The sequence below is a fragment of the Geobacillus sp. JS12 genome (assembly GCF_001592395.1).
GTDB classification, from domain to species: Bacteria; Bacillota; Bacilli; order Bacillales; family Anoxybacillaceae; genus Geobacillus; species Geobacillus zalihae.
Window position 1 is genome coordinate 3,116,104 of record NZ_CP014749.1, and the last position, 57,671, is coordinate 3,173,774.

The 57,671-nt window shown below is 52.6% G+C and carries 49 protein-coding genes, 4 tRNA genes, 3 rRNA genes, 1 other RNA gene, 5 pseudogenes and 1 other annotated feature (2 of these 63 only partly in view); of the genes and pseudogenes, 60 read left to right on the forward strand and 2 right to left on the reverse strand.

The annotated features are described in order from the left end of the window. On the forward strand, positions 1-16 hold the final stretch of the coding sequence (pdxT, locus tag A0V43_RS15235) for a pyridoxal 5'-phosphate synthase glutaminase subunit PdxT (RefSeq protein WP_015373696.1). 575 nt of this gene lie to the left of the window's left edge; 16 of the gene's 591 nt are visible here — the last part of the coding sequence; its start codon lies off the left edge, out of view; it ends in the stop codon at positions 14-16. Between the two features lie 9 nt (positions 17-25). Further along, positions 26-245: a binding site (T-box leader), on the forward strand. Positions 246-299: 54 nt separating this feature from the next. Beyond that, positions 300-1,574 (forward strand): serine--tRNA ligase, encoded by a 1,275-nt coding sequence (gene serS, locus A0V43_RS15240; protein WP_063193513.1) that lies wholly within the window; start codon positions 300-302, stop codon positions 1,572-1,574. A 220-nt stretch (positions 1,575-1,794) separates the two neighbouring features. On the opposite strand, the gene A0V43_RS15250 is transcribed toward serS, so the two are convergent. Next, the gene (locus A0V43_RS15250; protein WP_063193514.1) at positions 1,795-3,081 is read right to left on the reverse strand and encodes a glycoside hydrolase family 18 protein; all 1,287 of its coding nucleotides are present in this window, start codon (positions 3,079-3,081) and stop codon (positions 1,795-1,797) included. An 85-nt stretch (positions 3,082-3,166) separates the two neighbouring features. Here A0V43_RS15250 and tadA point away from each other — a divergent pair, with 85 nt between their 5' ends. The 20 genes and pseudogenes from tadA (at position 3,167) to rsmI (ending at position 20,154) form a co-directional block, all read left to right on the forward strand. After that, positions 3,167-3,664: a tRNA adenosine(34) deaminase TadA gene (tadA, locus tag A0V43_RS15255; protein ID WP_063193515.1), complete on the forward strand. Its 498-nt coding sequence runs from the start codon at positions 3,167-3,169 to the stop codon at positions 3,662-3,664. A 38-nt stretch (positions 3,665-3,702) separates the two neighbouring features. Then, positions 3,703-3,967: signal recognition particle sRNA large type (gene ffs, locus A0V43_RS15260), an RNA gene on the forward strand. 117 nt (positions 3,968-4,084) lie between these two features. Further along, positions 4,085-5,762, forward strand: a pseudogene (gene dnaX / locus A0V43_RS15265) (DNA polymerase III subunit gamma/tau). A gap of 26 nt (positions 5,763-5,788) precedes the next feature. Continuing rightward, complete coding sequence (locus A0V43_RS15270) at positions 5,789-6,112, forward strand: YbaB/EbfC family nucleoid-associated protein (protein ID WP_020279743.1); 324 nt, start codon at positions 5,789-5,791, stop codon at positions 6,110-6,112. Between the two features lie 8 nt (positions 6,113-6,120). Beyond that, positions 6,121-6,717, forward strand: a complete 597-nt coding sequence (recR, locus tag A0V43_RS15275; RefSeq protein WP_011229535.1) for a recombination mediator RecR — start codon at positions 6,121-6,123, stop codon at positions 6,715-6,717. Between the two features lie 23 nt (positions 6,718-6,740). Next, positions 6,741-6,965 carry a YaaL family protein gene (locus A0V43_RS15280; protein ID WP_012820427.1) on the forward strand — a complete coding sequence of 75 codons (225 nt, stop codon included), beginning with the start codon at positions 6,741-6,743 and terminating at the stop codon, positions 6,963-6,965. 78 nt (positions 6,966-7,043) lie between these two features. Further along, complete coding sequence (locus A0V43_RS15285; RefSeq protein ID WP_063193516.1) at positions 7,044-7,307, forward strand: pro-sigmaK processing inhibitor BofA family protein; 264 nt, start codon at positions 7,044-7,046, stop codon at positions 7,305-7,307. Positions 7,308-7,840: 533 nt separating this feature from the next. Further along, positions 7,841-9,396: ribosomal RNA gene (locus A0V43_RS15290) — 16S ribosomal RNA — on the forward strand. 220 nt (positions 9,397-9,616) lie between these two features. Next, positions 9,617-9,690, forward strand: a tRNA-Ile gene (locus tag A0V43_RS15295). A gap of 6 nt (positions 9,691-9,696) precedes the next feature. Continuing rightward, positions 9,697-9,772: transfer RNA gene (locus A0V43_RS15300), tRNA-Ala, on the forward strand. Between the two features lie 325 nt (positions 9,773-10,097). Then, positions 10,098-13,026, forward strand: a 23S ribosomal RNA gene (locus A0V43_RS15305). Positions 13,027-13,387: 361 nt separating this feature from the next. Further along, positions 13,388-13,504, forward strand: a 5S ribosomal RNA gene (rrf, locus tag A0V43_RS15310). Together the 16S, 23S and 5S rRNA genes with 2 tRNA genes alongside form the textbook arrangement of a ribosomal RNA operon. A gap of 152 nt (positions 13,505-13,656) precedes the next feature. After that, positions 13,657-13,863 (forward strand): sigma factor G inhibitor Gin, encoded by a 207-nt coding sequence (locus tag A0V43_RS15315; RefSeq protein WP_011229538.1) that lies wholly within the window; start codon positions 13,657-13,659, stop codon positions 13,861-13,863. A gap of 170 nt (positions 13,864-14,033) precedes the next feature. Further along, positions 14,034-15,467 carry an aminotransferase class I/II-fold pyridoxal phosphate-dependent enzyme gene (locus A0V43_RS15320; protein WP_063193890.1) on the forward strand — a complete coding sequence of 478 codons (1,434 nt, stop codon included), beginning with the start codon at positions 14,034-14,036 and terminating at the stop codon, positions 15,465-15,467. A gap of 26 nt (positions 15,468-15,493) precedes the next feature. Next, positions 15,494-16,125: pseudogene (gene tmk / locus A0V43_RS15325) on the forward strand (dTMP kinase). Positions 16,126-16,204: 79 nt separating this feature from the next. Then, positions 16,205-17,197 (forward strand): DNA polymerase III subunit delta', encoded by a 993-nt coding sequence (gene holB / locus A0V43_RS15330; RefSeq protein ID WP_063193517.1) that lies wholly within the window; start codon positions 16,205-16,207, stop codon positions 17,195-17,197. A gap of 14 nt (positions 17,198-17,211) precedes the next feature. Beyond that, positions 17,212-18,039, forward strand: coding sequence for a PSP1 domain-containing protein (locus A0V43_RS15335; RefSeq protein ID WP_011229542.1), 828 nt, complete (start codon positions 17,212-17,214; stop codon positions 18,037-18,039). Positions 18,040-18,099: 60 nt separating this feature from the next. Then, on the forward strand, positions 18,100-18,417 hold the full coding sequence (gene yabA, locus A0V43_RS15340; RefSeq protein ID WP_042381767.1) for a DNA replication initiation control protein YabA: 318 nt from the start codon (positions 18,100-18,102) through the stop codon (positions 18,415-18,417). 60 nt (positions 18,418-18,477) lie between these two features. Further along, positions 18,478-19,227, forward strand: coding sequence for a tRNA1(Val) (adenine(37)-N6)-methyltransferase (locus tag A0V43_RS15345; protein ID WP_012820433.1), 750 nt, complete (start codon positions 18,478-18,480; stop codon positions 19,225-19,227). Between the two features lie 15 nt (positions 19,228-19,242). Continuing rightward, positions 19,243-20,154: a 16S rRNA (cytidine(1402)-2'-O)-methyltransferase gene (gene rsmI / locus A0V43_RS15350; RefSeq protein ID WP_011229545.1), complete on the forward strand. Its 912-nt coding sequence runs from the start codon at positions 19,243-19,245 to the stop codon at positions 20,152-20,154. A gap of 16 nt (positions 20,155-20,170) precedes the next feature. Here the strand turns inward: rsmI and A0V43_RS15355 are convergent, their stop codons facing one another. After that, entirely contained in the window at positions 20,171-20,470 is a 300-nt protein-coding gene (locus tag A0V43_RS15355; RefSeq protein ID WP_011229546.1) for a transition state genes transcriptional regulator AbrB, read from the reverse strand. A gap of 396 nt (positions 20,471-20,866) precedes the next feature. Between A0V43_RS15355 and metG the strand changes: the two genes are divergently transcribed. From metG to pabB, 38 genes and pseudogenes are all read left to right on the forward strand, one after another. Beyond that, positions 20,867-22,819, forward strand: a complete 1,953-nt coding sequence (metG, locus tag A0V43_RS15360; protein WP_063193518.1) for a methionine--tRNA ligase — start codon at positions 20,867-20,869, stop codon at positions 22,817-22,819. 135 nt (positions 22,820-22,954) lie between these two features. Then, positions 22,955-23,725, forward strand: coding sequence for a TatD family hydrolase (locus A0V43_RS15365; RefSeq protein WP_063193519.1), 771 nt, complete (start codon positions 22,955-22,957; stop codon positions 23,723-23,725). Positions 23,726-23,925: 200 nt separating this feature from the next. Further along, the gene (locus tag A0V43_RS15370) at positions 23,926-25,131 is read left to right on the forward strand and encodes a G5 and 3D domain-containing protein (protein ID WP_015373700.1); all 1,206 of its coding nucleotides are present in this window, start codon (positions 23,926-23,928) and stop codon (positions 25,129-25,131) included. Positions 25,132-25,388: 257 nt separating this feature from the next. Further along, positions 25,389-25,952, forward strand: a complete 564-nt coding sequence (gene rnmV / locus A0V43_RS15375) for a ribonuclease M5 (RefSeq protein WP_014194568.1) — start codon at positions 25,389-25,391, stop codon at positions 25,950-25,952. Next, positions 25,945-26,826: a 16S rRNA (adenine(1518)-N(6)/adenine(1519)-N(6))-dimethyltransferase RsmA gene (gene rsmA, locus A0V43_RS15380; RefSeq protein WP_011229551.1), complete on the forward strand. Its 882-nt coding sequence runs from the start codon at positions 25,945-25,947 to the stop codon at positions 26,824-26,826. Before rnmV ends, rsmA begins: the two co-directional genes overlap by 8 nt. Positions 26,827-26,964: 138 nt before the next feature. Further along, positions 26,965-27,864, forward strand: a complete 900-nt coding sequence (yabG, locus tag A0V43_RS15385) for a sporulation peptidase YabG (protein WP_011229552.1) — start codon at positions 26,965-26,967, stop codon at positions 27,862-27,864. A gap of 182 nt (positions 27,865-28,046) precedes the next feature. Then, positions 28,047-28,352 (forward strand): biofilm formation stimulator Veg, encoded by a 306-nt coding sequence (veg, locus tag A0V43_RS15390; RefSeq protein WP_063193520.1) that lies wholly within the window; start codon positions 28,047-28,049, stop codon positions 28,350-28,352. 209 nt (positions 28,353-28,561) lie between these two features. Continuing rightward, positions 28,562-28,741, forward strand: a complete 180-nt coding sequence (locus A0V43_RS15395; protein ID WP_013143961.1) for a small, acid-soluble spore protein, alpha/beta type — start codon at positions 28,562-28,564, stop codon at positions 28,739-28,741. Between the two features lie 222 nt (positions 28,742-28,963). Further along, positions 28,964-29,836 carry a 4-(cytidine 5'-diphospho)-2-C-methyl-D-erythritol kinase gene (gene ispE / locus A0V43_RS15405; RefSeq protein ID WP_063193521.1) on the forward strand — a complete coding sequence of 291 codons (873 nt, stop codon included), beginning with the start codon at positions 28,964-28,966 and terminating at the stop codon, positions 29,834-29,836. Between the two features lie 55 nt (positions 29,837-29,891). Then, positions 29,892-30,712: pseudogene (gene purR, locus A0V43_RS15410) on the forward strand (pur operon repressor). Between the two features lie 43 nt (positions 30,713-30,755). Then, on the forward strand, positions 30,756-31,130 hold the full coding sequence (locus A0V43_RS15415) for a RidA family protein (RefSeq protein ID WP_011229557.1): 375 nt from the start codon (positions 30,756-30,758) through the stop codon (positions 31,128-31,130). 125 nt (positions 31,131-31,255) lie between these two features. Continuing rightward, the gene (gene spoVG / locus A0V43_RS15420) at positions 31,256-31,546 is read left to right on the forward strand and encodes a septation regulator SpoVG (RefSeq protein ID WP_003247437.1); all 291 of its coding nucleotides are present in this window, start codon (positions 31,256-31,258) and stop codon (positions 31,544-31,546) included. Positions 31,547-31,678: 132 nt separating this feature from the next. Then, positions 31,679-33,055, forward strand: a complete 1,377-nt coding sequence (gene glmU / locus A0V43_RS15425; RefSeq protein ID WP_063193522.1) for a bifunctional UDP-N-acetylglucosamine diphosphorylase/glucosamine-1-phosphate N-acetyltransferase GlmU — start codon at positions 31,679-31,681, stop codon at positions 33,053-33,055. 12 nt (positions 33,056-33,067) lie between these two features. Then, positions 33,068-34,015: a ribose-phosphate diphosphokinase gene (locus tag A0V43_RS15430; RefSeq protein ID WP_063193523.1), complete on the forward strand. Its 948-nt coding sequence runs from the start codon at positions 33,068-33,070 to the stop codon at positions 34,013-34,015. Between the two features lie 77 nt (positions 34,016-34,092). Beyond that, on the forward strand, positions 34,093-34,725 hold the full coding sequence (locus A0V43_RS15435; protein ID WP_063193524.1) for a 50S ribosomal protein L25/general stress protein Ctc: 633 nt from the start codon (positions 34,093-34,095) through the stop codon (positions 34,723-34,725). 60 nt (positions 34,726-34,785) lie between these two features. Next, positions 34,786-35,346, forward strand: a complete 561-nt coding sequence (gene pth / locus A0V43_RS15440; protein ID WP_063193525.1) for an aminoacyl-tRNA hydrolase — start codon at positions 34,786-34,788, stop codon at positions 35,344-35,346. A 110-nt stretch (positions 35,347-35,456) separates the two neighbouring features. Next, a complete protein-coding gene (locus A0V43_RS15445) occupies positions 35,457-35,687 on the forward strand; it encodes an anti-sigma-F factor Fin (protein ID WP_011229562.1) in 231 nt (76 codons plus the stop codon). A gap of 89 nt (positions 35,688-35,776) precedes the next feature. Then, entirely contained in the window at positions 35,777-39,310 is a 3,534-nt protein-coding gene (gene mfd / locus A0V43_RS15450; RefSeq protein ID WP_063193526.1) for a transcription-repair coupling factor, read from the forward strand. Between the two features lie 208 nt (positions 39,311-39,518). After that, the gene (gene spoVT, locus A0V43_RS15455) at positions 39,519-40,055 is read left to right on the forward strand and encodes a stage V sporulation protein T (protein WP_011229564.1); all 537 of its coding nucleotides are present in this window, start codon (positions 39,519-39,521) and stop codon (positions 40,053-40,055) included. A gap of 274 nt (positions 40,056-40,329) precedes the next feature. Beyond that, positions 40,330-41,880 (forward strand): putative polysaccharide biosynthesis protein, encoded by a 1,551-nt coding sequence (locus A0V43_RS15460; RefSeq protein ID WP_063193527.1) that lies wholly within the window; start codon positions 40,330-40,332, stop codon positions 41,878-41,880. A gap of 6 nt (positions 41,881-41,886) precedes the next feature. Beyond that, positions 41,887-43,347, forward strand: a complete 1,461-nt coding sequence (mazG, locus tag A0V43_RS15465) for a bifunctional methyltransferase/pyrophosphohydrolase YabN (protein WP_063193528.1) — start codon at positions 41,887-41,889, stop codon at positions 43,345-43,347. A 12-nt stretch (positions 43,348-43,359) separates the two neighbouring features. Further along, on the forward strand, positions 43,360-43,641 hold the full coding sequence (locus A0V43_RS15470) for an RNA-binding S4 domain-containing protein (RefSeq protein WP_012820451.1): 282 nt from the start codon (positions 43,360-43,362) through the stop codon (positions 43,639-43,641). Between the two features lie 121 nt (positions 43,642-43,762). Then, the gene (yabP, locus tag A0V43_RS15475) at positions 43,763-44,068 is read left to right on the forward strand and encodes a sporulation protein YabP (protein WP_012820452.1); all 306 of its coding nucleotides are present in this window, start codon (positions 43,763-43,765) and stop codon (positions 44,066-44,068) included. Continuing rightward, positions 44,065-44,697 (forward strand): spore cortex biosynthesis protein YabQ, encoded by a 633-nt coding sequence (yabQ, locus tag A0V43_RS15480; RefSeq protein WP_012820453.1) that lies wholly within the window; start codon positions 44,065-44,067, stop codon positions 44,695-44,697. The genes yabP and yabQ overlap by 4 nt, the downstream gene beginning before the upstream one ends. A 16-nt stretch (positions 44,698-44,713) precedes the next feature. After that, the gene (locus A0V43_RS15485; protein ID WP_012820454.1) at positions 44,714-45,085 is read left to right on the forward strand and encodes an FtsB family cell division protein; all 372 of its coding nucleotides are present in this window, start codon (positions 44,714-44,716) and stop codon (positions 45,083-45,085) included. A 118-nt stretch (positions 45,086-45,203) separates the two neighbouring features. Then, positions 45,204-45,602: a S1 domain-containing RNA-binding protein gene (locus A0V43_RS15490; RefSeq protein WP_011229571.1), complete on the forward strand. Its 399-nt coding sequence runs from the start codon at positions 45,204-45,206 to the stop codon at positions 45,600-45,602. A gap of 173 nt (positions 45,603-45,775) precedes the next feature. Next, a tRNA-Met gene (locus A0V43_RS15495) sits at positions 45,776-45,852 on the forward strand. 12 nt (positions 45,853-45,864) lie between these two features. Beyond that, a tRNA-Glu gene (locus A0V43_RS15500) sits at positions 45,865-45,936 on the forward strand. Between the two features lie 197 nt (positions 45,937-46,133). Further along, positions 46,134-48,613: pseudogene (gene spoIIE / locus A0V43_RS15505) on the forward strand (stage II sporulation protein E). A 65-nt stretch (positions 48,614-48,678) separates the two neighbouring features. Continuing rightward, on the forward strand, positions 48,679-49,419 hold the full coding sequence (locus tag A0V43_RS15510; protein ID WP_011229573.1) for a vWA domain-containing protein: 741 nt from the start codon (positions 48,679-48,681) through the stop codon (positions 49,417-49,419). Further along, positions 49,382-50,356, forward strand: coding sequence for a serine/threonine protein kinase (locus A0V43_RS15515; RefSeq protein ID WP_011229574.1), 975 nt, complete (start codon positions 49,382-49,384; stop codon positions 50,354-50,356). Before A0V43_RS15510 ends, A0V43_RS15515 begins: the two co-directional genes overlap by 38 nt. A 67-nt stretch (positions 50,357-50,423) precedes the next feature. Beyond that, positions 50,424-51,818 carry a tRNA lysidine(34) synthetase TilS gene (gene tilS, locus A0V43_RS15520; protein ID WP_012820457.1) on the forward strand — a complete coding sequence of 465 codons (1,395 nt, stop codon included), beginning with the start codon at positions 50,424-50,426 and terminating at the stop codon, positions 51,816-51,818. Positions 51,819-51,829: 11 nt separating this feature from the next. After that, a complete protein-coding gene (gene hpt / locus A0V43_RS15525) occupies positions 51,830-52,375 on the forward strand; it encodes a hypoxanthine phosphoribosyltransferase (protein WP_012820458.1) in 546 nt (181 codons plus the stop codon). A 94-nt stretch (positions 52,376-52,469) separates the two neighbouring features. Beyond that, positions 52,470-54,368 (forward strand): ATP-dependent zinc metalloprotease FtsH, encoded by a 1,899-nt coding sequence (gene ftsH / locus A0V43_RS15530; protein WP_011229577.1) that lies wholly within the window; start codon positions 52,470-52,472, stop codon positions 54,366-54,368. A 126-nt stretch (positions 54,369-54,494) separates the two neighbouring features. Next, positions 54,495-55,271, forward strand: a complete 777-nt coding sequence (locus A0V43_RS15535) for a type III pantothenate kinase (RefSeq protein ID WP_011229578.1) — start codon at positions 54,495-54,497, stop codon at positions 55,269-55,271. A gap of 8 nt (positions 55,272-55,279) precedes the next feature. Next, positions 55,280-56,170, forward strand: coding sequence for an Hsp33 family molecular chaperone HslO (gene hslO, locus A0V43_RS15540; protein ID WP_015373710.1), 891 nt, complete (start codon positions 55,280-55,282; stop codon positions 56,168-56,170). Between the two features lie 86 nt (positions 56,171-56,256). Beyond that, positions 56,257-57,183, forward strand: coding sequence for a cysteine synthase A (gene cysK / locus A0V43_RS15545; protein WP_011229580.1), 927 nt, complete (start codon positions 56,257-56,259; stop codon positions 57,181-57,183). A 113-nt stretch (positions 57,184-57,296) separates the two neighbouring features. Beyond that, positions 57,297-57,671, forward strand: a pseudogene (gene pabB, locus A0V43_RS15550) (aminodeoxychorismate synthase component I); it runs 1,046 nt beyond the window's last position.

Genomic DNA, 57,671 nt, shown 5'->3' on the forward strand with positions numbered 1-57,671 from the left:
GTCAAGCCTCAAGTAAAGTGATCAAGCGAAAGCGATGAGAGGAACAAGTAGCAGGCCCCCTTCCTTTCAGAGAGCCGGTGGGTGGTGCGAACCGGCAGGGAGCTCCTGTGAATCCATCCTCGAGCAAAACGTTGAACGCCCAAAGGGCCAGTAGGCGTTTTCGGCCGCCGCCGTTAACGGCAAAAGGGGAAGGCATAGCAAGCCTTCAATAAGGGTGGCACCGCGGGATGGCTCCCGTCCCTTTTTTGGGACGGGGGCTTTTTTATGTATAATATTGAATGGAAAAGGAGGTAAAAGCCATGCTGGATGTGAAAATATTGCGCACCCAGTTTGAAGAAGTGAAAGAAAAACTAATGCAGCGCGGCGGGGATTTGACGAACATCGACCGCTTTGAACAATTGGACAAAGACCGCCGCCGCTTGATCGCGGAAGTCGAAGAGCTGAAAAGCAAGCGCAACGATGTGTCGCGGCAAATCGCTGTCCTAAAGCGCGAGAAAAAGGACGCCGAGCCGCTGATTGCCCAAATGCGCGAAGTCGGTGACCGCATTAAACGGATGGATGAACAAATTCGCCAGCTTGAGGCGGAACTCGACGACTTGTTGTTGTCGATTCCAAACGTGCCGCACGAATCAGTGCCGATCGGCCAATCAGAAGAGGACAATGTGGAAGTGCGGAGATGGGGAGAGCCGCGTTCGTTTTCCTTTGAGCCGAAGCCGCATTGGGAAATCGCCGATCGGCTCGGTTTGCTCGACTTTGAGCGAGCCGCCAAAGTGGCGGGAAGCCGATTTGTCTTTTATAAAGGGTTAGGAGCGCGGCTTGAGCGGGCGCTCATCAACTTTATGCTTGACATCCATCTCGATGAATTCGGTTACGAAGAAGTGTTGCCGCCATATTTAGTGAACCGGGCGAGCATGATCGGAACCGGACAGTTGCCGAAATTTGCCGAGGATGCGTTCCATTTGGACAGCGAAGATTATTTCCTCATTCCGACCGCTGAGGTGCCGGTGACGAACCTGCACCGCGACGAAATTTTGGCCGCAGATGATTTGCCGATTTACTATGCGGCCTACAGCGCCTGCTTCCGCGCGGAAGCCGGGTCGGCCGGCCGCGACACGAGAGGGCTGATCCGTCAGCATCAGTTCAATAAAGTCGAGCTGGTAAAATTCGTAAAGCCGGAGGACTCGTACGATGAATTGGAAAAGCTGACGCGCCAGGCAGAGGCGATTTTGCAACGGCTCGGGCTTCCGTACCGCGTTGTCGCCTTGTGCACCGGAGACCTTGGATTCTCGGCGGCGAAAACGTACGATATTGAAGTTTGGCTGCCAAGTTACGGAACGTACCGGGAAATTTCGTCGTGCAGCAACTTTGAGGCGTTTCAAGCGCGCCGTGCCAACATCCGCTTCCGTCGCGATCCAAAAGCGAAACCGGAGTACGTGCATACATTAAACGGTTCGGGGCTAGCTATTGGGCGGACGGTCGCCGCCATTTTGGAAAACTACCAGCAAGAAGACGGCTCGGTCATCGTTCCGGAAGCGCTTCGTCCTTACATGGGGAATCGGGACGTCATTCGCTGAAAAAAGGTGCTTGAGGCAAATCGTTGGTTGACTTTTCCCGACTGCCGTGTTATAGTGAATGACGTTGGCAATGAGGAACAAGAAATCTTGTTCTTGGCCAAGACGATGATGAAGAGGACTGACGCGCATAAGAGGAGATTGTCATCTGAAACGGCTGACCGCCGAAAGCCGTTTCCCATCATAAAAAAACCCGCCGTTGACCGGCGGGTTTTTTATGCCTTTATTTTTTTACAACAGTAAATTGATCAGCGATCAGCAGCCAGTTTTGTGGAAAATCAATGCCAAGTTTCCAATAGCTGACCCCGCGCAAACCAAGTTCCTTCACGAGATTAAATTTTGCTTGAATGGAGCGGGCGTCCTCGAACCATACTTCATGCTCGCGTCCGTTTTCGTCGCGATAGCGAAAATGCGGTGCCTGCGCCTCCGTATCGTATTCGATGGCAACGTTATACTTTGCGGCGAGGGCGATGGCTTGCTGCGGGCTGATGGCCTGGGCGTACGGGCCGCCGGGTACATATGGCAGCGTCCAGTCGTAGCCATACAAGTTTTGCCCCATCAAAATTTTTCCGGCTGGCATTTCAGAGATGGCGTACTCGATAACGCGGCGGACCGGACCGATCGGGGAAACCGGCATCGGCGGCCCGCCGCTGTAGCCCCATTCATACGTCATGATCACGACAAAGTCGACAATTTGTCCATGGGCGCGGTAGTCGTGTGCTTCGTACCAACGTCCGCGCTGGGTCGCGCTCGTTTTTGGCGCCAAGGCGGTCGACATCATCCACCCTTCTCGTGCAAACCGCCGTTTCGCTTTGCGCAAAAACGCATTATACGCCTCACGGTCTTCCGGGCGCAAATATTCAAAATCAAAATGGATGTCGCGGAAGCCATACCGTCTAGCGGTCGCGACAATGTTGTCGAGCAGACGATTTTGCAGCGTTTCGTTTGTTAACATAAGCGCGCCGAGCTCGTCGCTGAACTGCCCGTTTTCAATGTTGGCGACAACCATAACGAGCGTGACGCGGTTGGCGCGGGCAATATCCGGAAAGTCGTCAAGCGGCGGCTCTTGCAATGTCGCGTCGCGTCGGATCGCAAAATAAAAAGGACTCAAATAAGTCAAATACGGAGCGGCTTCGCGAGCGCTCGCCTCCAGCGCTGGGCTGACAGTCGCGCCGCGCGGTTCAATATAGGCGTTAAACTCCGCTCTTCGCTTGGCGCCGGGCGGTATATAAAGCCGCTGCCCGACCTTAAGCGGAGCGTTTAAGGAGAGGCGATTCACTTCGGCAAGCCGCTGCATCGGAATCGAAAATCGGCGTGCAATCGACCATAACGTGTCGCCGCGCTGCACCCAGTAAAAACGACCGACGATCGGGATCACGAGCGCCTGGCCGACAACGAGTTTATCAGGGTTTGGAAGCTTGTTGGCCCGGACAATTTCTTCCGCCGTGGTCCCGTATGCCTCAGCAATTCCACTTAACGTTTGTCCACTCTGCACTACGTGGATTTGCATACTTGACCTCCTAGTTGCGTCTTTATTCTCCATATTCTATGATGAAAAGAAAGGAGAAATGACCGTTTGTGTGAAGGGGTATACGATGAACACCGACGAGTACTACATGCGATTGGCAATGGAAGAAGCAAAAAAAGCGGAGCAGATCGGCGAAGTGCCGATCGCCGCTGTCATCGTTCAAGACGGCCGCATTATCGCCCGCGCCCATAATTTGCGGGAAACTGAACAACGCGCCATCGCTCATGCAGAAATTTTGGCAATCGATGAAGCATGCCGGGAAACTGGTTCATGGCGGCTTGAGCGGGCGACGTTGTACGTAACGCTTGAGCCGTGCGCCATGTGCGCAGGCGCCATTGTTCTTTCCCGCATCGAACGAGTCGTGTTTGGCGCGTTTGACCCAAAGGGAGGGTGCGCTGGGACATTGATGAACTTATTGCAGGAAAGCCGATTTAACCATCAGGTTGAGGTGGTAAGCGGAGTGCTTGCTGACGAGTGCGGTTCGCTGTTGAGCCAATTTTTTCGACGATTGCGCGAACAAAAGAGAAATGTTGGCGGGAGTGCCAACGAAAATTCCGTCGATTGACATTGCATTTTTTCCGCTAACGAGCTATACTGATAGTGCCGTGCTAAGCGGGGAGGTAGCGGTGCCCTGTACTCGCAATCCGCTCTAGCGAGGCTGAATTCCTTCTCGAGGTTAGTCTGTTGCGAGGCCTGTCTCAAGCAAGTGGTGTTGACGTCTGGGTCCCGCGCAATGGGATTCCGTGAACCCTGTCAGGTCCGGAAGGAAGCAGCAGTAAGCGGATGCTCCCATGTGCCGCGGGGGCGCCTGGGCTGAGCTAACTGCTTGAGCAACGCTCGGGGCAGCTAATCGACAGAAGGTGCACGGCCTTACATAGCGATAGGGAACAAAACCCACTCATGGCGAGTGGGTTTTTTGTTATTTCAAATTGCAATAGGAAGTTATATAATAGATAGGACGAGAGAAAGAGGAGGGCCGTTTTCCGTGGCATACCAAGCGTTATATCGCGTGTTTCGGCCGCAGCGCTTTGCGGACATGGTCGGCCAAGAACACGTGACCAAGACGTTGCAAAGCGCCCTGCTTCAACATAAAATATCGCACGCTTACTTATTTTCCGGCCCGCGCGGTACAGGAAAAACGAGCGCAGCGAAAATTTTCGCCAAGGCGGTCAACTGTGAACAGGCGCCAGCGGCGGAGCCATGCAATGAGTGTCCAGCTTGCCTCGGCATTACGAATGGAACGGTTCCCGATGTGCTGGAAATTGACGCTGCTTCCAACAACCGCGTCGATGAAATTCGTGATATCCGTGAGAAGGTGAAATTTGCGCCGACGTCGGCCCGCTACAAAGTGTATATCATCGACGAGGTGCATATGCTGTCGATCGGTGCGTTTAACGCGCTGTTGAAAACGTTGGAGGAGCCGCCGAAACACGTCATTTTCATTTTGGCCACGACCGAGCCGCACAAAATTCCGGCGACGATCATTTCCCGCTGCCAACGGTTCGATTTTCGCCGCATCCCGCTTCCGGCGATCGTTTCACGGCTAAAGTATGTCGCAAGCGCCCAAGGTGTCGAGGCGTCCGATGAGGCATTGTCCGCCATCGCCCGTGCTGCAGACGGGGGATGCGCGATGCGCTCAGCTTGCTTGATCAAGCCATTTCGTTCAGCGACGGGAAACTTCGGCTCGACGACGTGCTGGCGATGACCGGGGCTGCATCATTTGCCGCCTTATCGAGCTTCATCGAAGCCATCCACCGCAAAGATACAGCGGCGGTTCTTCAGCAGTTGGAAACGATGATGGCGCAAGGGAAAGATCCGCATCGTTTGGTTGAAGACTTGATTTTGTACTATCGCGATTTATTGCTGTACAAAACCGCTCCCTATGTGGAGGGAGCGATTCAAATTGCTGTCGTTGACGAAGCGTTCACTTCACTGTCGGAAATGATTCCGGTTTCCAATTTATACGAGGCCATCGAGTTGCTGAACAAAAGCCAGCAAGAGATGAAGTGGACAAACCACCCGCGCCTTCTGTTGGAAGTGGCGCTTGTGAAACTTTGCCATCCATCAGCCGCCGTCCCGTCGCTGTCGGCTTCCGAGTTGGAACCGTTGATAAAGCGGATTGAAACGCTGGAGGCGGAATTGCGGCGCCTGAAGGAACAACCACCTGCCCCTCCGTCGACCGCCGCGCCGGTGAAAAAACTGTCCAAACCGATGAAAACGGGGGATATAAAGCCCCGGTTGGCCGCATTTACGAGCTGTTGAAACAGGCGACGCATGAAGATTTAGCTTTGGTGAAAGGATGCTGGGCGGATGTGCTCGACACGTTGAAACGGCAGCATAAAGTGTCGCACGCTGCCTTGCTGCAAGAGAGCGAGCCGGTTGCAGCGAGCGCCTCAGCGTTTGTATTAAAATTCAAATACGAAATCCACTGCAAAATGGCGACCGATCCCACAAGTTCGGTCAAAGAAAACGTCGAAGCGATTTTGTTTGAGCTGACAAACCGCCGCTTTGAAATGGTAGCCATTCCGGAGGGAGAATGGGGAAAAATAAGAGAAGAGTTCATCCGCAATAAGGACGCCATGGTGGAAAAAAGCGAAGAAGATCCGTTAATCGCCGAAGCGAAGCGGCTGTTTGGCGAAGAGCTGATCGAAATTAAAGAATAAACCGTTTAAAGGAGGATGCCAAGATGATGCGTGGCGGAATGGGCAATATGCAAAAAATGTTAAAACAAATGCAAAAAATGCAAAAAGAAATGCAAAAAGCGCAGGAAGAGTTGGCGGAAAAAACGGTGGAAGGCACGGCGGGCGGAGGCATGGTGACCGTTGTCGCTAACGGTCATAAACAAATTTTGGAAGTAAAAATTAAAGAGGAAGTCGTCGACCCAGACGATATTGAAATGCTGCAAGATTTGATTTTGGCAGCGACAAACGATGCGTTGAAAAAAGCGGATGAGTTGGCTAATGAAATGATGGGGCAGTTTACGAAAGGACTTAACATTCCAGGGTTGTTCTAGGGGGGCGTATGCATTATCCAGAACCGCTATCGAAGTTGATTGACAGTTTTATGAAACTGCCCGGCATCGGCCCGAAAACGGCTGCCCGCCTTGCATTTCATGTGCTGGCGATGAAAGAAGACACCGTGCTTGAGTTTGCCAAAGCGCTCGTTGATGTCAAGCGGCATATTCATTATTGCACGATTTGCGGACATATTACAGATACAGACCCTTGCTACATCTGCAAAGACGAGCGGCGCGACCGGACGACGATTTGCGTTGTTCAGGATCCGAAAGATGTCATCGCCATGGAGAGGATGAAAGAATACAATGGCCTGTACCACGTGTTGCACGGGGCCATCTCGCCGATGGAAGGCATCGGACCGGAAGATATTAAAATCGCCGAGCTGCTCACGCGATTGCAGGATGAGACGGTCCAAGAGGTGATTTTAGCGACCGACCCGAACATCGAGGGAGAGGCAACGGCGATGTACATCTCCCGCCTGTTGAAGCCGACAGGAATCAAAGTCACCCGCATCGCCCATGGCTTGCCGGTCGGCGGCGACTTGGAGTATGCGGACGAAGTGACGTTATCAAAGGCGTTGGAAGGGCGCCGTGAGCTATAGAGAGAAAGAAGGTGGGGATCGGTTTGTTATGGCGGCGAAAGGGGAAACTAAAGAGACAATTTGATGAGAAGTTAATGGCTGAACTACAAAAGGCTAGAACTGAATGGCTTGAGCAGAAACAACTCATCGAAAAAAGCGTCGATCCGTCTCCGGAGGTGCTGAGCGCATTGCAACTCGCTGAGGCCAAATATTTTTTCCTCCTCCGCGAAGCGAAGCACCGCCGCATCACACTTAAGGAAGTGCGTTAACTTCCTTATTTTTTTGTTCTTTTTTCCCCTGTTTCTCATACGTTGGTAGTACAAGCGTGCAAAAAGGGGGTTCAAACGTTGGATCCGAAAGTCGTCATTACCGTGTTGCTAGCGCTTATCGCCGTTTTGCTTATCGTCGGCGCCCGTCTCAAAGCGCTTCGCCTGATCGGCTACGCTGCTATCCGCCTGATCGTCGGGGCGCTCGCGCTGTTTGTCATCAACGCCATCGGCGGGCATTTTAACATCCATATTCCGATTAACCTCGTCACCTCAATCGTTTGCGGATTTCTTGGCCTCCCTGGAGCGGCAGCGTTAATCGTGATTGACCGATATATTTTGTAGGCATCATTATTCAAGATGCCTTTAATTTTTTTGTTTAAAAGTTATTGACTTTTATATGACAATGAATTATATTAATCAATGTCGCTGTTCATGAAAGATATGTTGACAGCAAATTAAATGATATGTATAATAATAAAAGTGTGCAAGATAAACAAGTTCCTTGAAAACTAAACAAAACGCAAGCGTCATAAGAAAAGCGGAGGCGCCGTAATTTCGCCTAAAGGTAGCCCGCGTCCTGCGGGCAACGGCGAAATATCGCCATCCTGGTGATCTCGAAGCCAAATGTTCTTCACCCTTAGTGGTGCTTGCACCCCGAGGGGAAGGTGATTTGGCAGAAGAGAGCGAGGCGCCGAAGCTGGACAATACGGAAAAGCTGAGGCTCGCGGGTCGCCGCGATGGGCAAATGTTCTTCGCCTGCAGGGATTTACAATCCCGAAGGCGAAGGTTATTTGACCCCGAGCGGCGGCGGGCCGAAGCTGGACAATACGGAAAAGCTGAGGCCGCTTTGGCCAAAGCAAAAGCCAATCAACTTTCTTTTGGAGAGTTTGATCCTGGCTCAGGACGAACGCTGGCGGCGTGCCTAATACATGCAAGTCGAGCGGACCAAATCGGAGCTTGCTCTGATTTGGTCAGCGGCGGACGGGTGAGTAACACGTGGGCAACCTGCCCGCAAGACCGGGATAACTCCGGGAAACCGGAGCTAATACCGGATAACACCGAAGACCGCATGGTCTTTGGTTGAAAGGCGGCCTTTGGCTGTCACTTGCGGATGGGCCCGCGGCGCATTAGCTAGTTGGTGAGGTAACGGCTCACCAAGGCGACGATGCGTAGCCGGCCTGAGAGGGTGACCGGCCACACTGGGACTGAGACACGGCCCAGACTCCTACGGGAGGCAGCAGTAGGGAATCTTCCGCAATGGGCGAAAGCCTGACGGAGCGACGCCGCGTGAGCGAAGAAGGCCTTCGGGTCGTAAAGCTCTGTTGTGAGGGACGAAGGGGCGCCGTTCGAAGAGGGCGGCGCGGTGACGGTACCTCACGAGAAAGCCCCGGCTAACTACGTGCCAGCAGCCGCGGTAATACGTAGGGGGCGAGCGTTGTCCGGAATTATTGGGCGTAAAGCGCGCGCAGGCGGTCCCTTAAGTCTGATGTGAAAGCCCACGGCTCAACCGTGGAGGGTCATTGGAAACTGGGGACTTGAGTGCAGGAGAGGAGAGCGGAATTCCACGTGTAGCGGTGAAATGCGTAGAGATGTGGAGGAACACCAGTGGCGAAGGCGGCTCTCTGGCCTGCAACTGACGCTGAGGCGCGAAAGCGTGGGGAGCAAACAGGATTAGATACCCTGGTAGTCCACGCCGTAAACGATGAGTGCTAAGTGTTAGAGGGGTCACACCCTTTAGTGCTGCAGCTAACGCGATAAGCACTCCGCCTGGGGAGTACGGCCGCAAGGCTGAAACTCAAAGGAATTGACGGGGGCCCGCACAAGCGGTGGAGCATGTGGTTTAATTCGAAGCAACGCGAAGAACCTTACCAGGTCTTGACATCCCCTGACAACCCAAGAGATTGGGCGTTCCCCCTTCGGGGGACAGGGTGACAGGTGGTGCATGGTTGTCGTCAGCTCGTGTCGTGAGATGTTGGGTTAAGTCCCGCAACGAGCGCAACCCTCGCCTCTAGTTGCCAGCATTCAGTTGGGCACTCTAGAGGGACTGCCGGCGACAAGTCGGAGGAAGGTGGGGATGACGTCAAATCATCATGCCCCTTATGACCTGGGCTACACACGTGCTACAATGGGCGGTACAAAGGGCTGCGAACCCGCGAGGGGGAGCGAATCCCAAAAAGCCGCTCTCAGTTCGGATTGCAGGCTGCAACTCGCCTGCATGAAGCCGGAATCGCTAGTAATCGCGGATCAGCATGCCGCGGTGAATACGTTCCCGGGCCTTGTACACACCGCCCGTCACACCACGAGAGCTTGCAACACCCGAAGTCGGTGAGGCAACCCGCAAGGGAGCCAGCCGCCGAAGGTGGGGCAAGTGATTGGGGTGAAGTCGTAACAAGGTAGCCGTACCGGAAGGTGCGGCTGGATCACCTCCTTTCTAAGGAGAAAAGCGGAGGCGCCGAGATCGGCTCTCGAAGCCAAATGTTCTTCACCCTTAGTGGTGCTTGCACCCCCGAGGGGGAAGGTTATTTGGCAGAAGAGAACCAGGCACCGGAGCTAGACAGAATTTCTTGACAAAACCTATCAGTTTGATTATAATGACGCTTGCTGTTTTGTTTAGTTTTGAGGGAACTTATTGTTCCTTGCAATGTGTATATGGGCCTATAGCTCAGCTGGTCAGAGCGCACGCCTGATAAGCGTGAGGTCGGTGGTTCAAGTCCACTTAGGCCCATTGGATGGGGCCTTAGCTCAGCTGGGAGAGCGCCTGCTTTGCAAGCAGGAGGTCATCGGTTCGATCCCGATAGGCTCCACCATATCAAGTTTTGCGTCTGTGCCTGCGTCTGCTAGCGGGTTCAGGGAAGCAAGATTCCTCGGCACAAGACTGCAGAGAAGTGAATTCAATGAAGTAGTCTCGTTTGCGTCTGCGTCTACAAGCGGATTCGGAGAAGCCGAATTCCTCGACGCAAACCAGCGAAGAAGCGAATTCAAAGGAGCTACTTTGCGCCTTCGTCTTCCAGCAGGTTCAAGGAAGATGGATTCCTCGGCGCAAAGCTGCAAAGAAGCAGACTCAAGGCAGTAGCTTCGTTCCTTGAAAACTAGATAACCGATAAAGCAAAGGAAGAAGCCGAGAGCGCGATAGGTTAAGCTAGAAAGGGCGCACGGTGGATGCCTTGGCACTAGGAGCCGATGAAGGACGGGGCAAACGCCGAAACGCTTCGGGGAGCTGTAAGCAAGCGTTGATCCGGAGATGTCCGAATGGGGGAACCCACTGTCCGTAATGGGGCAGTATCCATGCCTGAATCCATAGGGCATGGAGGGCACACCCGGGGAACTGAAACATCTTAGTACCCGGAGGAGAAGAAAGCAACCGCGATTCCCTAAGTAGCGGCGAGCGAAACGGGAACAGCCCAAACCAAGAGGCATGTCCTCTTGGGGTTGTAGGACCGCTCACGATGGGAGTGAGAAAGGGACGGGGTAGACGAACCGGTCTGGAACGGCCGGCCAGAGAAGGTGAGAGCCCTGTAGTCGAAACTTCGTTCCCTCCCGAGCGGATCCTGAGTACGGCGGGACACGAGGAATCCCGTCGGAAGCAGGGAGGACCATCTCCCAAGGCTAAATACTCCCTAGTGACCGATAGTGCACCAGTACCGTGAGGGAAAGGTGAAAAGCACCCCGGGAGGGGAGTGAAAGAGAACCTGAAACCGTGTGCCTACAAGTAGTCAGAGCCCGTTGATGGGTGATGGCGTGCCTTTTGTAGAATGAACCGGCGAGTGACGATGGCGTGCGAGGTTAAGCCGAAGAGGCGGAGCCGCAGCGAAAGCGAGTCTGAACAGGGCGTGTGAGTACGTCGTCGTCGACCCGAAACCAGGTGATCTACCCATGTCCAGGGTGAAGGCCGGGTAACACCGGCTGGAGGCCCGAACCCACGCACGTTGAAAAGTGCGGGGATGAGGTGTGGGTAGGGGTGAAATGCCAATCGAACTTGGAGATAGCTGGTTCTCCCCGAAATAGCTTTAGGGCTAGCCTCGGGTTTAGGAGTCTTGGAGGTAGAGCACTGATTGGGCTAGGGGCCCAAACCGGGTTACCGAACCCAGTCAAACTCCGAATGCCAATGACTTATGCCCGGGAGTCAGACCGCGAGTGATAAGATCCGTGGTCGAGAGGGGAACAGCCCAGACCGCCAGCTAAGGCCCCGAAGTGCACGTTCAGTGGAAAAGGATGTGGAGTTGCAAAGACAACCAGGATGTTGGCTTAGAAGCAGCCACCATTTAAAGAGTGCGTAATAGCTCACTGGTCGAGTGACTCTGCGCCGAAAATGTACCGGGGCTAAACGTGCCGCCGAAGCTGCGGGATGACCGTTGGTCATCGGTAGGGGAGCGTTCTAAGGGCAGAGAAGCCAGACCGGAAGGACTGGTGGAGCGCTTAGAAGTGAGAATGCCGGTATGAGTAGCGAAAACAGAGGTGAGAATCCTCTGCGCCGAAAGCCTAAGGGTTCCTGAGGAAGGTTCGTCCGCTCAGGGTTAGTCGGGACCTAAGCCGAGGCCGAAAGGCGTAGGTGATGGACAACAGGTTGAGATTCCTGTACCACCTTCTTCCCGTTTGAGCGATGGGGGACGCAGGAGGATAGGGCGAGCAGGCGGCTGGAAGAGCCTGTCCAAGCCGTGAGGCTGATCTGCAGGCAAATCCGCGGATCATAAGGCCAAGCGGTGACGGCGACGGAGTGATCCGGAAGTCCCCGATTTCACACTGCCAAGAAAAGCCTCTAGCGAGGGAAGAGGTGCCCGTACCGCAAACCGACACAGGTAGGCGAGGAGAGAATCCTAAGGCGCGCGGGAGAACTCTCGTTAAGGAACTCGGCAAAATGACCCCGTAACTTCGGGAGAAGGGGTGCTCTTTGGGGTGAAGAGCCCTGAAGAGCCGCAGTGAAAAGGCCCAAGCGACTGTTTATCAAAAACACAGGTCTCTGCGAAGCCGAAAGGCGACGTATAGGGGCTGACACCTGCCCGGTGCTGGAAGGTTAAGGGGAGCGCTTAGCGGAAGCGAAGGTGCGAACCGAAGCCCCAGTAAACGGCGGCCGTAACTATAACGGTCCTAAGGTAGCGAAATTCCTTGTCGGGTAAGTTCCGACCCGCACGAAAGGTGTAACGACTTGGGCGCTGTCTCAACGAGAGACCCGGTGAAATTATACTACCTGTGAAGATGCAGGTTACCCGCGACAGGACGGAAAGACCCCGTGGAGCTTTACTGCAGCCTGATATGGAATTTTGGTATCGCTTGTACAGGATAGGTGGGAGCCTGGGAAGCCGGAGCGCCAGCTTCGGTGGAGGCGGCGGTGGGATACCACCCTGGCGGTATTGAAATTCTAACCCGCACCCCTTAGCGGGGTGGGAGACAGTGTCAGGTGGGCAGTTTGACTGGGGCGGTCGCCTCCCAAAAGGTAACGGAGGCGCCCAAAGGTTCCCTCAGAATGGTTGGAAATCATTCGGAGAGTGCAAAGGCACAAGGGAGCTTGACTGCGAGACGGACAGGTCGAGCAGGGACGAAAGTCGGGCTTAGTGATCCGGTGGTTCCGCATGGAAGGGCCATCGCTCAACGGATAAAAGCTACCCCGGGGATAACAGGCTGATCTCCCCCAAGAGTCCACATCGACGGGGAGGTTTGGCACCTCGATGTCGGCTCATCGCATCCTGGGGCTGTAGTCGGTCCCAAGGGTTGGGCTGTTCGCCCATTAAAGCGGTACGCGAGCTGGGTTCAGAACGTCGTGAGACAGTTCGGTCCCTATCCGTCGCGGGCGGAGGAAATTTGAGAGGAGCTGTCCTTAGTACGAGAGGACCGGGATGGACGCACCGCTGGTGTACCAGTTGTCCCGCCAGGGGCACCGCTGGGTAGCTATGTGCGGACGGGATAAGCGCTGAAAGCATCTAAGCGTGAAGCCCCCCTCAAGATGAGATTTCCCACCGCGTTAGGCGGGTAAGATCCCTCGAAGATGACGAGGTCGATAGGTCCGAGGTGGAAGCGTGGCGACACGTGGAGCTGACGGATACTAATCGATCGAGGGCTTAACCTAGTGAGAAAAGTGAAAGCGCCGCGATTAGCTCTCGAAGCCAAATGTTCTTCACCCGCAGGGGTGCTTGCACCCCGAGGGGAAGGTTATTTGGCAGAAGAGAGCTAGGCGCTGGAACTGGACAAAGAAAAGCGCAGGCGAGCGGGTCGCCGCGATGGGCAAATGTTCTTCACCCGCAGGGGTGCTTGCACCCCGAGGGGGAAGGTTATTTGACCCCGAGCGGCGGCGAGCCGGAGCTGGACAATGCGAAAAGCGCAGGCGAGCGGCTTCTTCCGACGGTTATCTAGTTTTGAAGGAATGAACATCCTGTTGACAAATCCAACAGGATGGATATAATAATTACTGTCCAAGATGATCACCATTGCCTAGTGGCTATGGCGGAGGGGAAACACCCGTTCCCATCCCGAACACGGAAGTTAAGCCCTCCAGCGCCGATGGTAGTTGGGGCCAGCGCCCCTGCAAGAGTAGGTCGCTGCTAGGCAATAAACGAGCAGCCAGTTGCATTGGTGCAATTGGCTGCTTTCGTTTTTTGAGGAAAAAACGATAAGGACCCGCTCAATGTCTCTCTTCCTTTCATCTACTAGTATAGAATGTTAGCAATGTGGGAAACATAGAGGATGGGAGGTGGAGAGCGTGAGGACATCAATAGCAGACCGGAATCAACGCGAACATGTATGCATCGTTTGTGAACAGGAAAAAAAGGAAGGGATTTTCCTTTTTGGCCATTTTCTTTGTTTGGACTGCAACCGGGCGATTGTGCAAACGAATACGGACGACCCGAACTACTCGTTTTATGTGCGGCAGCTGCGCAAAATGTTTACATCGAAAATTCACTCGTAATCAGGGCCTGCATTTGGGCCTGTTTTTATTTGCGATTGACGCGACTCGTGCGTTTTTTCGGACGTTTGTGATACTATATGTTTGATGTTTCTCCTGCATATCCCATGCATTTCGGCAGTCTGCCCGGATGATGGCCGTTCTGGGACAGACAGCAAGGAAAGAGGATGATGATGGATCAAACGAAAACTCCTTTATATGACGCTCTCGTGCACCATTGGGCGCGCTGCCCGGTTTCGTTTCATGTGCCGGGACATAAATACGGCGCTTTGTTTTCGAAACGAGGGCGAGATATGTTTGCGCCGCTGTTGGCGTTGGATGCGACGGAAATTTCCGGCTTGGATGACTTGCATCAGCCTGAGTCGGTGATTGCCGAGGCGCAGGCGCTGGCGGCGGAGCTGTATGGCGTTAGGGAGACGTTTTTCCTTGTGAACGGTTCGACGGCAGGGAATTTGGCAATGATCGCCGCCGTGTGTGATGGAAAGAGGAAGAAAGTGATTGTACAACGCAATTGCCATAAATCGGTGATGCATGCATTGCAACTCATGGAAGCCACTCCTGTTCTACTTGCTCCCGAGTTTGATCGTGATGTGTGTGTCGCTTCGCACATTCGTCCTGAAGCGGTCAAAGAGGCGTTGGCGCTTTATGATGATGTTGCTGCGGTTGTATTGACGAACCCAAATTATTATGGAATGGCCGCCGATTTGACAGAAATCGTCCGTCTAGTTCATGAACATGGCATTCCGGTGCTGGTTGATGAGGCGCATGGCGCCCATTTCGTTGTCGGTCCCCCTTTTCCGACATCGGCGCTTCGCTATGGCGCTGATGTCGTCGTGCAGTCGGCGCATAAAACGTTGCCGGCGATGACGATGGGAGCGTTTTTGCATGTAAACAGCGAGCGGGTTGATCTTGAGCGGTTGAAATATTTTTTGCAGTTGTTTCAGTCAAGCAGCCCGTCTTACCCGATTATGGCGTCGCTCGATTTGGCGCGGAGTTATGTCGCCCAGCTTTCAAAAAGAGATGCGGCGGCGATCGTGGCAGAAATTGAGAAGTTTAAAGCAGCCTTGGCCGATATTGATGGGGTGGCAGTCGTTTGTTCCCGTCATTTTGGCGTACAGACCGACCCGCTGAAAGTAACGGTGCAGACGCGCTGTTCCTTGACCGGGTATGAACTGCAACGTTGGCTTGAGCGCGAAGGGGTGTTTGTCGAGCTTGCTGATCGAATGAACGTGCTTTTCGTTTGCCCGCTGGCGGTAACCGGGCGGCTTCAGGAAGCAGCGGAGAAAATTAAACGAGCGTGGCGCGATTTGCCAGATGGCGAGGCGCCGGTGTGTAACGCTTCGCCTTTTCTCGGACCGCCGCTATCGGTTTTAGTCCCGTATAATGAGCTGCGCCATTTGCGGACAAAAGCTGTGGCGCTCGAGGAAGCTGAAGGACATATAGCAGCGGAAACGGTCATTCCATATCCGCCTGGGGTGCCGCTCGTGTGGGTCGGAGAACGGATCGGCCGCGGCCATATTGAACAGATCCGCCAGCTTCTTTGTCAGCGAGCGCACATACAAGGCGGAAGCCGGCTGAAAGATGGTCAGCTGGTTGTATACGAATAGAAAGGATGGAAAGGATGCCGCGAGTGATGAACGGATGCTTTTTTTCGTTTGAAGGGCCGGAAGGAGCCGGCAAAACGACGATGATCAGCAAATTGGAGTCGTTGTTGCGTGAGCGGGGATTGACGTCGTGGCGACGAGGGAACCTGGCGGGGTGCGCATTGCCGAGGCGATTCGCTCCATCATTTTAAACTGTGATTATACGGAAATGGACGGGCGGACGGAGGCGCTTTTATATGCGGCGGCGCGCCGGCAGCATTTGCTTGAGAAAATCGTGCCGGCGCTTGAGGCTGGGTGCGTCGTCCTTTGCGACCGGTTTGTTGACAGTTCCCTCGCCTACCAGGGATTTGCCCGCGGGCTTGGCATTGAGGAAGTATGGAAAATTAATGAGTTCGCTATTGATGGGTATATGCCGTCGCTGACGATTTATTTTGATATCGATCCGCAAATTGGGCTTGAACGAATCCGACGGAACCGCGGCCGGGAAGTGAATCGGCTTGACCTTGAAACGTTGTCTTTTCATGAGAAGGTGCGAGAAGGGTATCGGGAACTCGCTAGACGGTTTGCCGACCGCATTGTCGTCATCGACGCGAACCGCCCGCTTGATGATGTATTCGCCGAAACAACAGCCGCGGTGCTTTCCCGTTTGAAAGGAAGATGACAGCGCCATTTCCATGAATCCGGCCGTGATGATTCCTAGCGGACATGATAGAATAGAAATAAGAAATCAAGGAAGAGTGATGGCGATGCGATGGGAACAGCTAGCGAAACGCCAGCCGGTGGTGGCGAAAATGCTGCAAAGCGGCTTGGAAAAAGGGCGGATTTCTCATGCGTACTTGTTTGAGGGGCAGCGGGGGACGGGCAAAAAAGCGGCCAGTTTGTTGTTGGCGAAACGTTTGTTTTGTCTGTCCCCAATCGGAGTTTCCCCGTGTCTAGAGTGCCGCAACTGCCGGCGCATCGACTCCGGCAACCACCCTGACGTCCGGGTGATCGGCCCAGATGGAGGATCAATCAAAAAGGAACAAATCGAATGGCTGCAGCAAGAGTTCTCGAAAACAGCGGTCGAGTCGGATAAAAAAATGTACATCGTTGAGCACGCCGATCAAATGACGACAAGCGCTGCCAACAGCCTTCTGAAATTTTTGGAAGAGCCGCATTCGGGGACGGTGGCGGTATTGCTGACTGAGCAATACCACCGCCTGCTAGGGACGATCGTTTCCCGCTGTCAAGTGCTTTCGTTCCGGCCGTTGCCGCCGGCAGAGCTCGCCCAGGGACTTGTCGAGGAGCACGTGCCGTTGCCGTTGGCGCTGTTGGCTGCCCATTTGACAAACAGCTTCGAGGAAGCACTGGCGCTTGCCAAAGATAGTTGGTTTGCCGAGGCGCGAACATTAGTGCTACAATGGTATGAGATGCTGGGCAAGCCGGAGCTGCAGCTTTTGTTTTTCATCCACGATCGCTTGTTTCCGCATTTTTTGGAAAGCCATCAGCTTGACCTTGGACTTGATTTGCTTTTATATTTATACCGCGATTTGTTGCATATTCAAGCCGGGCAGATGGACGGCGTGTTATACCGCGATCAGCTGGACCGCCTGCAACGATGGGCGCTTGCTTGCCCGCAGCGGCGGATTTTGGCTGGCATGGAAGCGATTTTACAAGCGAAAACGCGTTTAAATACAACGAATATGAGCACGGCGTTGCTTGTTGAGCAGCTCGTTCTTCAATTAAAGCGGTAAAGGAGGGAGAGCCGTTGTATACGGTAGTCGGCGTCCGTTTTAAAAAAGCAGGGAAAATTTATTATTTTGATCCTGGCGATGCCGTTATTCCCGTCGGCGAATTCGTCATTGTCGAGACGGTCCGAGGCATTGAGTACGGAAAAGTCGTCATCGCCAATAAACAAGTCGACGAAAACGACATCGTGCTGCCGCTCAAAAAAGTGATCCGCGTGGCGAATGAGAAAGATAAATGGGTTGTGGAAGAAAACAAAAAGGCGGCGCGCGAGGCGTATGACATTTGCTTGCGCAAAGTGGAGGAGCACGGGCTGGAAATGAAGCTCGTCGATGTGGAATATACGTTTGACCGCAATAAAGTGATCTTTTATTTCACTGCCGATGGGCGCGTCGATTTCCGCGAACTTGTGAAGGACTTAGCGTCGATTTTCCGCACGCGCATTGAGCTGCGGCAAATCGGAGTGCGCGACGAGGCGAAAATGCTTGGTGGCATCGGGCCGTGCGGCCGCATGCTTTGTTGTTCGACGTTTTTAGGCGATTTTGAACCGGTGTCGATCAAAATGGCGAAAGATCAAAACTTGTCGCTCAATCCAACGAAAATTTCCGGGTTGTGCGGCCGGCTGATGTGTTGCCTGAAATATGAAAACGAAGAGTATGAGACGGCGAAAGAACAACTCCCGGATTTAGGGGAATATGTCGAAACACCGCACGGCTTCGGCAAAGTCGTCGGCTTGAACATTTTAGAGCGGGTGCTGCAAATCGAGCTTCCAGAATTCGGACGGGTCGTCGAATATACACTCGATGAGCTGATGAAAAACGGGACGTTGTCCATTCGCGTCGCAGATTAATTTGGGGTGGGGCCAGTGGAAAAAGTAGATAAAAAAGAAGTGTTTCGATCAGTGGCCAATATGGAAGAGCAACTTAGTTATTTTTACCGCGAGCTGGTACAGCTGAAACAGCGCGTAACGGAGCTGTTAGAAGAGAATCACCAGCTGCAAATCGAAAATGCTCATTTGCGCCGTCGGCTTGAACAATTGTCAGAAGCATGGGAAGAAGGCAAACGAAAAGGGGACAAACATGGCAAAAAACTCATCGACATTGGCGAAGGGTATGACAATTTAGCCCGCCTTTACCAAGAAGGGTTTCATATTTGTCACATCCATTACGGAAGCATTCGCACCGAGGGCGATTGTTTGTTTTGCTTGTCGTTTTTGAACAAAAACTAAAGGCAGCGCCACCCTTTCCGTTTCGGAAAGGTTATTTTTTTCAATGGAGGATCGTGCGTCATGGTGGAATTGTACGAGGATGAACGGCTCGATTATTTGTTTAACGAAGAGCTCCGCATCATTCAAAGTCCATCTGTATTTTCGTTTTCCCTTGATGCCGTGCTCCTTGCTCATTTTGCCTATATGCCGATTCAAAAGGGGCAGATTGTTGATTTGTGCACGGGCAACGGGGTGATTCCCCTCTTGTTGAGCCGGCGAACAAAAGGGACGATCATCGGCATCGAAATTCAAGAACGGCTTTGCGACATGGCGAGGCGAAGCGTGCAATACAACGGGCTTGAAGGACAAATCGAGATCATACACGGCGACATTAAAGAAGCGCCGCAACGGATCGGTTACAGCCGGTACGATGTCGTCACGTGCAACCCCCCGTATTTTCCGGCAGTCGGCAAAGACGAACTGAGCAAAAATGAACATATCGCCATCGCCCGCCATGAAATTTATTGCACCCTAGAGGATGTGATTCGAGTCAGCAGCCAGCTGTTGAAGCAAGGAGGGAAGGCGGCGTTCGTCCACCGGCCCGGGCGGCTGCTTGACCTTGTGACGCTCATGCGCCAATACCGTCTTGAGCCGAAACGGCTCCGCTTTGTGTACCCGAAAGAGGGCAAAGAGGCGAACATGATTTTAATTGAAGGGACAAAAGATGCAAGCCCGGACTTAAAAGTGTTGCCTCCGCTTGTCGTGTATGATGAGAATAACGAATATACCGAGGAGACGAAGCGGATCTTATATGGCATTATTTCATCTTAAAGGGGCGGAACAAGGATGCTTTGGCAGCAAAAAAGTTTTACCGAACAAACGGAGCAAGGGACGCTGTACATCGTGCCGACGCCGATCGGCAATTTGGAGGATATGACGTTTCGTGCGGTTAGGACGCTTCAGGAAGCTGATGTCATCGCCGCCGAGGACACAAGGCAGACGAAAAAGCTGCTCGCTCATTTCGGCATTCATACGCCGCTGGTCAGCTACCATGAGCATAATAAATACGCGAGCGGCCGGCAGCTTGTCGAATGGCTGAAGGAAGGAAAAACGGTGGCATTGGTGAGCGACGCCGGGATGCCCGGCATTTCCGATCCGGGCTATGAGCTTATTGCTGCGGCGCTTGCCGAGCGCTGCCGCGTCGTCCCTCTTCCTGGAGCGAACGCGGCATTGACAGCGCTTGTCGCCTCCGGGCTGCCCACGGACCGCTTTTTGTTTGTCGGCTTTTTGAAACGGGCGAAAAAAGAGAAAAAAGAGCAGCTACTGTCATTAAAAACAGCGGCGGAGACGTTAATTTTTTATGAGGCGCCCCACCGCTTGAAAGAAACGCTCGCTCTTATGTATGATATATTCGGCAATCGGCGCATCGCTCTTGGCCGCGAGTTGACGAAACGGTTTGAGGAGTTCATCCGCGGCGATTTAAGCGATGCGGTCGCCTGGGCGGAAGAACATGACATCCGGGGCGAATTTTGCCTCATTGTCGAAGGGGCGCGAGACGGGAAGAAACAAGAGCAAGAGGGAGAGGAATGGTGGCAGCCGCTTTCGCTTGTCGAACATGTCGATTATTATATTCGCGAGCACAGCCTTTCCGTCAAGGAGGCGGTGAAACAGGCGGCCAGTGATCGAAATATGTCGAAACGCGACGTTTATCGGCAGTATCATCAACAGCAAGAAGAAGAAAAAAAAGAGTTTCTCTGAAGCCAGAGAAACTTTTTTATTCTTTTTCTTTGTCTGTTGCTGCTTCTAGATGCTGTTGGATCTCCTGCAGCAAAATTTCCGCGCCTTCGCGGCTTAAAATGATTTTGCCGCCGGCCAGTTTGAAGTTGTCGTCCGACACTTCGCCGGTGACGACACACGTCATGTTCGGCTTATACTTTTTCAAAATGATGCGGTCATCGTCAACATAAATTTCCAACGCATCTTTTTCGTTAATATCCAACGTACGCCGCAGCTCAATTGGAATGACGACGCGGCCTAACTCATCGACTTTACGCACGATCCCTGTCGATTTCATCGTCGATTCTCCTCTCCGCAAAAAAGTTTTTTGTCGTTTATTCGTCAATATTCGACAAATTTCCTACAACCTAATCATATCAGTGTTTCCATTAAGCGTCAATCCTTTAATATGTAAAATTTAAAAAAAATGTATATTGTTATTTCAAAAAAAAGTTTGTTTAGAAAGAAAGGAGAAAACGAATGAATTTGCCCATCTAAACTCTATCCTTGTATAACAAATTCGCAGCGATGGTTGAAAACGCGGCCGTATTTTTGCCGGTTTGGGTATATTTTTTCAGCCCACGAGAAATAGATGTTTTTGTAGAATGAAAAAATTATGTAAAATAGAAGTAACGCCGCTCTCGTCGCCGGACGGGGGCTTTTGTGCTCAACAGTACGAGGGAGGGCCTAACCGATGGAGAAAAAAACGTTTTATTTGACGACGCCGATTTATTACCCGAGCGACCGCCTGCATATCGGTCATGCTTACACAACGGTGGCGGGGGACGCCATGGCTCGCTATAAACGGATGCGCGGCTACGATGTCATGTATTTGACCGGCACCGATGAGCATGGGCAAAAAATTCAGCGCAAGGCGGAAGAAAAAGGAGTAACGCCGCCGCAATACGTCGATGAGATCGTCGCTGGCATTCAGGAGCTATGGAAGAAGCTCGACATTTCCTACGACGATTTTATTCGCACAACGCAGGAGCGGCATAAAAAAGTCGTCGAACAAATTTTCACCCGTCTTGTCGAACAAGGCGATATTTATTTGGGCGAATATGAAGGCTGGTATTGTACGCCGTGCGAATCGTTTTACACGGAGCGGCAGCTTGTGGACGGCAACTGTCCGGACTGCGGCCGGCCTGTTGAGAAAGTGAAAGAAGAGTCCTATTTCTTCCGGATGAGCAAATATGTCGACCGCTTGTTGCAATATTACGAAGAAAATCCCGATTTTATCCAACCGGGATCGCGGAAAAATGAGATGATCAACAACTTCATTAAGCCGGGGCTTGAGGATTTGGCTGTGTCCCGGACGACGTTCGATTGGGGCATTAAAGTGCCAGGCAATCCGAAGCATGTCATCTATGTCTGGATCGACGCGCTTGCCAACTATATCACAGCGCTCGGCTACGGCACGGACAACGATGAAAAGTTCCGCAAATATTGGCCGGCGGACGTCCATTTGGTCGGCAAAGAAATCGTCCGTTTCCATACGATTTATTGGCCGATTATGTTGATGGCGCTCGGCTTGCCGTTGCCGAAAAAAGTATTCGGCCATGGCTGGTTGCTGATGAAGGATGGAAAAATGTCCAAATCGAAAGGCAATGTCGTCGACCCAGTGACGCTCATCGACCGGTATGGGCTTGATGCGCTCCGCTATTATTTGCTGCGGGAAGTGCCGTTCGGCGCTGATGGCGTGTTTACGCCGGAAGGATTTATTGAGCGCATCAACTATGACTTGGCCAACGACTTAGGCAACTTGTTGCACCGTACCGTGGCGATGATCGAGAAATATTTCGACGGCGTTATTCCGCCATACCGCGGGCCGAAAACACCGTTTGACCAAGAGTTGGTGCAAACGGCGCGCGAAGTGGTGCGTCAATATGAAGAAGCGATGGAGGGAATGGAGTTTTCCGTCGCGCTCGCTGCTGTTTGGCAGTTGATTAGCCGGACGAACAAATATATCGATGAAACGCAGCCATGGGTATTGGCGAAAGACGAACAGAAACGGGGTGAGCTTGCCGCCGTCATGACCCACTTGGCTGAATCGCTTCGCCATACGGCAGTGCTGCTCCAGCCGTTTTTGACGCGCACGCCGGAGCGCATGTTCGCTCAGCTCGGCATCACGGATCATTCATTAAAAGAATGGGACAGCTTGTACGATTTCGGCCTCATTCCGGAAGGGACAAAAGTGCAAAAGGGAGAACCGCTCTTCCCGCGCCTCGACATCGAAGCGGAAGTGGAGTACATTAAGGCGCATATGCAAGGGGGCAAACCGGCCGCCGAACCGGTAAAAGAGGAAAAAAAAGCAGCGGAGGCGGCGGAAATTTCGATTGACGAGTTCGCCAAAGTCGATTTGCGCGTCGCTGAAGTCATCCATGCCGAACGGATGAAAAACGCCGATAAGCTGTTGAAGCTTCAGCTTGACCTTGGCGGCGAGAAGCGGCAAGTGATCTCCGGCATTGCTGAGTTTTACAAACCAGAAGAACTCGTCGGCAAAAAAGTCATTTGCGTCGCCAATTTAAAACCAGCCAAGCTTCGCGGCGAATGGTCGGAAGGCATGATTCTAGCCGGAGGCAGCGGCGGGGAATTTTCGCTGGCGACGGTTGATCAACACGTGCCGAATGGAACGAAAATCAAATAACGGTTTGCTTGGCAGGGGGTGTTGCGCTTGACACCTCCTTGTCGCTATTTTGTAATGGAAATGTTAACGAAATGTGACGTATGTAACCAATTTCTATGCTACACTTAACATCAAGGTGGAAAAGAGGGCATTCGTATGCTGTTTGATACGCACGCACATTTGAATGCAGTCCAATACGAAGAAGATTTGGAACAAGTCATTGAACGCGCCTGCGATGAAGGGGTTTCACACATTGTCGTCGTCGGGTTTGACCGTCCGACGATCGATCGGGCGATCGAGCTGGCCGAGCGGTATCCGTTTATTTATGCGGCGGTTGGCTGGCATCCGGTTGATGCGATCGAGATGACGGACGATGATTTGCAGATGATTGAACAGCTCGCCGCTCACCCGAAAGTCGTGGCGCTCGGCGAGATGGGGCTTGACTACCATTGGGATAAATCGCCGAAAGACGTGCAACAAGAGGTGTTCCGGCAGCAAATCCGGCTGGCTAAAAAGGTGAAGTTGCCGATCATTATTCATAACCGTGAGGCGACGGCGGATATTTTAAAAATTTTGCAAGAGGAAAACGCCGCCGAAATCGGCGGGATTATGCATTGTTTCAGCGGCAGCGTCGAGGTGGCCAAACAGTGCATGGACATGAATTTTCTCATTTCCCTTGGCGGACCGGTCACGTTTAAAAATGCGAAAAAACCGAAGGAAGTGGCGAAGGAGATTCCACTCAGCCATTTATTGATCGAAACCGACTGTCCATATTTAACGCCTCACCCTTTCCGCGGCAAACGAAACGAGCCGAGCTATGTCAAATACGTTGCCGAAGCGATCGCACAGATCAAAAACATTTCTTTTGCCGAAGTAGCGGAAACAACGGCGGAAAATGCCAAAAAATTGTTCGCCATCGACCGCTAAAATTAGGCGTCGAACAGCGGGGAAGCTTGTCGAAGGTGCGGCGAAGACGATAAAATTCTACAAATTCAGCCGATATGAGCCAACCGCGTGTCGACAAGTCTTCCTTCCTTTTTCACTGAATTTTCTGCATAATAGAGTATGCTCGTGCGTACATGTTAAAGGGAGAGGGGAATTCCGTAGAAAAAGGAGGCGTTCAGCTGATGTTGCCGAATGGGAGGAAATGGCTGGACTTATGGAGGAAAAACGTGACCGTCACAGCGGGCGGGTTTCTCGCCATCTCCGCGACGACAGGGGTTGCTGGATATGAGATGGCCAAAGACGATGTGACGCTGATCAAAAACGGAAACAAACAAGAAATTCGCACTCATGCGAAAACGGTGAAAGAGCTGCTTGCGGAGCAAAACATTCAGCCGCGCAAAGAAGATTATGTTTATCCGTCCTTGCATTCGCCGATCACCGACGATCTCCATATTGTTTGGGAAGCAAGCAAAGAAGTGACGCTGACAGTCAATGGAAAAAAGAAAAAGATATGGACGACAGCCGATACGGTCGCGGAGCTGCTCCGTTCGCAGCACGTGGCGGTCGGGGCGTATGACAAAGTGGCGCCGGCGCTTTCGGCGAAAATTCAAAAAGGCATGGACATCGGCGTTGAAAAGGCGTTTCCAGTCCACGTCAATGTCGGCGGTAAACAACAGCAGGTATGGACAACTTCGACTACGGTCGCTGACTTTTTGAAGCAGCAAGGGATTCAGCTAGGTCAACTCGATCGGATAGAGCCCTCCTTGCATGAAACGGTCAAAGAACAGATGACCATTCGCGTGATCCGAGTAAAAAAAGTCACCGATGTAGTGGAAGAACCCGTCGACTTTGCCGTGGTGACAAAACGGGATGACTCATTGCCGAAAGGAGAGCGGCGCGTCATTCAGCCTGGAGAAAAAGGGATGGTTCAAAAAACGTATGAGGTGACATTGGAAAACGGCAAAGAAACGGCGCGCAAACTAATCGCTGTGAAAACGCTAAAAGAAAGCAAGGCGCGCATTGTCGCCATCGGCACGAAAACGGTGCGCCAAGCTGCCGCGCCCGACCGCCCGTCCTCGCGCGGCTCGGACCATGCCGCGAAGGAATTTTACGTCACCGCCACCGCCTACACTGCCTATTGTGCAGGCTGTTCAGGCATAACAAGCACGGGCATCAACTTGCGCAAAAATCCTTCCGCTAAAGTGATTGCGGTCGACCCGTCCATCATCCCCCTTGGGTCGAGAGTGTATGTGGAAGGATACGGATATGCCATTGCCGCTGACACCGGCTCAGGCATCCGCGGATATAAAATTGATGTGTTTTTCCCGGAACGGTCGGATGCGTTTCGTTGGGGCAGAAAGCGCGTGAAAATACGGGTATTGCCATAGAGATGCGATGGGAGAACGAAGCGGAGGGTTTTTGCCCTCTGCTTTTTTTCGCTATAATGGCATTGTGCCGCGACAATGCGCGCCGCTTCTGCTAAATTAGACGATGCAAACGGAAAAAAAGTTTCAGCGAAATTCAAAAAATAATAAGGGAATGAAGCGGCTTTCGGCGATGATTCGCCTTACTTTTGATTTTACTGGAAAGGAGGCATTGCAGAAATAGGAAAAAGGGACGATTCCGTTGTTTCTGCAATGGGAGGATGAAGATCAAAGAAGTGATCGTTGTGGAAGGAAAAGATGATACGGCGGCGATCCGGCGCGCCGTCGATGCCGATACAATCGAGACAAACGGAGCAGCAGTGGGCGCGGATGTCATTGAGCGGATCAAGCTGGCGAAAGAGCGCCGCGGCGTGATCATTTTTACCGATCCCGATTTTCCCGGCGAAAAAATTCGCCGCACGATTGCCGAACAGGTGCCGGGGTGCAAGCATGCCTTTTTGCCGCGCGAGGCGGCCAAAGCGAAAAACGGCAAGGGCATCGGGGTTGAGCACGCGTCCCCTGACGAAATCCGTCGGGCGCTCGCCAACGTGTATGAAGAGGCGTCGGATTGGAAGGAAGAAATTACGTTTGCTGAACTGATCGAGGCTGGGTTGATCGGCGGCGCGATGGCGCGCCGGCGGCGGCAGCGTCTTGGCGAGGAGCTGAAAATCGGCTATGCGAACGGTCGGCAGTTTCATAAGCGGCTGCAAGTGTTCCGCATTTCCCGTGATGCTTTTTATGCCGCGTTAGCGCACGTGATGCAGGAGGAGGCGGACGATGTATAAAGATATTGCAACACCGGGGCGGACGAAAGAAATTTTGGAGCGATATGGCTTTTCGTTTAAAAAGAGCCTTGGGCAAAACTTTTTGATCGATGCGAACATTTTGCGGAAAATCGTGGATGTTGCCGACATCTCCCCTGATACAGGAGCGATTGAAATCGGACCAGGCATCGGAGCGTTGACGGAACAATTGGCGCGGCGGGCGAAAAAAGTCGTCGCTTTCGAAATCGACGGCCGACTGTTGCCCATTTTGGCCGACACGCTGTCTCCTTATGACAATGTGCGCATCTTTCACCAAGATGTATTAAAGGCCGACTTGCATGCCGTCATCGCCGAGGAATTGGCTGATGTAAGCGACCGGATGGTCGTCGCCAACTTACCTTATTATGTGACGACACCGATCATTATGAAGCTGCTTACCGAGCGGTTGCCGATCCGCGGCATGGTCGTCATGCTGCAAAAAGAAGTCGCCGACCGTCTTGCCGCTAAGCCAGGGACGAAAGATTACGGCTCGCTGACGATCGCTGTGCAGTATTATACCGAAGCGGAAGTCATCATGACGGTGCCGCGCACCGTCTTTATGCCGCAGCCGAACGTTGATTCTGCTGTCATCCGGCTCGTAAAGCGGCAGCATCCGCCTGTTGTTGTCGACGATGAGGGCGTGTTTTTCCAAGTGGTGCGGGCAAGCTTCGCCCAGCGCCGCAAAACGCTGTTCAACAACTTAACAAACAATTTGCCGGGAGGAAAAGAGAACAAAGAGCAAATTGAACGAGTGCTCGTTGCTTTGGGCATTGACCCGCGCCGACGCGGAGAGACGCTTGACATCGCTGAGTTTGCTTCATTAAGCAACGCGTTGGCACCGCTTTTCGGCAAATGAAGGAGTCGTAAAGAAAGCGCTCCTCTGGGGGCAGCGGTCTTTTCGTCAACCAAAGCCGTCCAAACAGGCGTCTATCACCTATTGTCCGCACGTGCATATCGTATGGATGACAACGATTATGCAATGGAGTGAGCGGTGATGGACGTCATTAAAATCGGCGATATTGTCGCCCGCAAGTCTTACCAATGTGATTTATTGTTCCGAGTGATTGATATGAAAGAAAAAAACGGCGAGTGGGAAGCGATTTTGTATGGTGAAGATGTGCGCCTCGTCGCGGACGCTCCGTGCAGCGATTTAGTCGTCATCGATGAGCAGGAGCAACAGGAACGGAAAAAGCGGGAAATCGAGCTGATCGAACAATCGTATCGGCTTTTTCGCCAAGATTATCAGGCGATCAAGCAAAAAGTCGAATATCGGGCGACCGGCGGATACCGGGTGGAGAAAGATTTTTTTCAAATTCCGGGGCGCGTCCTCCATTTGGATGGCGACCCGTTATATTTGCGCAAATGTATGGATTTGTATGAGCGGATCGGCGTGCCGGTGCACGGCATTTACTGCGAGGAAAGCGAAATGCCGGAAAAAGTTGGCTACTGGATCGAGCAGTTTCGCCCTGATATTTTAGTCATCACCGGGCATGATTCGTATTCGAAGTCAAAAGGAAAGGTGCATGAGTTAAAAGCGTACCGCCATTCGCGCCATTTTGTGCAAACGGTGAAAGAGGCGCGCAAAAAAGTGCCCCATTTGGACCAACTGATCATTTTCGCCGGCGCCTGCCAGTCGCACTTTGAGTCGCTCATCCGCGCTGGGGCGAATTTTGCCAGTTCACCAGCGCGGGTGAACATTCATGCTCTGGACCCCGTCTATATCGTTTCGCGCCTCAGCTTCACCCCGTTCACCGAAACGGTCGACGTATGGGATGTGTTGCGCAACACGTTAACCGGGGAAAAGGGGCTTGGTGGGGTGGAAACGAAAGGCGTGCTCCGCACCGGGATGCCGTTTCGCCTCATTGAGGATCGAGAGGAAAACCGCCGCAGTTGATGGGCGGTTTTTTCTATACGTCCGTCGCATTTTTTTACAAAAAAGTTCCACATCACACATAAAAAGAAGGATATTGTAGAAAAATATACATTGACAGAAATAAAAATGCCCTGATATAATTTTTATTTTTTGACTTTAGACATCATCTTTGTTATAATTACAAATAGTGAGGTGGATGATGAATGCCAAAGACTTTATCCGATATTAAAAAAACGCTGGATTCCAATATCGGGAAACGGTTGACGCTGCGGGCCAACGGCGGACGCAGAAAAATGATTGAGCGTTGTGGTATTTTGGCGGAAACATATCCATCCGTATTTGTCATTGAGCTGGATCAAAAAGAGAATTCGTTTGAACGCGTATCGTTCAGCTACGCCGACGTATTGACAGAGACGGTAAAGTTGACGTTTTGGGATGATGAGCAAGCAGGGGGCAGTAGACAGATTTGTTTGCTGCTTTTTTGCTTTTTGTTTTTTGTTTTGTCATAAATAGGTGACGTGAACGACTCCCACTTCGCTTTGCTTGAAGCGGGAGTTTTCTTTCGGAACTATGATAAAACCGCCCCCTTTATTTCATACTAAAACTGCCGCAGCCGCCTTTTGCCCGGCCAAATGCAAAGCCGGCTTGTTGATGCGCCGGCGGGTTGCCAAACGTTTCATGCCATAGCGCCAATGAACATGGAAAGGGGTTGCTGACATTGGGTCGACGCCGCGGGATTATGTCGCAACGCTTGAAAGAAGAGCTGGCGAAAGAGTTGGGCTTTTACGATGTCGTGCAACGTGAGGGGTGGGGCGCCATCCGCGCGAAAGACGCAGGAAACATGGTCAGATTGGCGATTGAACGGGCGGAGCGGCAGCTGGCCGGAACAACGGAATAGCGCCGGCAGCGGGGCGTGTTGCGGCGAGGGTGTCCCGCGAACGGGGCGCCCTTTTTTTGCATACATATATTGTTTGGCGTCGTCGCCAGAACATGGTAATATGATAAAATGGGTTGACGAAAGAAAGGCGGATGAGACGGGGCAAAGACGGCGGAGACGGAAAGCAGCCGATGGATGCCGATCCGCTTATTCATGATTGCGCGTGGAAGTAGGTGAGGATGAGTGAGGTTGTCGATAAAAGCGCCGGCGAAAATCAATTTGTCACTCGACGTTCTTTATAAGCGCCCGGATGGTTACCATGAAGTGAAAATGGTGATGACGACGATCGATTTGGCCGATCGCATTGAGCTTGTCGCGTTGCCGGAGGAAGATGCGATCCGCATCGTTTCGCAAAACCGCTTTGTGCCCGATGATTGCCGCAACTTGGCGTATCAGGCGGCGAAGCTTCTTAAAGAGACGTTTTCGATCCGCCAAGGGGTGGCCATTTCGATTACGAAGCATATTCCGGTGGCCGCCGGATTGGCGGGAGGAAGCAGCGATGCGGCGGCGACGCTGCGCGGGTTGAACAAGCTTTGGCAGCTCGGATTGACGCTCGATGAACTGGCAGAGCTTGGGGCGAAAATCGGCTCGGATGTCGCTTTTTGCGTCTACGGCGGAACCGCCTTGGCGACGGGGCGCGGGGAATTCATCACTCCGATCGCTTCACCGCCGCCGTGCTGGGTTGTGCTGGCCAAGCCCCCGATCGGTGTATCGACGGCGGAAGTGTACCGAAACTTGGAACTTGAGCGTGTCAGCCATCCGGACGTCGATGCGATGGTGAGAGCGATCGTGCGGCAAGATTATGCGGCGATCTGCCGGTTGGTCGGCAATGTTCTTGAGGAAGTGACGTTGAAAAAATATCCGGAAGTCGCGCATATTAAAGAACAAATGAAGCGGTTTGGCGCTGATGCGGTGCTGATGAGCGGCAGCGGGCCGACCGTGTTTGGACTGATCGAGCACGATTCCAGAATGCAGCGGGTATACAATGGGTTGCGCGGCTTTTGTGACCAAGTGTTTGCGGTGAGAATGTTAGGAGAACGACATTCTCTTGATTAAACACGTACATTTTTGTTAAAATATATTTATAATATTCGGTTTCAGGAGGTCGGCTATGAAGCTAAGGCGAAGCGGCCGTTTAGTTGATATGACGCATTATCTTCTTGAACGGCCACATCAGCTCATTCCGCTTACATTTTTTGCCGAGCGGTACGAATCGGCCAAATCGTCGATCAGCGAAGATTTGGCCATCATTAAGCAGACGTTCGAGCAGCAAGGAATCGGAACCGTTCGGACGCTGCCCGGCGCTGCTGGCGGCGTGCAATACATTCCAAAAATGGATGCTGAGGAAGCGGAAGAAGTGGTTGCGTATTTGTGTGAACAACTGTCGCGTCCGGATCGGCTTCTTCCCGGCGGATATTTGTATATGACCGACATTCTTGGCGATCCCCGCATTATGAACAAAATCGGCCGCCTTTATGCGTCGATGTTTGCCGACCGTCCGGTGGATGTCGTCATGACGATCGCCACCAATGGGATTCCGTTCGCGTATGCCATCGCCAACTTTTTGTATGTGCCCGTTGTCATCGTCCGCCATGACAATAAAGTGACAGAAGGACCGATGGTAAGCATCAATTACGTATCCGGCTCGTCCAAACGCATCCAAACGATGGTCCTATCGAAGCGCAGCTTAGCGGAAGGAGCCAATGTGCTCATCGTTGACGATTTTATGAAGGCGGGGGTACAATCAACGGCATGATCAGTTTGCTTCAGGAGTTTAACGGCAATGTCTCCGGCATTGGCGTGCTCGTGGAGTCGGAAGAGGCAAAAGAGCGATTGGTCGATGAATACATTTCGCTCGTCAAACTGTCCGAGGTGGATGTAAAAGAAAAGAGGATCTCTGTTAAGGAAGGCAATTACAAAGCGTTTTTGTAGCAGCTTGCTGCTTGACATAAAAATCAAGAAAGGAGACTGGCTCATGAGAAAAGTAGAGACAACGAAGGCGCCGCAAGCGATCGGCCCGTATTCGCAAGGCATCATCGTCAACAACATGTTTTACAGCTCGGGGCAAATCCCGCTCACCCCAGAAGGGGAACTGGTGAAAGGCGACATTCAGGCGCAGACGCATCAAGTGTTCCAAAACTTGAAAGCCGTATTGGAAGCGGCCGGAGCTTCGCTCGATACAGTGGTGAAAACGACCGTATTTTTAAAAAATATGGATGATTTTGCGGCGATGAATGAAGTGTACAGCCAATACTTCCCGAACCATAAGCCGGCGCGCTCATGCGTGGAAGTAGCCCGGCTGCCGAAAGATGTCCTTGTCGAAATTGAAGTCGTTGCCCTCGTTCCGTAATGATTAGCCCCACTTTTTCCCTACATAAAAATTTATAAAAAATTTTTCGAAAAAAGAAGGAAATGACTCGAACACGTGGAATTCATTACATCGAGTCTCATATAGGGGAAAAGGTGGTGAGCAAAATGGAAGTGACAGACGTAAGATTACGCCGCGTCAATACCGAAGGACGGATGAAAGCGATCGCCTCCATTACGTTGGACAACGAGTTCGTCGTCCATGACATCCGCGTCATCGACGGAAACAATGGGCTGTTTGTCGCGATGCCGAGCAAGCGCACACCAGATGGGGAGTTCCGTGATATCGCTCATCCGATCAATTCCGCCACGCGCGGGAAAATCCAGGAGGCGATCCTCGCTGAATATCACCGCCTCGGGAAGTTGGAAGAAGAACTTGAAGAAGCTGGCGCTTCGTAAACATATGAAAGGGAGCTTAGGTGAAATTCACCAAGCTCTCTATTTTTTTGAAAGCCGCATTGTTTCCTTGAAAAGTGCCACTGATTCATATATATTCAATTATGGATAAAAGGGTAATTGGAGGCCTTTCACATGAAGCGATATGCGGTCATTTTGGCGGCCGGACAAGGGACGAGGATGAAATCAAAGTGGTATAAAGTGCTTCATCCCGTTTGCGGCAAGCCAATGGTTCAGCACGTCATCGACCAAGTGTCAAAGCTTGGGGTGGAAAAAACGATTGCGGTAGTGGGATTTGGGGCGGAACAAGTGAAAGAACAGCTCGGCTCCCAGTGTGAATATGCCCTGCAGGAGGAGCAACTCGGGACGGCGCATGCAGTCATGCAGGCGGCTCCGCATTTGCGCGGCCTTGAAGGAGTGACGATTGTCGTCTGTGGGGATACGCCGCTCATCACCGCTGAGACGATGGAGATGCTCGTCGCGCATCATATGGCCGCCAAGGCGAAGGCGACTGTATTGACGGCCATCGCTGATGATCCGTCCGGATATGGCCGCATTGTCCGCAACCAGGCTGGCCATGTCGAGAAAATTGTCGAACATAAAGATGCGAGCGAGCAAGAGCGGAACATCCGCGAGATTAACACAGGAACGTACTGTTTTGACAATGAGACACTGTTTCAAGCGCTTACAAAGGTGACGAATCAAAACGCTCAAGGCGAATATTATTTAACGGATGTGATTGAAATTATCAAAGCGGACGGCGGCATTGTATCCGCCTATCAGGCGCCGTCGTTTGAAGAAACGATCGGTGTAAACGACCGCATCGCTCTCGCTGAAGCGGAGCGGATCATGCGTGCTCGCATTTGCCGTCAACATATGAAAAACGGAGTCACGATCATCGATCCGGCTTCCACTTATATTTCCGCCGAGGCGGTGATCGGGCGTGACACAGTCATTTACCCCGGCACGGTGATTGAAGGCGAGACAGTGATCGGTGAGGATTGCGTCATTGGGCCCAATTCGGAAATTAAAAATTGCTATATCGGCCATCGCACATCGATTCGCCATTCGGTCGCCCATGACAGCGAGATTGGTTCGGATGTGACGATCGGCCCGTTCGCCCATATTCGTCCGCTGTCAAAAATCGACGATGAGGTGCGGATCGGCAATTTCGTCGAGGTGAAAAAATCGACGTTTGGCAAAGGAAGCAAGGCGTCGCACTTGAGTTATATCGGCGATGCTGAAGTCGGCGCCGATGTCAATCTTGGCTGCGGGTCGATTACGGTCAACTACGACGGCGTGAATAAGCATATGACCAAAATCGAAGACGGGGCGTTTATCGGTTGCAACGTCAATTTGATCGCCCCTGTTACGGTCGGTCAAGGCGCTTACGTCGCCGCCGGATCGACGATTACAGACGACGTTCCCGGCCGCGCCCTCGCCATCGCCCGCGCCCGGCAAGTCAATAAAGAACATTATGTTGATCGCCTGCCAGGCAAGAAAAAATCTTAGCGGAGGTCTATCATGTCTGACTGTCAGCATCAATTAAAATTGTTCGCTCTGAACTCGAACATGAAGTTGGCGAAGGAAATTGCAGAAGTCATGGGAATCGAGCTCGGCAAATGTTCCGTTTCCCGTTTCAGCGACGGGGAAATTCAAATCAACATTGAAGAAAGCATCCGCGGCGACGATGTGTTCGTCATTCAATCGACGAGCGTGCCGGTCAATGAGCATTTGATGGAGCTGCTTATCATGATCGACGCGTTAAAGCGCGCCTCGGCCCGCACGATCAATATCGTGATGCCGTATTACGGCTATGCCCGTCAAGACCGGAAAGCGCGTTCGCGCGAACCGATTACAGCGAAGCTGGTCGCCAACTTGCTCGAGACGGCCGGGGCGTCGCGCGTCATCACGCTTGATTTGCATGCCCCTCAAATTCAAGGATTTTTCGATATTCCAATCGATCATTTGATGGGTGTGCCCATTTTGGCGGATTATTTCAAAAGCAAACAATTGGAGGATATTGTCGTCGTCTCTCCGGACCATGGCGGTGTCACAAGGGCGCGCAAGCTCGCCGACCGTTTGAAAGCACCGATCGCCATTATTGATAAGCGCCGGCCGAAGCCGAACGTGGTGGAAGTGATGAACATTGTCGGGCAAGTGGCGGGGAAAACGGCTATTTTAATTGATGACATTATCGATACGGCCGGCACGATTACCCTTGCAGCCAACGCCCTCGCCGAGAATGGGGCGAAAGAAGTGTATGCATGTTGCACCCATCCGGTGCTGTCCGGTCCGGCGATTGAGCGCATCCAAAATTCCAGAATCAAGGAGCTTGTCGTCACCAATTCAATTGCCTTGCCAGAAGAGAAAAAAATTGATAAAATTGTAGAGCTGTCGGTGGCGCCGCTCATTGCCGAGGCCATTAGCCGCGTGTATGAAATGAAGTCTGTCAGCGTCCTGTTCGACTAACGCAGGAAAACATGTTTAGCCCTTCTTGTTTTAGGATAAAGTAGACAATAGATTCTAATTCAGGAAGGTGAGGAAACATGGCGATTGTGTTGGAAGCGAAGGAACGCGCAGACAAAAAACGTTCAACATTGCACCGCATTCGTTCACAAGGCGGCATTCCAGCGATTTTGTACGGCAAAAAAGTCGAAAACAAAATGATTTTCGTCAGCACTGCAGAGCTGGAGAAAGCGCTTCGTGAAGGCGGGCGCACAAGCTTGATGACGCTGAAAGTCGGCGGTGAGGAACATTCCGTGTTGTTGCGCGAACTGCAGCGCGACCCGTTGCGCGGTCATCTTCTTCACGCTGATTTTCAAGCGGTTGACATGTCAACGGAGGTCGATATTGATGTGGAAGTCCGCTTGGTGGGTGAAGCGCCTGGCGTGAAAGACGGCGGCGTGCTGCAGCAAAACTTGCATGAGCTGTCGATCCGCGTCTTGCCGGTGAACATCCCGCCAGTGATTGAAGTGGACATTTCCGGCCTGCAAGTGGGCGATACCGTCACCGTGGGCGATGTGAAAACGGACGGCAAATTTGAAATCAATCATGAACCTTCCGAGGTGATCGCCACGATCTTGCCGCCGCAACAAGAGGAAGAAATCGATAGCGGTGAACAGCAAGAGGCAGGACAGCCTGACGCTGCGGAAGGAAGAGAAACGACGCCAGAAGAGTGACAGACGTAACCGTTTCGGTTACGTCTTTTGTAGTATCATGCAAAGAGAGGAGCGCGAGGATTGAAGCTGTTTGTCGGGCTCGGCAATCCGGGCAAGGAGTATGAGCAAACAAGGCACAATGTCGGCTTTTTCGTCATCGACGAACTGGCGAAGCGCTGGAATGTATCGTTAAAAACCGCTAAATTTCGCGGCTTGTTCGGAACGGCGTCCGTTTCTGGCGAAAAAGTAGCATTATGCAAACCGTTGACATATATGAATTTATCAGGAGAATGTGTTCGCCCACTTATGGATTACTACGACATTGCCATCGATGATGTCATCGTTATTTACGATGACCTCGATCTCCCGCCAGGGAAAATCCGCCTTCGCTTAAAAGGGAGTTCCGGCGGCCATAACGGCGTCAAATCGCTCATTCACCACCTTGGCACCGAGCAGTTTAAGCGCATCCGCATCGGCATCGGCCGGCCGGCCGGCGGTCAGCCGGTCACGGACTACGTGCTAGGCCGATTTACAGAAGAGGAGAAACCGGCGGTGGACAAAGCGGTGCTGCGGGCGGCCGATGCGTGTGAACAGGCGGTGAAGGTGCCATTTATTCAAGTGATGAATGATTTTAACGAGTGAATATTTTCCTCTGAACTGGTGCACAATGTGAGTACGGGAGGCGGCCGAAGCGTCGGCTTTTCCTGCCTTGTGGACGGAACAGCAGGTGCCCAGTGAGGAGGTTGGCTTGAATGGCGCTACATTACTATTGCCGCCATTGCGGTGCAAAAGTCGGAACGATTGAGCAAATGCCGATATACAGCGAGAAACTGGGATTCCACCACTTAACGGAAGAGGAACGGCTCGAGATGATTTCGTATGAACCGAACGGTGACATTCATGTGAAAACGATTTGCGAAGACTGTCAAGAGGCGTTGGCGCGAAACCCGGAATGGCATCAATACGAAAAATTCATCCATTAAGGGCGGCTTTGGGCGACCAAAGCGTTTTTGCGTTTGCGAAAGAATAGTGAGACGGAAAGAAACTGGCGTTGAGAGGAGGGAGAATAGGGGTGCTTTCGTTGCATCGCTATTTAGCTGAAAACCAAGATGTCCGTACGATCATTGAAGGGCTCCATGTCCGTTTGAAGGAACAGCTTGTCGCCGGGCTGTCCGGATCGGCCCGGTCTGTTTTTATTTCCACGCTTTACAAGGAGACAGGCCGGCCGCTGTTAGTCGTGTCTCACAATTTGTTTCAGGCGCAAAAAATGTATGACGATCTCGTTTCATTGCTCGGACCGGAAGACGTATTCCTTTACTCGGTGAACGACGTGATCGCCGCTGAGATGGCGGTCGCCAGCCCGGAGCTGAAGGCACAGCGCTTAGAGATTATGAACCATTGGGCGCAAGGCGGAAAAGGAGTCGTCGTCTGCCCGGTCGCCGGCTTGCGGCGTTTGTTGCCGCCGCCGTCGCTTTGGAAGCAGTATTTGTTCACCTTCTCCGTTGGACAAGAGTTCGATGTAGAACGTTGTAAACAGAAGTTTGTGCAAATGGGGTACAAACGGGTCGGCACCGTTTCCGCCCCCGGAGAGTTCAGCGTCCGCGGCGGCATCATCGACATTTATCCATTGACCGCTGAGCTTCCGTACCGCATCGAGCTGTTTGATACGGAAATCGAATCGATTCGGACGTTCACTCCTGACGACCAACGTTCGCAAGGGCAAATCGAGCGCATCATGATCGGGCCGGCCGATGAAATCATTCTCGATGGCGAGACGCGGCGCCGAGGAATCGAGCGGATTGAAGCGGGGCTTGCGTCGAGTTTGGAGACGATGAAAGATGAGGCCGCCAAACAGCGGATGTATGAACATATTCACGCTGAACTTGAGCAATTGCGCGAGGGGCAGGAAATCGAGCAACAATATAAATATATGTCCCTTTTTTATGAAAAGGTTGCGAGTTTGCTAGATTACCTGCCAGAAGACGGCGTGCTGCTCATGGATGAAATGAGCCGGCTGCAAGAGGCGGCGGAACGGTTGGACCGCGAAGAGGCGGAATGGTATACGAGTTTGCTTGACGGCGGGAAAATGATTCATGGCGTGCCGCTTTCGCATTCGTTTTCTGAATTATTGCAAAAACATCGATTCCAGCGGGTATACTTATCGTTGTTTTTGCGCCATGTTCCGTATGCCCACCCACAAAACGTCGTCAATATTACGTGCAAACAGATGCAAAACTTCCATGGGCAAATGGCGCTTCTTCAATCCGAAGTCGAGCGATGGACAAAGGCAAACTATGCGGTTGTGTTTTTGGCGCCAAATGCCGACCGGGTGAAAAAGCTGCAATCATTGCTTCAAGATTATGAGATTGACGCGCTGCCGCTCGCGCGCGATGCGGCTTTGCTGCATGGCAAATGCCAGCTCCTTGAAGGAGATTTAAATACCGGGTTTGAATTGCCGTTGCAAAAAATTGCCGTCATCACAGAAGAAGAGCTGTTCAAAAAACGGGTCAAACGCCCGGTGCGCCGGCAAAAGCTGTCCAACGCCGAGCGGATCAAAAGCTACGCCGAATTGCAAGTCGGCGACTACGTCGTCCATGTCAACCATGGCATCGGGAAATATTTAGGCATCGAGACGTTAGAAATCAACGGGGTGCATAAAGACTATATTCATATCCAGTACCAAGGCGGCGATACGCTGTATGTTCCGGTCGACCAAATCGATCAAGTGCAAAAATACGTCGGCTCGGAAGGGAAAGAACCAAAAATTTACAAACTTGGCGGTTCGGAATGGAAAAAGGTCAAAAAGAAAGTGGAATCATCCGTCCAGGATATTGCTGAAGATTTAATCAAGCTGTACGCCGAGCGTGAGGCAAGCAAAGGATATGCGTTTTCGCCGGACACCGAGATGCAGCGCGAATTTGAAGCGGCGTTTCCGTATCAAGAGACGGAAGATCAGCTTCGGTCGATTGAGGAAATTAAGCGTGATATGGAGAGCGACAAACCGATGGACCGCCTCCTTTGCGGCGATGTCGGCTACGGGAAGACGGAAGTGGCGTTGCGGGCGGCGTTTAAAGCCATTATGGACGGCAAACAAGTGGCCTTTCTTGTGCCGACGACGATCCTAGCCCAACAGCATTACGAAACGGTGCGCGAACGGTTTCAAGGGTTTCCGATCAAGGTTGGTCTGTTAAACCGATTTCGCACGAAAAAACAGCAAGCCGAGACAATCAAAGGGTTGAAGGACGGCACGATCGATATGGTCATCGGCACGCATCGGCTGCTGTCGAAAGACGTGAAGTTTAAAGATTTAGGCTTGCTCATTATCGACGAGGAGCAACGGTTTGGCGTGGCGCATAAAGAAAAAATCAAGCAGCTGAAGGCGAACATCGACGTGCTCACCTTAACGGCGACGCCGATTCCGCGTACGTTGCATATGTCGATGATCGGCGTGCGCGATTTGTCGATCATCGAGACGCCGCCTGAAAACCGATTCCCGGTGCAAACGTATGTCATGGAATATACGCCCGAACTCGTCAAAGAGGCGATTGAACGTGAGCTCGCCCGCGACGGGCAGGTGTTTTTCCTTTACAACCATATTGAAGACATCGATTTGAAAGCGGAAGAAATCGCACAGCTTGTCCCGGAAGCGCGCGTCACTTACGTGCATGGCCGCATGTCGGAAACGGAGCTCGAATCGACCATTTTGGCGTTTTTGGAAGGGCAATACGATGTGCTGGTGACGACGACGATCATTGAAACGGGCATCGATATTCCGAATGTCAACACGCTCATCGTCTATGACGCCGACCGGATGGGATTGTCGCAGCTGTACCAGCTGCGCGGGCGCGTCGGCCGCTCCAACCGCGTCGCTTATGCGTATTTCACCTATCGGAAAGATAAAGTGCTCAATGAAGCGGCAGAAAAGCGGCTGCAAGCCATTAAAGAGTTTACCGAGCTCGGCTCTGGTTTTAAAATTGCCATGCGCGATTTGTCGATCCGCGGCGCGGGCAACATTCTCGGCGCCGAACAGCATGGCTTTATCGACTCGGTCGGATTCGATTTGTATTCGCAAATGTTGAAAGAAGCGATCGAGAAACGGCGCGGCATCAAGCGAGAAGACGAGCAGCCGGATGTCGTCATCGATGTCGAAGTCGACGCCTATATTCCGAGCACATACATTGCAGACGAATTGCAAAAGATCGAGATGTACAAGCGATTTAAGGCAGTGGAGACGCTCGAAGACGTTGAGGCGCTGCGTGAGGAAATGGTCGACCGCTTCGGCGATTATCCAGATGAAGTTGCGTATTTGTTCCAAATTGCGGAGTTGAAGGTGTTGGCCAAGCAGCTTGGCGTCGAATCGATGAAGCAACATAAGCAGCAAATTGACATCTTGTTTACTGAACCGGCATCGAAAACGGTGGAAATCCAGCGTCTATCTGACATCGGACGCCGGCATGGCCGCTTATTCGGGTTTGGCATGGACGGAGAGAAGCTGAAAATTGTGCTCTATATCAAGGAAATGAAGCCGCACGAGTGGCTGATGATTTTAGAAGAGACGCTGCGGCGGCTGTCTGGGGTGGAAAAAGAGAAGTCGGTGACGGCATAATCAAGAAAAAGTTTTATGATGTTTATCGTTTCCTGCATGTGGCGATAATGAAGGATGGGCAATTTTATCTAAAATGGCCAAAATCACTTTCATCACGTATAGAACGTGGATTGTGAAGGATACTAATGACAACAATGGTGAATTCCCCATTGCAAGGGTTCATCGGAGTATCCTTCAAATCCTAGATGAAAGTGAGGGTATACAAGGCATGAAAGCAACCGGTATTGTTCGTCGCATTGATGATTTAGGGAGAGTTGTCATTCCGAAGGAAATTCGCAGAACGTTGCGCATTCGCGAAGGAGATCCGCTCGAAATATTTGTTGACCGCGATGGAGAAGTCATTTTGAAAAAATATTCGCCGATCAGTGAATTAGGCGACTTTGCCAAAGAGTACGCCGAAGCGCTGTTTGACAGCCTCGGCCAGCCTGTGCTCATTTGCGACCGCGATGTATACATCGCTGTCGCCGGCGTTTCGAAAAAAGAGTATATGAACAAAAGCGTCAGCCCGTTGGTGGAAAAAGCCATGGAAGACCGCAATTCCATCCTCCATACGGAGGAAGGGGAAGTCGAGCTCGTTGACGGGATGACGGAAACGTTGAAATCGTATACGATCGGCCCGATTGTCGCCAACGGCGATCCGATCGGAGCCGTCATCATTTTATCGCGGGAGAAAACGCTTGGTGAAGTGGAGCATAAAGCAGTAGAAACAGCCGCCAGCTTTTTGGCTCGACAAATGGAACAATAGGCGAAACAACAAGGCAGCTTCACAGGCTGCCTTTTTTTCCGCCCGGCAAATGGGGCGAGATGCCTTGAATCCCGGAATCGCTTCCACATCCTGCTTTTTTCGTCCGCCTGGCTTGCGGAACAGCGCATGAAGCCGTGCGAGTTGACCATCACCTTTGTCCAACAGGCGGAAGTTGCGCTATAATATCGAGCGTAGCCATCATGGCGCTTGGCGGCTTCTATTGCCCTCCGGCGTCTAGGTTTGAGTGGGTTGTCTATGCGAGGGGAGAAACTGGATGGGAAACGTATGGAAAGGGGCGGCGATCTTAACGGCCGCCGCTTTGGCCGCAAAACTATTAAGCGCTTTGTACCGTGTTCCGTATCAAAATATGGTCGGGGACATTGGTTTTTATATTTACCAACAAGTATACCCGATTTATGGCATCGTCGTCGCACTCTCGCTGACCGGCTACCCGGTTGCCGTCTCGAAGCTTGTCGCCGAGCGGTTGGCGGGGCAGGATGAAGCGGGCGCTGCCGCTAGTGTGCGCGTCGCCTTGTTGGTGTTAAGCGTCCTTGGCGTCATCCTGTTTGCTTCGCTGTATCTAGGGGCGGGGGTGATGGCCTCGGCGATGGGCGATGGACGGCTTACGCCGCTCGTGCGCTTGCTTTCATTTTCGTTTTTGCTGTTTCCGCCCATCGCGTTGTTGCGCGGCTATTTCCAAGGGCGGCATGATATGACGCCGACGGCGGCGTCCCAAGTTGGCGAGCAATTCGTCCGGGTGACGGCGATTTTAGGGCTGTCGTATGGAGCGGTGCAGCGCGGCGCCGACGTCTATGCTTGCGGCATGGCAGCGGTCGCAGGGACGCTAATAGGCATGGCGGCGGCGCTTTTCATTTTGCTTTTCTTCCTGTCCCGGCGTCGGCGGCTAAAAACGTCGGGCCGCACGCCGCCAGCTTGGGATCGACAGGTGGGCCGGCGTTTATTGACGGCGGGGACGGTCATTTGCTTGACGAATATGGCGTTGACGCTGATTCCACTCGTCGATTCATTTTTATTCGTTCCGCTTCTACAGGAAGCGGGGGCAAGGCTCGATGAGGTGCAGCGGCTAAAAGGAGTGTACGACCGCGGTCAGCCGCTCATTCAGCTCGGCACGGTCGTCGGCACGTCGTTTTCATTGGCGCTTGTTCCACTTCTTTCCGGAGCGCGCCGCCAAGGTGCCGTTTTCGCCTATGGAGCGCTGTCCATCCGGCTTGCCGTTGTCATTGGGCTTGGTGCTTCGTTAGGGCTCATTTGCCTCATTCGACCGATCAATGCGATGTTGTTCGAGAATGACTACGGTTCGTCGGTTCTCGCCGTCTTGTCCTCCTCTGTCTTTTTTACTACGATCGCGTTGACCGCCTCTGCATTATTGCAAGGAATGGGGAGGGAATGGACGGCCGCTGCCGGCGTGGCGTTGGCAGTGGCGGGGAAGGCCGCGCTTATGCATTGGCTTGCTCCGCGGTTTGGAGCGCTTGGCGCCGCCGCGGCGACGACGGGTGCTTATGCGCTCATGGCAGGCTTTTTATGCGCCTTTTTGCCGCGTGAATATCGGACGGCGGGCCGGAAATACATGTACCCAACCGTGAAAGCGGCCGCTATGATGGCCGTCGTCTTGCATGGGTATAGGTGGCTGATGGACAGCTCGAGCGAGGGGCGGCTATGGGCGGCTGCCGAGGCGCTTGGCGGCGTTGCCATCGGTGCTGTCGTTTACCTTGCGTGTATTGTGAAAGGACATGTTTTTTCTGAACAGGAGTTGGCAGCTCTCCCATTGGCTAATAAATTCCGTCTACGATTAGGAGGCAGGTGATCGGCGATGAATACGATTTATGTGTTCGGCCTCGGCGCCGGAGATGTAAAACAGCTGCCGATCGGTGTGTACCGAAAGCTAAAGCGGGCGCATCCGCTCTTTTTGCGGACGAAAGAACACCCGGTGGTCAAATGGCTTACGGAGGAAGGGATTGCGTTTACGTCATTTGATGAAGTGTATGAAAAACACGAGCAGTTTGCTGATGTGTACGCTGACATCGTCGATCAATTGACGGAACAGGCGAAGCGCGGCGATGTGTTTTACGCTGTTCCCGGCCATCCGCTTGTTGCCGAGCGGACGGTGCAGCTTCTTTTCGAAGCTGAGCGGCGCGGCGTCTGCCGAATCGTGATCGAAGGTGGTCAAAGCTTTTTGGATGCGCTGTTTACGGCGGTGCGCATCGATCCAATTGAAGGGTTTCAATTGCTTGATGCGACGACTTTTCAAGGAGAAGAATGGTCGCCTTCACTGCATGCTGTTTTTTGTCAAGTGTACGATTCGTTTGTGGCCTCGAACGTGAAGCTTTCTTTGATGGAGCAGCTTCCCGACGATTACCCGATCTACATTGTCACCGCGGCAGGCACGAAGGACGAGCAAGTAAAGCGCGTGCCGCTTTATGAGTTGGACCGCGAGACGGAGCTTGACAACTTGACAAGCGTCTACGTGCCGCCGGTGAAGGACGAGCCGTTGCTTTACCACCGGTTTGAGACGCTGCGCCGCGTCATCGCCACGCTGAGAGGGCCGAACGGCTGTCCATGGGATCGGAAGCAGACGCATGCGTCGCTGAAGCGCTATTTGCTTGAGGAGGCGTATGAGCTGCTCGAGGCGATTGACGAGGGTGACGATGATCATATGGTCGAGGAGCTCGGCGACGTATTGCTGCAAGTGATGCTCCATGCGCAAATCGGCGCCGACCGAGGGTTGTTTTCGATCGACGACGTCATCCGCACGCTGACGGCGAAAATGATCCGACGCCACCCGCATGTGTTTGGCGATGTCACGGCCGAGACGGCCGAACAAGTCGTTGCCAACTGGGAGAAGATCAAGGAGAAAGAAAAAGGGGGCGGGCTTTCGGAATCGATTCTTGCCGACATTCCGAAAAGTCTGCCGGGGACGATGCGGGCGTACGAGCTGCAGAAACGAGCGGCGAAAGTCGGGTTTGACTGGGATGATGCCGCGCCGATATGGCAAAAAGTCGAAGAAGAAATGGCCGAGTTTCGAGCCGAAACGTCCGGCGGCCGTCGCGATCGGCTTGTCGGCGAGTTTGGCGATCTATTGTTCGCGCTCATCAACCTTGCCCGTTATTACGGGATTCAACCGGAAGAAGCGTTGCAAATGGCCAACGACAAATTTGCCCGCCGTTTCGCTTATATCGAGGAACAAGTGCGAAAAAGCGGCCGATCGATCACCTCGTTTTCGCTTGCCGAACTCGATCGTTTTTGGGAAGAAGCCAAAGAAAACGAACGGTAAGGGGATCATGCAATGCGCCTTGATAAATTTTTAAAAGTGTCCCGCCTCATCAAACGCCGCACGTTGGCGAAGGAAATCGCCGATCAAGGGAGAGTGTGGATCAACGGCCATGTCGCCAAAGCGAGCTCCGATGTGAAAGTCGGCGATGAATTGACGATTCAATTTGGGCAAAAGCGGGTAACGGTAAAAGTGACGGATCTAAAAGAAACAACGAAAAAAGAGGAGGCAACCGGGCTGTACGAATTGATCCGCGAAGAACGGACCACCCCGGCGCCGGAACAAGACGACGTCTAATTTGTCCTGCAGGCTTGTTCTAAACCATCCCCCGCTGACATACATATGGTACAAACAACGGATGAGAAAAGGCGGTTGGCCTTGCCGGCTTTCTATACTAAATGGAAATGCGGGGATGAACATGAGTCGACACGATGAATTTGGCGGAAGCACGAACAAAGGTCCGGTCCAGGAACATGATGTGATCATGCGCGGCCGGCGCCTTCTTGACATCACCGGGGTGAAACAAGTCGAGAGCTTTGACAACGAGGAGTTTTTGCTTGAGACGGTCATGGGCTTTTTGGCCATCCGCGGGCAAAACTTGCAGATGAAAAACTTAGATGTCGACAAAGGCGTTGTTTCGATTAAAGGGCGCATTTTCGACCTCGTTTATTTAGATGACCATCAGGAGAAGGCTAAAGGATTCTTTAGCAAGTTGTTCAAATGAATGTCAGCATACAGCTGTACACCATGCTGGCGATGATTGGCATGGGCGGCTGGCTTGGCCTGGCGTGGGATACGTACAGTCGGATGTTGAAACGGCATGAGCGGGCGCACTGGCTCGTCTTTGTGAATGACGTGCTGTTTTGGGCGGTGCAGGCGCTCATCGTGTTTTATGTGCTTCTTTTCGTCAATGAAGGCGAGCTTCGCTTTTATTTGTTTCTCGCGCTTTTATGCGGATATGCCGCTTATCAAAGCTTGCTCCGCTCCTTTTATGTTCGGGTGCTCGAGTGGTTCATTGGGCTTGCGGTAAGACTCGGACAGACGCTCGTTCAGCTGTTCCGCCTCATGGTCATGCGCCCGCTCATCCTCCTTGGGCAAATGGCGCTGGCACTTCTATTGTTCGCTTGGCGGCTTTTGTTGTGGATCGTTCGGTTTGTGCTGCTGGCTGTTTGGAAGATGATCCGCCTTTTGCTTGCTCCGCTGCGTTGGACGGGCATCATGATTTGGCGGCGGGTGCCGCCGCAAAGACGAGCCGGGGTGGAAAAATTTTTTCGACGTTTAAAAGGATTTGCTGGACAAATCAAGAATACAAAAGAGAAAATAAGCATGTGGTTTGCGAAATGGCGCGAGTAAAAGAGGTGTAAACGCGATGAACGTGCCCCGGAGAACGAATGTGACGAAGCTGTCGTCGACGTACATAGCTGAGCATGAGGAGAAAAAGCAGAAGGCGGCGAGAAGACGGCGGGCTGTCGCTGTCCGTTTGGTTGTCTGGTCGTTGTTGTTTGCGATGTTCGCCTCCGCTCTTGTCTACACCTTGCACTCGCAAGCGAAGGCGATCGATGCAAAAACGGCGGAACAGCAAAAGCTGAAAGAGCAGCTTGCGGAGCTTAAACGGAAGGAAAAGCAACTGAAAGAGGAAATGAAAAAGTTGCATGATGATGACTATATCGCCGAGCTGGCGCGGAAAAAATATTACTTATCGAAAGATGGAGAAATTATTTTCGTCTTGCCGGAAAAATAATTTTGCCTGCGAATGCCCGTTTTCTATGGGCATTCGTCATATTGACACGCATTTTTTTCATTCGCTATAATAAAAAAAACACCATCTTTAAAGCGTTTTAAGGAGGAGCACTTTTTTTATGTCGATTGAAGTAGGCAGCAAGTTACAAGGCAAGGTCACGGGCATTACGAAATTTGGGGCGTTTGTGGAGCTGCCGGAGGGGGTCACAGGACTCGTTCACATTAGCGAGGTAGCCGATAACTATGTCAAAGACATCAACGATCATCTGAAAGTCGGCGATATGGTGTATGTCAAAGTCATCAACGTCGGTCAAGATGGAAAAATTGGCCTGTCCATTCGCAAAGCAAAAGACACGCCTTCTTCGCAGCGGCCGCGCCATCGGACAAACGACCGCTCCGCGGCGGACAGCTTAGAACAAAAAATCAGCCGATTCTTAAAAGAGAGTGAAGACCGATTGGCATCGTTGCGCCGTCATACGGAGTCGAAGCGGGGAGGTCGTGGAGCGAGACGAGGGTAACTTGCTGCTGAAAGATTGTTTGAAGGATGACAAATTAGGAAACAAGCATCCGTCGCTATGGATGCTTTTTTGTTTCTGTATGGAATAAGAGGATATATTTCCCCTCTGCATTTTCCGCCTATATGTATTGACAATCGTCATCTCCTCCGTTATGATATAAACTGTTGTCACACGGCGGTGTAGCTCAGCTGGCTAGAGCGTACGGTTCATACCCGTGAGGTCGGGGGTTCGATCCCCTCCACCGCCACCAACAATCAAACATGGCCCGTTGGTCAAGTGGTTAAGACACCGCCCTTTCACGGCGGTAACACGGGTTCGAATCCCGTACGGGTCATCGCAAACGAGCATGCGCCATCAAGCGACATGCTCGTTTTTCTTTTTTGTCTCTTTCTGTCGGGACAAGCCTGTTGACCGCGTTTTGCCGTGGAAAACGTCGAACGATTTTTTATTTTTCTCTGTGGTTTTGACAAATTTCTGACAATTCAAGCTATATAATAGGGGGTAATAGAAAGGTAAAGGAGAGGATCGGGAATGGAAAGAGTAGAAAGAGGGACGGTGCGCCGCAGCATTTCGGAAGTGCCGATTCATGACACGCAAGCAACGGTGTCGCGCTGGATGCGCCATGTGAAGCTGCGCCTTGGTCATCTGTTCATCCATCAAGGCTTTTTGCTTCTTCTTGTCGGCTTTTTGCTTGGACGAGCGTTGATTTTATCGAAGCTGACCCCGTTCGCTTTGCCATTTTTCGTTTCGGTCTATATGCTGCGCCGCGACAAGGCCGCTTTTGCGTTGATCTCGCTGTTGGCCGGTGCTTTGACGCTGTCGCTTGATGTGGCGCTGTTTGTCGGCATTTCCATTTTTGGCTTTCTCTTTATTTACGGATGGGTGCGGAGGGTGATCAGTGAGTCACTGAAAATCGTTCCATTTGTTGTGTTTGTGCTGTCTCTTTCCGCCAAATGGCTGATCTCCTATTATTGGCTCGGAGAGCGATCGGTCTACGGCGCCGCCATGGCGGTCGTCGAAGCCGGGCTGTCGCTTGTATTGACCTTGATTTTTATGCAAAGCATCCCGTTGTTGACAGTGCAGAAGCATAAACATGCGTTGCGAGCGGAAGAGATCATTTCGTTGATCATTTTGCTCGCCTCGATGTTGACCGGGATGATCGGTTGGGCTGTGTACGGTTTGTCGCTTGAGCATGTGATGTCGCGCTACCTCGTTTTGTTGTTCGCGTTTGTCGCCGGGGCGGCGACCGGCTCCACCGTCGGCGTTGTCACCGGGCTTGTACTGAGCTTGGCAAATGTCGGCAACTTGTCGGAAATGAGTTTGCTTGCTTTCGCCGGGCTGCTTGGCGGGTTGCTGAGGGAAGGGAAAAAACTTGGGGTGGCGTTCGGCCTCCTCGTCGCGACGCTGTTGCTTGGTTTATACGGCGAAGGGAAGAGTGAGCTTGTGCCGACGTTGCTTGAATCCGGCATCGCAATTATGCTGTTTTTTGGTACATCCCGTTCACTGACGGAGAAAATCGCCAAATACATTCCCGGCACGGCAGAATATATCAATGAGCAACAACAATACGTCCGGAAAATCCGCGATATGACGGTGCAACGCGTCTCGCAGTTTTCCAACGTCTTTCAGGCGCTGGCGGAAAGCTTTTCGCCCGAACCGCTTCCGGATGCCAATGAATACAGCGACCGTGAAGTCGACTATTTTTTGAGCGACATCACGGAAAAAACGTGCCAAACGTGCTTTAAGAAGACGCAATGCTGGGCGGACAACTTTCGTACAACCTATGCGTACATGAAGCAAATGATGGGCGAGGCGGACGAAAAAACATTGTCGCAAAACCATCAGTTGTTGCGCGAGTGGGAGCGGTATTGCGTCAAGGCCGGCAAAGTCGTCGACGCGATTGAAAAAGAGATGGTTGCTTATCAAGCAAACCGCAAGCTCAAACGGCAAATCCACGAAAGCCGGAAGCTTGTCGCTGAACAGCTGTTGGGCGTTTCGCAAGTGATGGACGATTTCGCCAAAGAAATGCAGAAAGAACAGGAAAACCATTATTTGCAGGAAGAACAAATTTACCATGCGCTGCAAGAGTTTGGCATCGAAGTGGGCCATGTCGACATTTACAGTTTGGAAAAAGGAAATATCGATATTGAAATGAGCATCCCGTATTGCGAGGGGCGCGGCGAGTGCGAAAAACTGATCGCGCCGATGCTGTCAGATATTTTAGGAGAGACGATCGTCGTCAAGCGCGAAGAGTGCGCCGCCTACCCGAACGGCTACTGCCGCGTCGCCTTCGGCTCGACGAAAGCGTTCGTCGTCGAAACGGGCGTCGCGTTTGCCGCCAAAGGAGGGGGTTCATTTCTGGCGACAGTTATGCAACGATTGAACTTGCTACCGGCAAGTACGCCGTTGCCATCAGCGATGGCATGGGCAATGGGGAGCGGGCGCATGACGAAAGCCGCGAGACGCTGCGCCTGTTGCAAAAGATTTTGCAGACGGGAATGGACGAGTCGATTGCCATCAAATCGATCAATTCGATTTTGGCATTGCGGACGACAGAAGACATGTATGCGACGCTCGATTTGGCCATCATCGACTTGCAAAACGCGGCGACGAAGTTTTTGAAAATCGGATCGACGCCAAGCTTTATTAAGCGCGGCGACAAGGTGATGAAAGTGGAAGCGAGCAACTTGCCGATGGGCATCATTAAAGAAGTGGAATTTGACGTTGTCACCGAGCAGCTGAAATCGGGCGACTTGCTCATTATGATGAGCGATGGTGTGTTTGAAGGGCCGATGAACGTCGAAAACCATGATGTTTGGATGAAGCGGAAAATTCAAGAATTAAAGACGAACGACCCGCAGGAAGTCGCCGATTTGATCATGGAAGAAGTGATTCGCCAATGCGGCGGCGAGATTGAAGACGATATGACCGTCGTTGTCGCCAAAGTTCGACACAATACGCCGAAATGGGCGACGATTCCGGCATACATGTATATGAAAAAGGCGCAATAGCTAGCGTATAAAAACGTTCCCCTGCGGCGATGATGGTAATACATTCGCCAAGGAGGGGAACGAACGTGCGAAAGGGAACGTTGCGGCAAATTTTGCTCATTACCGATGGCTGCTCCAACCATGGTGAGGACCCAGCCGCCATGGCGGCGCTAGCCCGTGAGCAAGGCATTACGGTGAACGTGATCGGCATCTTGGATCAAGGTGCGATGGATGAAAACGGACGGCGGGAAATTGAAGCGATCGCCGCGGCTGGCGGCGGGATGAGCCAAGTCGTGTACGCGAAACAGCTGTCGCAAACCGTGCAAATGGTGACGCGCCAAGCGATGACTCAGACGTTGCAAGGGCTCGTCAATCGCGAGTTGAAACAAATCTTTGGTTCTGACGTTTCGCTTGAGGACTTGCCGCCGGACAAGCGCGGCCAAGTGATGGAAGTCGTCGATGAACTCGGGGAAACGGTTGCCCTTGATGTGCTCATTTTGATCGATACGAGCGGGAGCATGAAAACAAAACTGCCGACCGTCAAAGAGGCGCTCATCGATTTATCGCTCAGCTTAAATGCGCGCATGGGCGAAAACCGCTTTTCGGTGTTCATCTTCCCGGGAAAACGGGCGCACGCCGAAAAAATGATCGACTGGACGCCAAGGATTGAAGAGTTGTCCACCATCTTTCCGAAATTGGCGTCGGGCGGGCTGACGCCGACCGGACCGGCGCTGCGTGAGGCAATCGCCTATTTTGAGCGTAAACGGTCGTTAAGGAGCTGGATCGGCGATGGCGATGAGCCATACATCGAAGAATCGTCTTTGTAATTTGCCGCCTGGTACGGTCATCACTGGGAAATGGCATGGCCGTTCCTACCGGCTGCTGCGGCGGCTTGGCAGCGGGGCGAACGGCGTCGTCTATTTGGCGGAGAACGGCCGGACTCGCGTCGCCGTCAAGTTGAGCGATGACTATGCGTCATTGGCATCGGAAATGAATATATTGCGCCGTTTTGCTAAGGTCCAGGGAGCCGCCCTCGGGCCTTCTTTGCTGGAAGCCGATGACTGGCAAAGCCCGTTTGCGCGGGAGACGATCCCGTTTTATGTGATGGAGTATATTGAAGGGGAGAATTTCGCTGCTTTCATCCGCCGCCGTGGAAAAGAATGGGCGCCCGTGCTCGTGATGCAGCTGTTGTCGGTGCTTGATCGGCTTCATCAAGAAGGATGGGTATTTGGGGATTTAAAGCCGGATAATTTGATCGTTACCGGGTCGCCGCCGTCGGTTCGGTTGCTTGATGTGGGCGGGACGACGCTGCAAGGAAGGGCGGTAAAAGAGTTTACTGAGCTGTATGACCGCGGCTATTGGGGGCTTGGATCGCGCAAAGCGGAGCCATCTTACGACTTGTTTGCGGCGGCGATGGTGATGATTTCCTCTTGCTGCCCGGGGCCGATTGAGAAAAAGGGTGACGGTCGGGCGCAGCTGTTGTCCATCATCGAAACGGACCGCTTTTTAACCCGATACAAGGAGGTGCTGCAAAAGGCGCTTGACGGCCGATATCGAAAGGCGGCCGATATGCGTCGCGACTTATTGGCCGCCTCTTCCCGCCATACATCGGCGGAAAACGAAAGAAAGGCGGTGCCAAGCCGTCGGTCGGGGCGGCAGGTGAAACGGCGCCGCCAAGCGAGAGGGATTGTCGAAACGGTGGTCATCGCCGCCGCATTGCTGGGCGCCTATGCCTTTTATATATATTGGCAGCTGGCGATGTAATTGTTTTGAGAAAACAGGGCGGACGTGTTACGATGAAGCTGAACGAAACGCAAAGAGGTTGGCTCGGATGATCGACAAAGTGCGCGCCTTTATCCACAGGCATCAACTGCTTTCAGAAGGAGCGGCCGTCATCGTTGGCGTCTCCGGAGGCCCGGATTCGCTTGCGTTGCTGCACGTTTTTTTGTCGCTGCGCGACGAATGGAAGCTTCAGGTCATAGCGGCCCATGTTGACCATATGTTTCGTGGGCGGGAGTCAGAAGAAGAGATGGAGTTTGTGAAACGTTTTTGCGTGGAGCGCCGTATTTTATGTGAGACTGCGCAAATCGACGTCCCGGCCTTTCAGCGCAGCGCAGGTCTCGGCGCCCAAGAGGCGGCGCGGATCTGCCGCTACCGCTTTTTTGCCGAACTAATGGAAAAGCATCAAGCGGGGTACGTCGCCGTAGGCCATCATGGCGACGATCAAGTCGAGACGATTTTAATGCGGCTTGTGCGCGGCAGCACAAGCAAAGGATACGCTGGTATCCCCGTCAAACGTCCGTTTCACGGCGGCTATCTCATCCGTCCGTTTTTGGCTGTCAGCCGGGCGGAGATTGAAGCGTATTGCCGGCAGATGGGGCTGTCTCCACGCCGCGATCCGAGCAATGAAAAAGACGATTATACGCGCAACCGGTTCCGCCATCATATTGTCCCGTTGCTGCGGCAGGAAAATCCGCGCCTGCACGAGCGGTTTCAGCAATACAGCGAAATGATGGCGGAAGATGAGCAATTTTTGGAGGAATTAGCCGCGGACGCGCTGAATAAAGTAATGGAAAAACAACATCGCGATGCGGCGCTTTCCATCGGACCATTTTTGGCGCTGCCGCGACCGCTGCAGCGCCGGGTGCTGCAGCTGTTGCTTCTCCGTCTTTATGACGGCGTTCCGCCGACATTGACTTCCGTACATATCGGCCATATACTGATGCTTTGTGAGCGCGGCCGCCCTTCCGGAATGATCGATTTGCCAAAAGGGCTCAAAGTGATTCGCTCGTACGACCGCTGTTTGTTTACGTTTGACGCAGAAAGCGGCGAGAAAGGCTATTGGTTTGAACTGCCGGTTCCGGCGCTATTGCCCCTCCCAAACGGCTATGCAATCATCAGTGAATTTGGGGAACACTATCCAAGAAAGCAGGCCGGGAATGATTGGTTCGTCGTGGATCCTGCTTCCGTCTCCTTGCCGCTTCGCGTGCGGACGCGTCGGCGCGGCGACCGGATGGTGCTCAAGGGGACGGGAGGCACGAAAAAATTGAAAGAAATTTTCATTGAAGCAAAAATTCCGCGGATGGAAAGGGATCGCTGGCCGATTGTCGAAGATGCCGACGGTCGCATCCTTTGGGTGCCTGGCTTGAAAAAATCGGCTTTCGAAGCGCAAAACCGTGGGCAAGCTCGCTATATTTTGCTGCAATATCAGGCGATGAACAGCTAGGAGGAAAAAAGATGGGGATGAAAGACGATATTCAAAAAGTGTTGATCACGGAAGAGGAAATTCAGGCAAAAGTCAAAGAACTCGGCGGTTTGTTAACGAAAGAATATGAAGGCCGTTTTCCGCTCGCTGTCGGCGTTCTCAAAGGGGCGATGCCGTTTATGGCCGACTTGCTCAAACATATTGATACATATTTAGAAATGGATTTTATGGACGTATCAAGCTATGGCAATGCGACCGTTTCATCCGGCGAAGTGAAAATCGTCAAAGACTTGAACACATCCGTCGAAGGACGGGATATTTTGATCATTGAGGATATTATTGACAGCGGGCTGACGCTCAGCTATTTGGTCGACTTGTTTCGCTACCGGAAGGCGAATTCGATCAAAATCGTCACGCTTCTTGACAAGCCGTCTGGACGGAAGGCGGACATTCAAGCCGATTACACCGGATTTACCGTCCCCGATGAATTCGTCGTCGGCTATGGGCTCGATTACGCGGAAAAATACCGCAACCTCCCGTTTATCGGCGTCTTAAAGCCGGAAGTGTACCAAAAGTAGAACGGTTGCTGGGCGACGGCCGAATTGTTTGTATTGAAACAAATTTCTATGATAGTATTGAGTATAGTGTGTTTCATATGGGAGGAGGCAAGAAATGAACCGGATTTTCCGCAATACCATCTTTTATTTGCTGATTTTCCTCGTCGTGATCGGCGTCGTCAGCTTTTTTAACGGCACGAACCAGCGAACGGAGCCGATGACGTACGATGCGTTCATCACTCATCTGGAAAACGGGGATGTCAAGTCGTTTTCCATTAAGCCGGAGCGCGGCGTATATGAAATCAAAGGCCAGTTGAAAACATATAGCGAAGGGCAGTACTTTTCCACCTACGTCATGAACAGTGACAAAGTGCTTGACCGCATCGATGCGGCGGCGGCGCGGACGCGGGTGGAAGTCGTGCCAGCGGACGAAACGAGCGGATGGGTGACGTTTTTCACTTCCATCATCCCATTTGTGATTATTTTTATTTTGTTCTTCTTCCTTTTGAACCAGGCACAGGGCGGCGGCAGCCGGGTGATGAATTTCGGCAAAAGCCGGGCGCGGCTGTATACGGATGACAAGCGGAAAGTCCGCTTCCGCGATGTGGCTGGGGCAGATGAGGAAAAGGAAGAGTTGGTGGAAATCGTCGAGTTTTTAAAAGATCCGCGCAAGTTTGCGGAACTTGGCGCCCGCATTCCGAAAGGGGTATTGCTCGTTGGGCCGCCCGGAACCGGGAAAACGCTGTTGGCGCGCGCGGTTGCCGGAGAAGCGGGCGTGCCGTTTTTCTCGATCAGCGGGTCGGATTTCGTGGAAATGTTCGTCGGGGTCGGGGCATCGCGGGTGCGCGACTTGTTTGAAACGGCGAAAAAAAATGCCCCGTGCATCATCTTCATTGATGAGATCGACGCCGTCGGCCGCCAGCGCGGCGCCGGCCTTGGCGGCGGCCATGACGAGCGTGAGCAGACGCTCAACCAACTGCTTGTCGAAATGGACGGCTTTAACGGCAACGAAGGGATCATTATTATCGCGGCCACCAACCGGCCGGACATTTTAGACCCGGCGCTGTTGCGCCCGGGGCGCTTCGACCGGCAGATTACCGTCGACCGCCCGGACGTCAAAGGGCGCGAAGCGGTGCTGCGCGTGCATGCCCGCAACAAGCCGCTCGATGAATCGGTTGACTTGAAGACGATCGCGATGCGGACGCCTGGATTTTCCGGCGCCGACTTGGAAAACTTGCTGAATGAGGCGGCGCTCGTTGCAGCGCGCCGCAACAAAAAGAAAATTGATATGAGCGACATCGACGAGGCGACGGACCGGGTGATTGCCGGACCGGCGAAAAAAAGCCGCGTCATTTCGGAAAAAGAACGGCGCATCGTCGCGTTTCACGAAGCTGGGCATACGGTCATCGGCATGGTGCTCGCCGATGCGGAAATGGTGCATAAAGTGACGATTGTGCCGCGCGGCCAAGCCGGAGGCTATGCGGTCATGCTGCCGAAAGAAGACCGCTACTTTATGACGAAAGCCGAACTGATGGATAAAATCACCGGACTGCTCGGCGGGCGCGTTGCCGAGGAAATCGTGTTCAATGAAGTGAGTACAGGGGCCCATAACGATTTTCAGCGGGCGACAAACATCGCGCGCCGGATGGTGACGGAGTTTGGCATGAGCGAAAAGCTTGGTCCGCTTCAATTCGGCCAACCGAGCGGGCAAGTGTTTTTAGGACGTGACTTACACAACGAGCAAAACTACAGCGACAAAATCGCCTATGAAATTGACTTAGAGATTCAGCGCATCATTAAAGAGTGCTATGAAAAAGCGAAACAAATTTTGACCCAACATCGGGACAAATTGGATTTGATCGCCAACACGCTGTTAGAAGTCGAGACGCTCGATGCGGAGCAAATTAAACATTTGTTCGAACATGGCACGCTGCCCAAAGACCGGAACGGGCGCGAGGAGTCCGGCAAAAGCGACGGCGATGTGAAAATCAACATCCAAAAGAAAGAGGAGTAATCGATGTCTCTGTTCGGAGGCATCTTTTTTTTGCCGGCGGCCCAGGGAAAGAAGGACAGTTTTTTTCCCGTAAGTATGATATGATAAAGAATGGGAATTTATCGAGGAAAAGCGAGGAATGAAGCGATGATTTTTGTATTGGACGTCGGCAATACAAACACGGTGTTAGGGGTGTATGACGGGGACGAACTGAAACATCATTGGCGCATTGAAACAAGCCGCTCGAAAACGGAAGACGAATACGGCATGATGATCAAAGCGCTCTTGAACCATGTCGGCTTGCAGTTTTCCGACATTCGAGGCATCATCATTTCCTCGGTCGTGCCGCCGATTATGTTTGCTCTTGAACGCATGTGTCTAAAATATTTCCATATCAAACCGCTCATCGTCGGTCCGGGCATTAAAACCGGGCTCGACATCAAATATGACAATCCGCGTGAGGTGGGCGCCGACCGGATTGTCAACGCGGTCGCCGGCATCCATTTGTACGGCAGTCCGCTGATTATCGTCGATTTTGGCACGGCGACGACGTATTGTTATATTAATGAACATAAACAATATATGGGAGGGGCCATTGCCCCGGGAATTATGATCTCGACAGAGGCTCTGTTTGCGCGGGCGGCGAAATTGCCGCGCATTGAAATCGCCCGCCCGGATGATATCATCGGCAAAAATACGGTCAGCGCCATGCAAGCCGGTATTTTATACGGTTATGTCGGACAAGTGGAAGGCATCGTGTCGCGAATGAAGGCGAAAAGCAAAATCCCGCCGAAGGTGATTGCTACTGGCGGTTTGGCTCCGCTCATTGCCAGCGAATCGGACATCATCGATGTCGTTGATCCGTTTTTGACGCTGACTGGCTTAAAATTGTTGTACGAGAAAAACACCGAGAAAAAAGGATGAAAGGCTTGATGAAGATGGGAGACTACTTAGTCAAAGCACTCGCTTACAATGGACAAGTGAGAGCGTATGCCGCAAGAACGACGGAAACGGTCGCCGAGGCGCAACGCCGCCACCAAACATGGCCGACCGCCTCAGCGGCCCTTGGTCGAGCGTTGACCGCTGGTGTTATGATGGGAGCGATGCTGAAAGGCGAGGAAACGTTGACGATTAAAATTGACGGCGGCGGCCCGATCGGCGTCATTTTGGTCGACAGCAACGCCAGAGGGGAAGTGCGTGGCTATGTAACGAATCCGCATGTGCATTTTGAGCTGAACGAGCACGGGAAACTTGATGTGGCACGGGCGGTCGGAAAAAATGGGATGTTGACGGTTGTGAAGGATCTTGGGCTGCGCGACTTTTTCACCGGACAAGTGCCGCTTATCTCCGGGGAGCTTGGCGATGATTTTACGTATTATTTTGCTTCGTCCGAACAAATTCCGTCATCGGTTGGCGTCGGGGTGCTCGTCAATCCCGACCATACCATCCGAGCCGCCGGAGGATTTATGATCCAGTTGATGCCCGGGACGGAAGAGAACACGATCACTCGCATTGAAGAGCGGCTGAAACAAATTCCGCCCGTGTCGCGCATGATCGAAAGAGGGCTCAGCCCGGAACAGCTGCTCGAACAACTGTTGGGAGATGGAGGCGTCCGTGTGCTCGAGACGATGCCGGTGTCATTCGTCTGCCGCTGTTCGCGCGAGCGGATCGCTGATGCCCTTATCAGCCTAGGGCCCGAGGAAATCCAAGACATCATCGACAAAGAAGGGCAGGCGGAAGCTTCGTGCCATTTTTGCAATGAAACGTACCATTTCGACAAAGCGGAGCTGGAACAGTTGAAACAACTCGCAAAAAAAGAATGAAAACAGTAAAATGATTGACAATTACGCCAATAGTTGATACATTGGAGACAAAGTCGATAAAATTAATGAGGATTAGAGGTGGAACAATGGCACGCACAGTCAACTCGATAACCGAATTGATCGGCGATACGCCGGCCGTGAAACTGAACCGCATCGTTGATGAAGACAGCGCGGATGTGTATTTGAAACTGGAATTTATGAACCCGGGCAGCAGCGTCAAAGACCGGATTGCGTTGGCGATGATTGAAGCGGCGGAAAAAGCGGGCAAGCTGAAGCCGGGCGACACGATCGTTGAGCCGACAAGCGGCAACACTGGGATCGGATTGGCGATGGTCGCGGCGGCGAAAGGATATAAAGCTGTATTGGTCATGCCGGATACGATGAGCTTGGAGCGCCGCAACCTGCTGCGGGCGTATGGAGCCGAGCTTGTGCTCACACCGGGTGCACAAGGGATGCGCGGAGCAATCGCAAAGGCGGAAGAGCTCGTCCGCGAGCACGGCTACTTTATGCCGCAGCAATTTAAAAACGAGGCGAACCCGGAAATCCATCGCTTGACGACCGGGAAAGAGATCGTGGAGCAAATGGGCGACCAGCTTGATGCGTTTGTTGCCGGCGTTGGCACGGGCGGAACGATCACCGGAGCAGGCAAAGTGTTGCGCGAAGCTTACCCAAACATTAAAATTTACGCCGTTGAACCGGCCGATTCCCCAGTCTTGTCGGGAGGAAAACCGGGCCCGCACAAAATCCAAGGGATCGGCGCTGGCTTTGTTCCAGATATTTTGGATACGAGCATTTACGATGGGGTTATTACGGTAACGACGGAAGAAGCGTTTGCGGCGGCCCGCCGCGCGGCTCGCGAGGAAGGCATTCTCGGCGGCATTTCGTCCGGCGCTGCGATTCATGCGGCATTGAAAGTGGCGAAAGAGCTCGGCAAAGGGAAAAAAGTGCTCGCCATCATCCCGAGCAACGGCGAACGTTATTTGAGCACGCCTCTTTACCAATTTGAAGACTAAGCAGACTTTTTCGGCAGGGGCAACCCTGTCGAATTTTTTACGAGGATGGTGACCCAGACGGACAATCATTGTACAATAAAAGTAACTATGGACATCGTAAGGAGCTGACGAGGATGGAACAGCGGCGCAGGCGACTGAAACGAACTATCGATTATCGCGGACGGGATTGGTTCCGCCAGTACGAACAGCTGGCCTATAGCCGGCCTCATCATGTGTTGCTTGAGAGCGGCCAAGGGGGAAGGTACAGCATGATCGGCCTTGACCCGATCGGAGTGATCCGCGCTGACGAGCGGCGGCTCATCATCAAGCAGCGCGGGGTTGAAACGGTGCTGGATGGCTCGCCGCTCGAAGGGCTCCGGCAATGGCTTCGGTGTTTCGCCGTGCCGGATGAGGGGGAGTCGTTGCCTTGCCAAGGCGGGCTGATCGGTTTCATTAGCTATGATGCGGTTCGCTATCTGGAACGGCTCCCGGTGCTCGCGCAAGATGAT

Bases quoted from the DNA above. Each gene is read 5' to 3' on its own strand.
- A0V43_RS15345 (WP_012820433.1), top strand. From the start codon at position 18,478: ATGGTGGAATTGTACGAGGATGAACGGCTCGATTATTTGTTTAACGAA.
- A0V43_RS15460 (WP_063193527.1), top strand. From the start codon at position 40,330: ATGGGAAACGTATGGAAAGGGGCGGCGATCTTAACGGCCGCCGCTTTG.
- A0V43_RS15370 (WP_015373700.1), top strand. From the start codon at position 23,926: ATGTTGCCGAATGGGAGGAAATGGCTGGACTTATGGAGGAAAAACGTG.
- A0V43_RS15415 (WP_011229557.1), top strand. From the start codon at position 30,756: ATGAGAAAAGTAGAGACAACGAAGGCGCCGCAAGCGATCGGCCCGTAT.
- glmU (WP_063193522.1), top strand. From the start codon at position 31,679: ATGAAGCGATATGCGGTCATTTTGGCGGCCGGACAAGGGACGAGGATG.
- tadA (WP_063193515.1), top strand. From the start codon at position 3,167: ATGAACACCGACGAGTACTACATGCGATTGGCAATGGAAGAAGCAAAA.
- spoVT (WP_011229564.1), top strand. From the start codon at position 39,519: ATGAAAGCAACCGGTATTGTTCGTCGCATTGATGATTTAGGGAGAGTT.
- spoVG (WP_003247437.1), top strand. From the start codon at position 31,256: ATGGAAGTGACAGACGTAAGATTACGCCGCGTCAATACCGAAGGACGG.
- A0V43_RS15435 (WP_063193524.1), top strand. From the start codon at position 34,093: ATGGCGATTGTGTTGGAAGCGAAGGAACGCGCAGACAAAAAACGTTCA.
- holB (WP_063193517.1), top strand. From the start codon at position 16,205: ATGGCGATGCGATGGGAACAGCTAGCGAAACGCCAGCCGGTGGTGGCG.
- ftsH (WP_011229577.1), top strand. From the start codon at position 52,470: ATGAACCGGATTTTCCGCAATACCATCTTTTATTTGCTGATTTTCCTC.
- mazG (WP_063193528.1), top strand. From the start codon at position 41,887: ATGAATACGATTTATGTGTTCGGCCTCGGCGCCGGAGATGTAAAACAG.
- serS (WP_063193513.1), top strand. From the start codon at position 300: ATGCTGGATGTGAAAATATTGCGCACCCAGTTTGAAGAAGTGAAAGAA.
- yabP (WP_012820452.1), top strand. From the start codon at position 43,763: ATGAGTCGACACGATGAATTTGGCGGAAGCACGAACAAAGGTCCGGTC.
- A0V43_RS15355 (WP_011229546.1), bottom strand. From the start codon at position 20,470: ATGAAATCGACAGGGATCGTGCGTAAAGTCGATGAGTTAGGCCGCGTC.
- tilS (WP_012820457.1), top strand. From the start codon at position 50,424: ATGATCGACAAAGTGCGCGCCTTTATCCACAGGCATCAACTGCTTTCA.
- rnmV (WP_014194568.1), top strand. From the start codon at position 25,389: ATGAAGATCAAAGAAGTGATCGTTGTGGAAGGAAAAGATGATACGGCG.
- yabQ (WP_012820453.1), top strand. From the start codon at position 44,065: ATGAATGTCAGCATACAGCTGTACACCATGCTGGCGATGATTGGCATG.
- yabG (WP_011229552.1), top strand. From the start codon at position 26,965: ATGGACGTCATTAAAATCGGCGATATTGTCGCCCGCAAGTCTTACCAA.
- A0V43_RS15485 (WP_012820454.1), top strand. From the start codon at position 44,714: ATGAACGTGCCCCGGAGAACGAATGTGACGAAGCTGTCGTCGACGTAC.
- hpt (WP_012820458.1), top strand. From the start codon at position 51,830: ATGGGGATGAAAGACGATATTCAAAAAGTGTTGATCACGGAAGAGGAA.
- A0V43_RS15250 (WP_063193514.1), bottom strand. From the start codon at position 3,081: ATGCAAATCCACGTAGTGCAGAGTGGACAAACGTTAAGTGGAATTGCT.
- cysK (WP_011229580.1), top strand. From the start codon at position 56,257: ATGGCACGCACAGTCAACTCGATAACCGAATTGATCGGCGATACGCCG.
- A0V43_RS15445 (WP_011229562.1), top strand. From the start codon at position 35,457: ATGGCGCTACATTACTATTGCCGCCATTGCGGTGCAAAAGTCGGAACG.
- recR (WP_011229535.1), top strand. From the start codon at position 6,121: ATGCATTATCCAGAACCGCTATCGAAGTTGATTGACAGTTTTATGAAA.
- A0V43_RS15515 (WP_011229574.1), top strand. From the start codon at position 49,382: ATGGCGATGAGCCATACATCGAAGAATCGTCTTTGTAATTTGCCGCCT.
- A0V43_RS15270 (WP_020279743.1), top strand. From the start codon at position 5,789: ATGCGTGGCGGAATGGGCAATATGCAAAAAATGTTAAAACAAATGCAA.
- yabA (WP_042381767.1), top strand. From the start codon at position 18,100: ATGGAAGAGCAACTTAGTTATTTTTACCGCGAGCTGGTACAGCTGAAA.
- A0V43_RS15535 (WP_011229578.1), top strand. From the start codon at position 54,495: ATGATTTTTGTATTGGACGTCGGCAATACAAACACGGTGTTAGGGGTG.
- metG (WP_063193518.1), top strand. From the start codon at position 20,867: ATGGAGAAAAAAACGTTTTATTTGACGACGCCGATTTATTACCCGAGC.
- A0V43_RS15470 (WP_012820451.1), top strand. From the start codon at position 43,360: ATGCGCCTTGATAAATTTTTAAAAGTGTCCCGCCTCATCAAACGCCGC.
- rsmI (WP_011229545.1), top strand. From the start codon at position 19,243: ATGCTTTGGCAGCAAAAAAGTTTTACCGAACAAACGGAGCAAGGGACG.
- A0V43_RS15490 (WP_011229571.1), top strand. From the start codon at position 45,204: ATGTCGATTGAAGTAGGCAGCAAGTTACAAGGCAAGGTCACGGGCATT.
- A0V43_RS15430 (WP_063193523.1), top strand. From the start codon at position 33,068: ATGTCTGACTGTCAGCATCAATTAAAATTGTTCGCTCTGAACTCGAAC.
- hslO (WP_015373710.1), top strand. From the start codon at position 55,280: ATGAAGATGGGAGACTACTTAGTCAAAGCACTCGCTTACAATGGACAA.
- A0V43_RS15320 (WP_063193890.1), top strand. From the start codon at position 14,034: ATGGATCAAACGAAAACTCCTTTATATGACGCTCTCGTGCACCATTGG.
- veg (WP_063193520.1), top strand. From the start codon at position 28,047: ATGCCAAAGACTTTATCCGATATTAAAAAAACGCTGGATTCCAATATC.
- A0V43_RS15365 (WP_063193519.1), top strand. From the start codon at position 22,955: ATGCTGTTTGATACGCACGCACATTTGAATGCAGTCCAATACGAAGAA.
- rsmA (WP_011229551.1), top strand. From the start codon at position 25,945: ATGTATAAAGATATTGCAACACCGGGGCGGACGAAAGAAATTTTGGAG.